The organism is Pseudomonas sp. PB120 (assembly GCF_009761815.1).
Lineage (GTDB): Bacteria > Pseudomonadota > Gammaproteobacteria > Pseudomonadales > Pseudomonadaceae > Aquipseudomonas.
Genome location: NZ_RWIN01000112.1, coordinates 1 through 41,606 on the forward strand (window position 1 = coordinate 1; position 41,606 = coordinate 41,606).

Here is a 41,606-nt window from a genome sequence, read left to right on the forward strand (position 1 = left end):
CGCGATAGCGGTGGGTCATTCAACATTGATGTCGACTGACCCACCGCTATCGCGAGCAGGCTCACTCCCACATTTTTGATCGGGTTTACAGGCCGATATCCCACGCCGGTTCTTCGGGAAACCTTGCAACAAGAAAATCCAGCATGCTGCGCAGTGCCGCCGGCATGTGTTTGCGTGAGGCATACACCGCGTAGATGTTCATCTGCCGCGGCTCGGTCCGGGGTAACAGGCGGGTCAGTTCGCCGCTATGAATATGCACACCCGCCTGATAACTCGGCAGCAACGCCACCCCGGCGCCGGCCATCGTTGCGCGCAGCAGGGTGCTGGCTTCGTTGGCGCTGATGTTGCCCTGCACCGGCACCGAGACCGACTCTCCGTCCTGTTCGAAATGCCACAGGCTTTTGCCGAAATAGGAGTGGGTCAGGCAATTGTGCAGGCTCAGGTCCTCGACCCGCTGCGGCGCCGGGTGTTCGCGCAAGTAAGCGGGGGCGGCGCAGATCACCGAGCGGCAGACCGTCAGGCGCCGCGCAATGAGGTTCGGGTCCAGGTCGCTGCTGGTGCGAATCGCCAGGTCGATGCGTTCATCGATCAGGTTCACCGTGCGGTCGAGCATCTGCAGTTCAATGCTGACGCCTGGATAGCGTTTGACGTAAGCGGCCATCGCCTCCGCCAACTGCGCCTGGCCGAACGAGGTGCTGACACTGATCCGCAGCACCCCGCGAGGGGTTTGGTCCGGTTCGCTGACGGCGGCTTGCATCTCTGTGGATAACTCGAGCATCTGCCGGCAGCGGGGGAGAATTTCGCTGCCGGCAGCGGTCAGGCTCAATTTGCGCGTGGTGCGGTGCATCAGGCGCGCGCCGACCCAGTCTTCCAGTTCCGCCAGGTACCGCGACACCACCGGCCGCGAGAGGTCCAGTTGATCGGCGGCGGCCGACTGGCTTCCCAGATCCACCACCGTGACGAACACCCGCATTGCTTGTAGACGATCCATGATTTGCCCGATTTCAGAAACAAACTATGTACCAGCATCGCATTTTTTGTACTGAGTCAGGCAACTAAGCTCTGTCCCACCTGTAGGAGCGAGCTTGCTCCGGGCGGCGTTCCGACGATGGACTTAAGGACGCCGCGTTCATCCAGTAAGCACGCGTTATCGTTGACGACCATCGCGAGCAAGCTCGCTCCTACAAAGGACACTCATCAAAAAACGGAGCAACAGATGATCGGTTTCACCTCCCTCAAGCGCATTCTGCTGGCCACGGCCGTCCTCGGCTTTGCCGCCCACGCGGCAGCATCGACGCTGACGCTGGACGTGTACAACCCGGGGGAAAAAGCGATTTTCCCGGTGACCTCGGTGCTGGTCAGCGGTGAGAAAGACGCGATCCTGGTCGATGCGCAATTCGGCAAGTCCCAGGCAGAGCAGGTGGTGGAAAAAATCCGCGCCAGTGGCAAGCGACTGACCACCATCTACATCAGCCACGGCGACCCGGATTACTACTTCGGCCTCGACACCCTGACCCGTGCATTCCCGCAGGCCAAGGTACTCGCCTCGCAGCCGACCGTGGATCACATCAAGAAAACCGTAGACGGCAAACTGGCGTTCTGGGGCCCGAAAATGGGGGCTGATGTGCCGGCCAACACCGTCGTTCCAGGCGTTCTCAAGGGTGACAGCCTGATCCTCGAGGGGCAGAAGTTGCAGGTGGTGGGTCTTGAGGGCCCGCAGCCGGATCGCACGGTCGTGTGGATCCCGTCGATCAAGGCCGTGGTCGGTGGCGTGGTGGTCGCTGAAAACATTCATGTGTGGATGGCCGACACTCAAACCGCGCAGTCCCACACCGATTGGTTGGCTACGCTGCACTCTATTGAAACCCTGAAGCCGAAAACCATCGTGCCTGGGCATTACCTCGGTGAGAGCGCCCGATCCTTGGCTGCCGTGCAGTTCACCGCCGAATACATCAAGGCCTTCGACGAAGAAACTGCCAAGGCTAACAATTCTGCCGAGCTGATCGCCGCGATGAAGAAACGCTACCCGACTTTGGGAGAAGCGAGCTCGCTTGAGCTGAGCGCCAAAGTCGCGAAGGGTGAGATGAAGTGGTAACCGGACACTGAGAAACCCTTGTGGCGAGGGAGCTTGCTCCCGCTCGGTTGCGCAGCAGCCGCAACCCTGAGAATGCGGTGTGGCTGACTCACCGCAGGGGGGCGCTTCGCACTCCAGCGGGAGCAAGCTCCCTCGCCACAAGGGGTATTGCCATCCCAATTACTGTAGCTACGTCAACATCACTGGAGAACGTCATGAGCAAAATCGCAATCATCGGTGCCACCGGTCGTGCCGGTAGCCAACTGCTGGAAGAAGCCCTGCGCCGCGGTCATAGCGTCACCGCCATCGCTCGCGATACCTCGAAAATCGGCCAACGTGCCGGGGTGGTCTGCAAGAACGTCGACGCGCTCGATGCCGAGGCGTTGCAAGCGGCGGTCGCGGGCCATGACGTGGTGATCAGCGCGGCGCATTTCTCGACGCTGCCTGCCGCGGCCGTCATCGAGCCAGTGAAAAAGGCCGGGGTCAAACGCCTGCTGGTGGTGGGCGGTGCCGGTTCGCTGTTGCTGCCGGACGGGACTCGCGTCATCGACAGCACGGGCTTTCCCGAAGCGTACAAAGCCGAAGCATCCGCTGGTGCGCTATTTCTGGACAACCTGCGCCAGGAAAAGGATCTGGACTGGACCTTCCTGTCGCCGTCGGCGGAGTTTGTCGAAGGTGAGCGCACCGGGACATTCCGCATCGGCCAGGATGATTTGCTGGTGAGCAGTGAAGGGCGGAGCTGGATCACGTTTGCCGATTATGCGATTGCGATGCTGGATGAAATCGAAACGCCGAAGCACTCCCGGCAACGGTTTGCCGTCGGGTATTGAGCCCACTGATCCGCTGATTTCCTCTGGGAGCGAGCCTGCTCGCGATGAACCTGAGAACGTCGCGGGGCATCAGGTTCCCAGCGTTATCGTTGACGACCATCGCGAGCAGGCTCGCTCCTACAAGGGTTTTGCGCCAGGTTTTAGAGTTCAACGCGCCTGAGCCTGCTCCACCAACCACCCCATCAGCTCGCGCAATTTCGGCGATGGCCCGGGTTTTTCGGGGAAAACCAGGTAATACGCCAGCCCGGTTTTCACCTTCAGATCAAACGGCATCACCAGCCGTCCGGCACTCAAGTCGTCACCAATCAACGACCAATCCCCGATCGCCACGCCTGTCCCCTGGGACGCCATCGACATCGCCAGGTCCAGCGTTTCGAAATGCTGGCCCTTGCCGACATTGCTCAAGCGAACATCGGCCGTGGCCAGCCAGGCTTTCCAGTCCCGTTCATCCCGGGTCGGGTGCAGCAGCATGTGTTGTTCCAGATCCTCCGGGGTCGTCAACGGCACAGGTCCTTCGAGCAGCGGTTTGGAACAGACCGGTGTCAGTTGCTCATCAAAGAGCCGTTGCGACACCAATGAACTGTCCGGCGGAGCGCCATACATCACCGCCGCATCGAATTGTTCGCGATGGAAATCCACGCCGTGCTTGACCGTGGTGGTCAGCTCCACTGGCACATCCGGGCGTTCCCGTTGCCACTGCAACAACCGCGGCAACAGCCAGCGCATGACGCAGGTCGGCGCCTTGAGTTGCAGGGTTTCGCGCTTCTCGCCGATCTGCTCCACCGCCTCGTCGATCAGGCCGAAAATCTGCTGGACCCGCGGCAGCCATTCCCGTCCTTCGGCGGTCAGGTCCAGGCCCCGTGCCTGGCGAATGAACAGCTCATAACCCAGATGATCTTCCAGCCCGGCGATCTGTCGGCTCACCGCGCCTTGGGTGATGTGCAGTTGCTCGGCGGCCCGGGTGAAGTTGCAGCACTGTGCCGTGATCAGAAAAGTGTGGAGTGCCGGCAGGGGAGGCAGTCGTTTCATTGGGATCCAAGGTATGACGTACAGACATGGCTAGTATGACTTTTTATCCATTGTTGCGGCTAGGTGTCGCCCGTTCCAATGAGGCCATCCCTGGACCTGCGAATTCATCATAAACACTGCGCAGGCCCGGCGTCTCAATCGAACAAGAAGGGCAATGACATGGCGACGTGCGGCGAAGTATTGGTCAAGTTACTCGAAGATTACGGGGTTGAGCAGGTGTTCGGCATTCCCGGGGTTCACACCGTGGAGCTGTATCGCGGGCTGGCCCGTTCGAGCATCAACCACGTCACCCCGCGCCACGAACAGGGCGCCGGTTTCATGGCCGACGGCTACGCCCGCACCAGCGGCAAACCGGGCGTGTGCTTCATCATCACCGGCCCGGGCATGACCAACATCACCACCGCGATGGGTCAGGCCTATGCCGACTCGATCCCGATGCTGGTCATCTCCAGCGTGCAATCGCGCAGCCAGTTGGGCGGCGGTCGCGGCAAGCTCCACGAGCTGCCGAACCAGGGCGCACTGGTCGCTGGCGTGGCTGCGTTCTCCCACACCCTGATGTCGGCGTCGGAATTGCCGGGCGTTCTGGCCCGTGCCTTCGCGCTGTTCCAGGCCGGTCGCCCGCGTCCGGTGCACATTGAAATTCCGTTGGACGTGTTGGTTGAAGAAGCCGATGATCTGCTCACCAGCCTGCCGGTCACCATCGACCGCGCCGGTGCTTCGCCGTCCGCCATTTCCCGCATGACCGAGTTGCTTGCTGGCGCCAAGCGCCCGTTGATTCTCGCCGGTGGCGGTGCCATCGACGCGGCGGCCGAGCTGACTGAGCTGGCCGAATTGCTCGACGCGCCGGTGGCCCTGACCATCAATGCCAAAGGCATGCTGGAGTCCGGTCACCCCTTGCTGATCGGCTCGACCCAAAGCCTGGTCGCCACCCGCGCCCTGGTGGCCGAAGCCGACGTGGTGCTGGCGATCGGCACCGAACTGGCCGAAACCGATTACGACGTGACCTTTGCCGGCGGCTTTGAAATTCCTGGCGTGCTGCTGCGTGTGGACATCGATCCAGACCAGACCGTGCGCAACTACCCGCCGAAAGTCGCGCTGGTGGCCGATTCGCGCAACGCCGCTCAAGCGTTGCTGAGCGAACTGTCCCATCACTCGCTGGCCGAGCGCCTCAATGATTGGGGTCAGGTTCGCGCCGCCCGTCTGCGTGAAGACCTGGCCGCCACCTGGGACGCCCCGACGCTGGCCCAGACCCGATTCCTGGAAACCGTCCTGCACGAATTGCCGGACGCCGTATTCGTCGGCGATTCCACCCAGCCGGTGTACACCGGCAACCTGACATTCAACCCGGAGCGCCCGCGCCGCTGGTTCAACTCGTCGACCGGTTACGGCACCCTCGGCTACGCCTTGCCGGCGGCGATTGGCGCCTGGCTCGGCGGCAGCGTTGAAAGCGGCGCGCGTCCTCCAGTGGTGTGCCTGATCGGCGATGGCGGCCTGCAATTCACCCTGCCGGAACTGGCCAGCGCCGTCGAAGCGCGCACCCCGGTGATCGTCCTGCTGTGGAATAACCAGGGCTACGAAGAGATCAAGAAATACATGGTCAACCGCGCCATCGAGCCGGTCGGCGTGGACATCTACACCCCGGACTTCATCGGTGTCGCCAAGGCATTGGGCTGTGCCGCCGAAGCGGTCGACGGTGTCGATCAACTGCGCAGTGCACTGCGTTCCGCCGCTGATCGCCAGGGCCCGACCCTGATTGAAATCGATCAGACAGTGTGGATGAAGGCGGTGTCGAAATGAGTTTTCCTACCACTCTGGATGGCCTGTTCATCGATGGCCAATGGTCGGCCGGTAACGAACACCTGCGCGTGATCAACCCGGCGACCGAAGCCCTGCTGACCACCGTTAACGGCGGCGATGCGCACGCCGTTGATCGAGCGGTCAGTGCTGCGACCGAAGCCTTTGGCGACTGGTCGAAAACCACCGGTGCCGAGCGCGGTGCGATCCTGCGCAAAATCGCTGCGGGCGTGCAGGCCGGTCGCGACCAGCTGATGCACTTGCAGTCGAGCAACAACGGCAAGCCGTTGTTTGAAGCCGCCATCGACGTCGATGACGTCATCGCGACGTTCGAGTACTACGCCGGCCTGGCCGAAGGCCTCGACGCGAAACAGGACAGCGCCATCGACCTGCCCACAGACGACTTCAGCGCCCGTGTGCGCCGCGAGCCGTGCGGCGTGGTCGGCCTGATCGTGCCGTGGAACTTCCCGATGGTCACCACTGCCTGGAAACTCGCCCCGGCCCTGGCCGCCGGTTGCTGCGTGGTGCTCAAGCCTTCGGAAGTCACGCCGCTGCCGGAACTGGAACTGGCGACGATCATCGCTGGGGCCGGTCTGCCCAAGGGTGTGTTCAACCTGGTCTGCGGCACGGGGCTGGCGGTCGGTGCGCCGCTGTCGGCCGACCCGCGCATCGCCAAGATTTCCTTCACCGGCAGCAACGCGGTCGGTGTGCAGGTCATGCAACGCGCCGCAGAAACGGTGAAGGGCGTAAGCCTGGAACTGGGTGGCAAGTCTTCCTTGCTGGTGCTTGCAGACGCCGACATCGACCTGGCGGTGGAAGTGGCCAGCGGCGGTGGTTTCTTCAACGCCGGGCAGATGTGCTCCGCCACCAGCCGCGTGCTGGTCGCCGATGAACTGGCCGATGAATTCCTCAGCCGTTTGAAGGCGCGTGCCGAAGCCATTCGCGTGGCCGACCCGTTCGACCCGAACGTGGAAATGGGCGCGTTGGTCAATCAGGCGCAATACCAGCGCGTGCTGGGCCACATCGATCGCGGCTTGAGTGCGGGCGCCCGGCTGATTTGCGGCGGCAATCGCCCCGCAGACCTGCCGCGCGGCTATTTTTTGCAGCCGACGATTTTCACCGACGTGCCCCTCGACAGTGCGCTGTGGTGTGAAGAGATTTTCGGCCCGGTGATCTGCGTGCGCCGTTTTGCCTCTGAAGCCGAGGCGATTGCCCTGGCCAACGACAGCCAGTTTGGCTTGGTCGCCAGCGTCGTTACCCGCAATGCCGAGACGGCCGATCGGGTCGCCAACGCTTTGCAGGCGGGGCTGGTGTGGATCAACGCACCGCAAGTGATCTTCCCGCAGACCGCCTGGGGTGGCTACAAACAGAGCAGCATCGGCCGCGAGTTGGGGCCGTGGGGTTTGCAGGCTTTCCAGGAAATCAAACACGTGATTCGAGCGGTCTGACGGCTCGAAAACGGTCAATGCATGCCTCGTGTTGAGGCATGCGCTGACGTCATGGCTTCAATGAGTTTTTATCGATAGTCAGCTGTTTTGCACGACCTCAGGATGAACTCACTGGTTCAGCCAAGCCCCCGAAAATACGAGGGATAGCGCTGATTCGGTCGCGCGGTAGCAACAGTTTCGACCTGCCTTATACCTACAAAAACAAAGGGAGTCCGTAATGGGCGAGCATGATCTGAACAGACGTCAATTCATCAAGACCGTAGGCGTAGCCTCGGTTGCCGCGGCGGCCATGAGCCTGCCGTTCGTCAAGGCCAATGCCAGCGACACCCGTTTTCAAGGCAAGACCCTGCGCCTGCTGACCTGGTCCGACGACACTGGCCTGGCTGCTCTGCGCAACATCGCCGCGACCTTCGAAGACAAGTACGGCTGCAAGGTCATCGCTGACCGCACTGGCAGTACCTCGGAAATGGTTGCCAAACTCAAGGCCGGTGGTGATCGTCCGCAGTACGACATCATCACCCTGGCAGGCGTCGGCGCCGAAGGTCTGGCCGCCGCCAACCTGCTGGAAAAACCTGACCTTAACCGCATCCCCAACCTGGTGGATGTACCGGAGAAATACCGTACCGGCGCCAATGGCCACGGTATCGGTTACCTGCTCTGGTGCAACAGCCTGGTCTACAGCACGCGCACCCAGAAAGAAGCTCCGACCAGCTACGCCTCCCTGTGGGATGCCGACGCGGCGCCGAACATCTTCCTGCCGCCGCCGAACTGGACCGAGGCCATGGACCTGATCATCATCGCCGCCAAACTGGCCGGTGGTGACGAGCATAACATCGAGCCTGGCTTCAAGAAACTCGCCGAGCTGAAGGATCGCGTCGTGACCCTGGGTGAAAACCCGAACCAGATCGCCGAGCTGTTCCGCACCGGTTCCCTGGACATGGGCGGCCTGTACGCCCCGGCCTTCTTCCCGAAACAGATCCGCGACCCGGCCTACGGCCTGAGCGCGACGTTCGGCATGAAGGAAGGGTTCTACACCGACCTGATGCAGTCGGTGATGCCGAAGAACCGCCCGGGCGATACCGACCTGGCGTACGCCTTCATCAACCACTCTCTGGACCCGCTGGTGCAGGGCAAGATGGCCGAGGACATTTACAACGGGCCGGTCAACGCCAAGGCGATCATCTCCGCCGAAGCGCGCAAGAGCCCGTTCATCCTCACGCCGGAACAGATTGCCGAGAAGGCAATCATGCACGACAACGCCTTCCTGGCCACCGTGCATGACCAATGGATTCGTCGTTACACGGAAATCTTTTCTTCCTGATTTCTGCGGTTTGAAATTCCATTGTGGCGAGGGAGCTTGCTCCCGCTCGGCTGCGTAGCAGCCGCAAAACCATGCGCCGCGTCCTGTCTGAACGGACGCGGTCATTGATTGGGGCCGCTTCGCGGCCCAGCGGGAGCAAGCTCCCTCGCCACAGGTTTTGCCGAATCTCAGTCTTGCTGCTTTCCATTGACGAGACCCTTGCTATGGAACACCAACCTTTGACCCATCCGGTCAGCGCCGTTGTTACGCGCTCGCGCCGGGGTGTTTCGCCGACGACGCGCGCCTGGTTTTTCCTCTCGCCGTCGATGCTGTTTCTCGGCGTACTGATTGCCGCCAGCCTGCTGGTACTGCGCATGAGCGTCGGCACCAAAGGCGCGGAATGGTCTGGCTTCAGCCTGGCCAGTTATGCCCAGTTGCTGGAACCGTATTACCTCAAATCCTTGCTGCTGACCTTGCGCCTGGCGCTGATCAGCGCAGTGATCGCCGTGGTGCTGGCGATCCCGGTGGCCTACACCATGTCGCGGTTGACCTCCCCGTTCGTGCGCCGGATCTTCCTGGCCGCCGTGTTGTTGCCGTTGCTGGTCAACCTGCTGCTGCAAAGCTACGGCTGGCTGGTGATTCTCGGTCCGGGCGGAATGCTCAACCAGGCGCTGATGGGCCTGGGCCTAATCAAGCGACCGATCATGCTGCTGTACAACCAGAACGGCGTGTTGATGGGCCTGGTGCAAACCGCGTTCCCGTTGGCCGTGCTGCCGATTGCCAGCGCCATGCGCGGCGTCGCCCGTACCTACGAAGAAGCCGCCGCCACCCTGGGCGCCAGTCGCCTGCAGGTGTTCCGCCAGGTGGTGCTGCCGATGAGCTTTCCGGGGATCATCACCGGTGCGACGTTGGTGTTCGCCTACAACGCCAGCAGCTTTGTGGTGCCGTTGCTGCTCGGTGGCCGTCGCGTGCCGATGCTGGCGGTGATGGTGCATGACCAGATCGCCCCGCTGATGAACTGGCCCGCCGCGTCCGCCGCCGGTGTGGTGCTGATTGTCACCACGCTGGCGATCATGACCTTGTCCGAATACATCACTGGCCGTCGTCGGCGCATGCTGGAGGCTTCCCAATGAGCACCCTGACCAAGAAGCGTCATTCGCTGCTGCCCGGCGAAACCGGCAAGTTCGCCGGCGTACTGTCCGGCTTCATCCTGCTGCTGGCGGTGTTGCCGATCCTGACCATGATCGTGATGTCGTTCAGCGGTTCGTCGAACCTCGACTTCCCGCCGAGCAGCTACAGCCTGCAATGGTACAAAGCCGCCTGGCACACCTTTGTCTCGCCGGACTCCAGCGATGTGCTGAGCCTTGGCAAAGCCATGACCACCAGCCTGATGGTGTCGTGCCTGACCATGGTCTTCGCCACGATCATCGCCGTACCGGCGGCGTATGCGCTGACCCGTTGCGAGTTCCGTGGCAAAGCCGTGGCGCTGCAACTGATGTCACTGCCACTGGTGTTTCCGATGGTGGTGTTGGGCCTGGCGTTGCTGCTGGTGTTCGACAGCCTGCCATTCCAGATGACCACTTCGCGTCTGGTGATTGCCCACGTGATCCTGGCGCTGCCGTTCGTGGTGAAAAACTGCACCGCGGCCATGTTGTCCATCGGCAGCGAAGTCGAAGAGGCTGCGCAAATGCTCGGTGCCTCGCCGACCCGGGCGATTATCGATGTGGTGGTACCGTTGATGAAGTCGGGGATCCTGGCCGGCATGCTGCTGGCGTTCATCGTCTCGTTCAACGAATTCACCGTGACCTATTTCCTCTACACCATCGATGTCATGACCGTGCCGATCTGGATGTACAGCCGCACCGTGTCATCGCTCGACCCCACCGTATTTTCGTTTGCCGTGCTGATCGTGCTGATCGACTTCGTCCTGATCTGGGCGCTGGAGAAGCTGGTCGGTGAAGGTGGCGTTTCGTTCTGATTTCTTGAGGTGATTCATATGTCTGGTCTGATTCTGGAAAACGTCGAGAAACATTACGGCTCGGCCTGCGCGGTAAAGGATGTAAACCTGCATTTGCCGGAAGGCAAACTGGTGTGTTTCCTCGGTCCTTCGGGCTGCGGCAAAACCACCTTGCTGCGGATGATTGCCGGGCTCGAAACCCTGACCGGCGGCGAGATTCGCCTGGACGGCGAAGACATCGGCCATACCCCGGCGCACGAGCGCAACTTCGGCATGGTGTTTCAGTCCCTGGCGTTGTTTCCGCACATGACGGTGGGGGAGAACATCGCCTACCCGTTGAAACTGCGCGGCGTCAGCAAGGCTGACCAGCACAAGCGCGTGGTGGAATTGCTCGAACTGATTCAGCTGCAGGAAATGATTGATCGCCCGGTGGCGAAACTCTCGGGCGGTCAACGCCAGCGCGTGGCGATTGCCCGGGCGATTGCCTCACGCCCGAAAATCCTGCTGCTCGACGAACCGCTGTCGGCGCTGGATGCCAAGCTGCGGGAATCGATGCAGGTGGAAATCCGTCAGCTGCAGCAACGCTTGAACATCACCACCATCATGGTGACCCACGACCAGCGTGAAGCCATGACCATGGCGGACATCGTGGTGGTGCTGGGCGAGCATCGGGTGCAGCAGGTGGGCACGCCGATCGAGATTTACCGGCACCCGGCCAACGAGTTTGTCGCGGACTTCATCGGTTCGGGCAACATCTTCCCGGCCACCGCGCTGGGCAATGGCAAGGTGGGCTTGCCGGGTGGCGATGCACTGGAAGTGCCGATCTGCAGCAGCATTGTGGCCGGCGAGAAAGTGAAGATGCTGATCCGCCCTGAAGACCTGCAACTGTCGCATCCGCAGGCGACGGCGGGTAACCGCTTGCTGGGCAAGGTGACGTTCGTGCGTGATATCGGCGCGACGATCGAGACGACCGTGGAATGTTCCGGTGTGTCGTTTACCGCGTTGAGCACACCGTGCCAAGGGTTTGGGCTGAGCATCGGCAACCCGGTGTCGGTGACCTTGCCGGCCGAGGCGTGCCGCGTACTGGGCGCCTGATCCGGATTTGATGGTGGCCTTGCTGGCGCCATCGCGAGCAGGCTCGCTCCCACAGGTGACCTTGGGCGTTCACAGATGTTGTGTTCACTGGAGATCCAATGTGGGAGGTGCGCCGCGACTCAGCGCCTGACTGACTGGCCTGTTCGCGAGCAGGCTCGCTCCCACAGGTGACCTTGGGTGTTCACAGATGTTGTGTTCACTGGAGATCCAATGTGGGAGTGAGCCTGCTCGCGATGAGGCCGGCACAATCCACACAAATTTCAGCTAGACCGTCAACCGCAACCGCGCCAGATCCCGCAGCGGTGGTGCGCCGAACAATCGGCTGTATTCACGACTGAACTGCGAAGGGCTTTCATACCCCACGCGATACCCCGCCGCCGACGCTTCCAGTCCTTCCGCCAGCATCAATCGCCGCGCTTCCTGCAACCGCAACTGCTTCTGATACTGCAACGGGCTCATCGCCGTCATCGCCTTGAACCGGTGATGCAGGGTCGACACGCTCAGGTTCACTTCCTTCGCCAGATCATCAATGCGCAGCGGCTGCTCATAGTTGCCGTTCAGCCATTTGATCGCCTGGCTGATGCGATGGCTCTGGCTATTGGCGATAGCGATTTCATACAGCCGATGCCCCTGCGGACTGCGCAACAACCGATAGAGAATCTCCCGACGAATCAGTGGTGCGAGCATCGCGATGTCTTTCGGTGTGTCCAGCAAACGGGCCAGGCGCAGCACGGCGTCGAGCATCGCGCTGTCGATCCGTTCGACATACAGGCCGCGCCCGGTAGGACGGGGCGGCACGCCAAGCGGGCCGGCGTCGGCAATCAGCGCGGTGATTTCTGCCGGATCGATGTCCAGCCGCACCGCCAGGATCGGATTTTCAGAGGTGACATTCACCACCCGCCCGCTCAGCGGCATCGAGACCGAGACCACCAGGTAATTCAGCGGATCGTAGTTGAAATATTCATCCGCCAGCCGCACCTCTTTGCGCCCCTGGGCCATGATGCACAGGGCCGGTTGCGCCAGCGTCGGGGCAAAATCATGGGACTGACTGTGGCGCGACATGAACAGCGAGCCGATGGCGGTCGCATAACTGCCATCCTCCTGCGTGTTGCGGCGGATGATGGCGGCCAGTTCCGCGCGCTGTTTCTCCATGTCGGTGTCCAGCGGGGCTTGGAATTGATCGAGCGACGACATGCAGGGCATCCTCGGCGAAGCAATGGTAATGCGCTGAGCTTAAGTTTGTGCAAGACGAAGCGGTAGACACATCCTGCCTCAAGCTTGCCTGATTCTGCACGGGGTTGAACGATTGCACTGCCATGACAGATCCGTGCGGGGGAAACTTGCTTGAAAGTCGTGTTTCAACGCGATGGCAGTATTTACGCGGTGTTACAGCCGTGACTCGCCGCCGCGCAGGATTGTGCAAGGAGCCGACAGGAATCGACTAACCGTGCTTCTGCCGGGGCGTTTAACCTTTGATCCTGTCGCAGCCCGTCCCTTGGCTGCTACTCGAGTACCTGGGAGGGTTGAACATGTCTACGCAAATCCCCGTCAGTCATATGGCATTCGTCCGCGCCCGCGCCGGACGTTCCGCCGAACTCGGTGCGCGCCTCAGTGCCCTGATAGAACCATCCCGCAGCGCCCCGGGCTGCCTGAGCTTTGCCTTGCAACACTCGCAATGCGACCCCGAATTGTGGCTGGTGTCCGGTTTCTGGACTCATCAGCAGGCGATGACGGCTTACTTCAACACCCCGGCGATGGAGATTTTTGCCGAGCTGGTGCAGGAACTGGTGGTCAATAGCCTGGACTTTCACACCTTCAAGGACGTGTCCGCCGCGCAAGCGCTCGGTCAGACCCAGTCGTGGGTACACAAAATGGCGGGTTGAGGGTTTAATGGCGCAACTCTCAATCAGCCAGGATCCGCGCCATGGCACGCAAAGCCTTTGATCACTTCGAAGCAGTTTCCGCTGTAGTACCGGGCGAGGGTGGCTACCACGCCGCGATCGCTGTCAAAGCCTTGGGTGGTGCAGGGGCGCCGCGCTTCCACAAAGTCCTGGAAGGGCAAATCTTCAAGACGGCAAACGAGGCCGATCTGGCCGCCGCCAAAGAGCTGACCCGCCTCAAGGACGTCAAAGAAGACGCCGATCTTCTGTGGTGAATTACCTTTTCGCCCCCGGGCGATACATCTTGAACAAGGCCTCAGGCCCCAGCTGGAAATAATCCGCCGGCCCGCCGCCGCGCAGAATCGGTTCTGCCGCGGCGGTGTCGTACACCCCGTCCTTCAACAGCCACTTGGCGATATGCACGGCGACCACTTCGCCCAGAATCAGCCAGCTCGGCACCACGTTCCCGTCCGCGCGCTGCAACTGAATAATCTGCGTGACCTTGCACTCGAAGGACACCGGACTTTCGGCGACCCGTGGCACCTGGATGATTTTCGACGCGACCGGCGTCAGCCCCGACAGCTCGAACTCATTGACCTCGGGTGCGACCATCGCGCAGCTCTGGTTCATCTGCTCGGCCAGGGGACGGGTTGCCAGGTTCCAGGCGAATTCACCGGTTTGTTCGATGTTGTTCAGGCTGTCTTTGCGCCCGACGCTGGAAAACCCAATGATCGGCGGGATGTAGTTGAAGGCGTTGAAGAAGCTGTAGGGCGCCAGGTTCAACCGGCCGTGGGCGTCCTGGGAGGAAATCCAGCCAATGGGGCGCGGGCCGACGATGGCATTGAATGGGTCGTGGGGCAGGCCGTGGCCGTTGGCCGGTTCGTAGAAATGAATGTCTTCAGCCATGGCGCAAATTCCTGGGGGGCCTGTAGGAGCGAGCTCGCTCGCGAAAAACGTTTGGACAACGCGTTTCTTCAGGCGGCCCACGTTATCGTTGTCATCCATCGCGAGCAAGCTCGCTCCTACAGAAGAAATGGCGGGTGTGACAGATTTTTCATAAAGCCCCGACCTAATTTTCACTGCTTGACCTCCAGTCTGCGCGGCACCGGCCCCACCCCTTGCACATGGGCCGTCATGACCATTGGAGCTTTACCCTCGATGAACAAACTTCCACAAATCACCCTGGCTTTCTGGGTGATGAAAATCTGCGCGACGACCCTGGGGGAAACCGCGGGCGACTTGCTGTCGATGACCCTCAACGTCGGTTACGCCCTCAGCTCGCTGATTCTGATCAGTGTGTTCGTGCTGACGCTGGTCACGCAACTGATGTCCAAGACCTACAAGCCCGTGCTGTACTGGATCGTGATCCTGTCGACCAGCACCGCCGGCACGACGATGTCGGACTTCATGGACCGCACCCTCGGATTGGGCTACGCCACCGGTTCGATGATTCTGATTGCGATCCTGATCGGGATTTTTGCTGCCTGGCGCCTGAGCGGCGATTCGCTGAACGTCACCAAGGTCCAGACCTTTCGCGGCGAGATGTTCTACTGGATGGCGATTCTTTTTTCCAACACCCTGGGCACGGCGCTGGGCGATTACCTGGCCGACGATTCGGGGCTGGGCTTTGCCGGTGGCGCGCTGCTGATTGGCTCGACCATTGCGGTCGTGGTGCTGTTGAAGTACTTCACCAAAATCTCTTCGGTGCTATTGTTCTGGTTGGCGTTTGTGCTGACCCGGCCATTCGGCGCGACACTGGGTGACTTTCTGACCAAGCCCCATGAGAAGGGTGGTCTGGATTTCGGCACCATTGGTTCGTCGTTGGTGCTGGCGGGGATTCTGGTGGTACTGATTGCGGGGGCTTCTTACGTGCAGGGCAAGTACGCGAAGCAGACGGCTGCCGAGTTGACCTGATACCGAGGCGCGGCCTTCGCGAGCAAGCTCGCTCCTACAGTTCGATGTCGTTCACATGCTTTGTGATCGACTCAACCCTGTAGGAGCGAGCTTGCTCGCGATGAGGCCATTCAAGCCACCATCAAAGCGACGGTCAGTCCGTCTCGATCCGCGAATGCTTGCGGGTGTCTTTCATGGTGACGTACACCAGCAACGACACCGCAATACACGCCGTGACATACCAGTAGTAACCGGTTTCCATGCCGATGCTCTTGAACCACAGCGCGATGTATTCCGCGGTGCCGCCAAAGATCGACACGGTCAACGCGTACGGCAGGCCGACGCCCAGTGCACGGATTTCGGTCGGGAACAGTTCGGCTTTGACCACCGCGTTGATCGAGGTGTAGCCGCTGACGATGATCAGCGCCGCCATGATCAGGAAGAACGCACCCCACCAGCTCTGGACGGTGTGCAGGGTGGTCAGGATCGGCACAGTGAACAGCGTGCCCAGAATGCCGAAGGCGATCAGGATCGGCCGGCGACCGACCTTGTCCGACAGCCCGCCCACCAGCGGTTGCAGGCACATGAACAGGAACAGCGTGGCTGCCGAAATGGTGGTGGAGTCGGAGATGCTCATGCCGACGGTGTTCACCAGGTATTTCTGCATGTACGTGGTGTAGGTGTAGAACGCCAGCGTGCCGCCCATGGTCAGGCCGACCACGGTCATCAGTTCCTTCGGATGACGCAGCAAGGTGCGCATCGCGCTTTCCTTGGCTTTCTCTTTCTTCACGAACGATTCGGTTTCTTCCATGCCACGACGCAGGTAGAGCGCGACGATTGCACACAGTGCGCCGATGGCGAACGGGATGCGCCAGCCCCAATCGTACAGTTGCTCGGTGGTCAGGGTCTGTTGCAGCACGATCAATACCGCCAGGGCGATGAGCTGGCCGGAGATCAGGGTCACGTACTGGAAGCTGGAGTAGAAGCCGCGACGTTCCTTGGTCGCCATCTCGCTGAGGTAGGTCGCCGAGGTGCCGTACTCGCCACCGACCGACAGGCCTTGCAGCAAACGCGCGAACACCAGCAGGATCGGCGCGCCGATACCGATGGTTTCGTAACCCGGACTCAGGGCGATCAGCAGGGAGCCGAAGCACATCAGATAGACCGAGGCCATCAACGCGCTTTTGCGACCGGCACGGTCCGCGTACAGGCCCATGAGCCAGCCACCGATCGGGCGCATCAGGAAGCCCACGGCGAAGATCGCAGCGGTGTTCAGCAGTTGTGCGGTGGTGTCGCCTTTGGGGAAAAAGGCCTTGGCGAAGTACAGGGAAAAGGCCGCGTAGACATACCAGTCATACCACTCGACCATGTTGCCGACGGAGCCGCTGAAGATCGATTTGATACGGCTTGAAGTGGTTCTTTCTTTGGCGGGCACGGCAGCCGACCCAAGGGGCAGGGCGTTGGAGTTATCCATTGAAGGATCCTTCGTTTAATTGTTTTTGTGGAGCGCGTTTAAACGCAGCCTGCGGGGGCTATAGCAGGAGGTGTGCCAACGGGGAGAGGGCCGGTTTAGAGGGGGGTAGAGGTGTTAGTGAGCGGAAATCCGCTTATGGATTCCTGGTTCGCAAGCGGATTTCCGCCCGCGCCACCCCCTTGTAGGAGCGAGCTTGCTCGCGATGGTCGTTAACGAAGACTCGTGTTTTCTGGCTAGACGCGGCGCCCTTGAGTTCATCGCGAGCAAGCTCGCTCCTACAGGAATGGTGATGGCTTTTAGAGAAACATCTCTCTGCTCAACCCATGTCGCTGCATCTTTTCATTGAAGGTCCGGCGCGGCAGTTGCAGCTCTTCAAGCACCGCTTTCACATCGCCCTTGTGCCGGGTCAGCGCCGCGCGCAGGCAATGCGCTTCGAACGCTTCCTGCTGCGCCGCCAGTGATTGCCCAGGGTCGGCGCCAACCGGCGCAGGCTCGCCCAGCCCCAACACCTGGCGCTCGGCAACGTTCGCCAGTTCGCGCACGTTGCCTGGCCAGTCGTGGCTCAGCAGATGACTCAACTGCGGCCCCGTCAACGGCGGAAAGGTACGACCCAGGCGCTCGGCGGCCTGCTGGGCAAACGCTTCGAACAACAGCGGAATGTCTTCGCGGCGCTCGCGCAGCGGTGGCAAACGCAACTCCGCGACATTCAGCCGATAGGCCAGGTCCTCGCGAAAGCGCCCGGCCCGGGCTTCGTCCAGCAGGTCCGGTTTGGTCGCGGCGATGATCCGCAGGTCCACGCGAATGCTCAGGTTCGAACCCAGTCGCTCGAGCTTTTGCTCCTGCAGGACCCGCAACAATTTCACCTGCTGGGCCAGCGGCATGCTTTCGATCTCATCGAGGAACAGCGTGCCGCCGTCGGCGTATTCGAGCTTGCCGATGCGCTTGCCCTGGGCGCCGGTAAAGGCGCCGCTTTCATGGCCGAACAGCTCGGCCTCGAACAACTGCTCGGGGATCGCCGCGCAGTTCAACGCCACGAATGGCTTGTCCGCACGGGGTCCGAAATCATGCAGGCAGCGGGCAACCAACTCCTTGCCGCTGCCGGTTTCACCGCGGATCAGCACGTTGACCGGCAACGCCGCCAGATCCAGCACCTGCCGGCGCAGCGTCTGCAGGCCACGGGAAACGCCGAGCAGCGTCGCGTCGAGTTTGCTGCGATTGTCCGCCTGTTCGTGCAGGGCGCGGTTTTCCAGCACCAGCTGGCGTTTTTCCAGGGCGCGCCGCAGGCTGCCGAGCAGGGTTTCCGGGCTGAAGGGTTTTTCCAGGAAGTCGTAGGCGCCATCGCGCATTGCATCGACGGCCATGGGCACGTCGCCATGGCCGGTCAGCAAAATCACCGGCAGGTCGGCATCCCGGCGTTGCACTTCGGCCAACAACTCAAGTCCGGTCATGCCAGGCATGCGCACGTCGCTGAGGATCACCCCGGGAAAATGTTTCGGCAACTGCGCCAGGCACTCGTCGGCGCGACTGAACAGTTGCACGTCGAACCCCGACAGGTTCAGCCACTGTTCGACGGCACTGCGGATGCTGCTTTCATCGTCGACTACCATCACTGAATTCAGCATGGGCCGTGCGCCTCCAGGTCGATGGGCAGTGTCAGGGTGAACACTGCGCCGTTGCCTTGATTGTCCGCGCTCAAGCGTCCGCCCGATTCGTGAACGATGGCAAACGATACCGCCAGACCAATGCCCAGGCCATCGCCCACCGCTTTGGTGGTGAAAAACGGGTCGAACACCTTCGCGAGGTTTTCTTCGGCAATGCCGCCGCCGTTGTCGGCGACGCTGAGGCGCCAGAGTTGTTCGTCAGCCTCGAGACGGATTTCCAGGCGCTTGCAGGATTTGTCCTGCATCGCATCCAGGGCGTTGCGCAGCAGATTGATCAGCACCTGTTCCAGGCGGATCGCATCGCCGCGCACCCAGGCTGGGCGGGTCAGGTGCAGCACGGTGCTGACCTGTTCGTCGCGCAGCCGGGTATCGAGCAGTTGCAGCGACTGGTCGACCACGGCGGCCAGGTCCAGACGCTCGCGCAAGCCGCTGGGACTTTTGCGGGCGAAGGTTTTCAAGTGACCGGTGAGGGCGGCCATGCGCGTCAGCATCTCATCCACCGGTTTGAGCGCCTTGTAGGCGTCGTCGACCCGGCCGTGATCGAGCAGCAACCGCAGCGTTGCCAGCTGCATGCGCTGGGCGGTCAGTGGCTGGTTGATCTCATGGGCGAGCGCGGCAGACATCTGGCCAAGCGCGGCGAGTTTAGCCGATTGCACCAGGCCGTCCTGCGCCGTGCGCAGGTCACGGGTACGCTCCTGGACAAGCTGTTCAAGCTCTTCGCGACTGCGTTGGCGCATTTTCGCCAGGCGCCAGCGCTGGTTGAGAAACAGCAACAGAAACACCAGCGTCAACCACAACCCGGCAGCGGCGAGCGCGGCGTTGCGGGTGTCTTCGAACGCCACTTGCGGGCGGCGCAACAGGTGCAGGGTCCAGCCTTCGGCAGTCAGCGGCAGGGATTCCCACAGATAATCCTTCGGGCCGTCAGGACCATCGACTCGTGCCAGGTCACTGTTGTCGTCGAAGCGGCGCAGGGATTGAAACGCCAGCGGGGTCAGCGGCTGCTTGTCGTATTGGCGGGTGGCCTTGAGTTCGGCGTGGTCGCTGTCGCTCAGGGGGTTCAACAGGCGATAACGCCAGCCTGGCTGGTTGGCGATGAAGATGATCCCGCGGGCGTCGCTGACCAGTAGCGTGTCGCTGCCTTGGCGCCATTCGCGTTCAAGCTCCGGGAACTCGAGTTTCACCACCATGGCGCCGAGGAACTGCCCGTCATCCTCGGTCACGGCACTGGACAGGAAGTACCCCGGAATTCCGCTGGTCACCCCGACTGCATAAAAGCGCCCGGTGCCCTGGGTGCGGGTCTGGCTGAAGTAGGGGCGAAAGCCATAGTTGTGGCCGACGTAACTGCTGGGCAGCCGCCAGTTGCTCGCCGCGATGGCCAGGCCGGTGTGGTCGAGCAATTCGAGGGTCGAGGACTCGGCGGCGCCGTTGATCTTTTCCAGTTTGCGGTTCAGCGCGTCCTGCTGCTCGGGGTTTACCGGGCCCTTGAGCGCCGCGCGCAATTGCGGGTCCAGCGCCAGCACGGCGGGCAGGGCGCGGTAACGTTCGATCAAGGTGTGCAGGGACGTGGCGTACAGCGCCAATTGCTGATTGGCACGTGCTGCATCTTCCACCAGGGCCTGACGCTCGGCATGGCGCATGGCCAAGGTCGCGGCGAGGGCGGCACCGGCGAGGATCACGAAGGTGTACAGCGTCAGGCGCAAAGGACGGGAAAACTCAGACATGCCGGGTCATACACAAAAATTCGAAGGGGCCGCACCATACCATGAGCATCCCCTTCCCCTGTAGGAGCGAGCCTGCTCGCGATGGACGCATTGACGACACGGGTTGTCTGTTGCCCCGCGTTATCGTTGACGTCCATCGCGAGCAAGCTCGCTCCTACAGGGGTAAGTTCGGGCAACAAAAAAGGCGACAGGAGCATGACTCCTGTCGCCTTTGCATGAACAGCGAAGCGCTTACTGCACTTCTACCGCCAGGCTTTCACTGATCTTTTTCTGCCAGATGGCAGGACCGGTGATGTGTACCGACTCACCCTTGCTATCAACCGCAACGGTCACCGGCATGTCCTTCACGTCGAACTCGTAGATGGCTTCCATCCCCAGTTCGGCGAACGCCACCACGCGAGATTTCTTGATGGCTTGCGCCACCAGGTAAGCCGCGCCGCCAACAGCCATCAAGTAAACGGCTTTGTGGTCCTTGATCGCGTCGATAGCGGTCGGGCCGCGCTCGGATTTGCCGATCATGCCCAACAGGCCGGTCTGCTCGAGGATCTGACGGGTGAACTTGTCCATCCGCGTGGCGGTGGTCGGGCCGGCTGGGCCAACCACTTCCTCGCGCACCGGATCAACCGGGCCAACGTAGTAGATGAAGCGACCCTTGAGGTCCACCGGCAAGGTTTCACCCTTGTTCAGCATCTCGACCATGCGCTTGTGCGCCGCGTCGCGACCGGTCAGCATTTTGCCGTTGAGCAGGACAGTTTCGCCCGGCTTCCAGCTCTGCACTTCTTCCGGGGTCAGGGTGTCGAGGTTGACTCGACGGGCCGACGGGCCGGCTTCCCAGACGATTTCCGGGTAGGCGTCCAGCGGTGGCGCTTCCAGCGAAGCCGGGCCGGAACCGTCGAGCACGAAGTGCGCGTGACGGGTGGCGGCGCAGTTCGGGATCATGCACACCGGCAGCGAAGCGGCGTGGGTCGGGTAATCCATGATCTTCACGTCGAGCACGGTGGTCAGGCCACCCAGGCCCTGGGCGCCGATGCCCAGTTGGTTGACCTTCTCGAACAGCTCCAGGCGCATCTCTTCGATACGGTTGGACGGGCCGCGCTTCTTCAGCTCGTGAATGTCGATGGATTCCATCAACACTTCCTTGGCCATGACGGCGGCTTTCTCGGCGGTACCGCCGATGCCGATGCCGAGCATGCCCGGTGGGCACCAGCCGGCGCCCATGGTCGGAACGGTCTTCAGCACCCAGTCGACGATCGAGTCGGACGGGTTGAGCATGGCCATTTTCGACTTGTTCTCGGAACCGCCGCCCTTGGCTGCCACGTCCACTTCGACGGTGTTACCCGGAACGATGGAGTAGTGGATAACGGCCGGGGTGTTGTCCTTGGTGTTTTTACGAGCGCCCGCCGGGTCGGCGAGGATCGAGGCACGCAGGACGTTTTCCGGCAGGTTGTAAGCCCGGCGCACGCCTTCGTTGATCATGTCGTCCAGGCCCATGGTGGCGCCATCCCAACGTACGTCCATGCCGACGCGTACGAAAACGGTAACGATGCCGGTGTCCTGGCAAATCGGGCGGTGGCCGGTGGCGCACATCCGCGAGTTGATCAGGATTTGCGCCATCGAATCGCGGGCTGCCGGCGATTCTTCACGCAGGTAGGCCTCGTGCATCGCCTGGATGAAATCCACGGGGTGGTAATAGGAAATGAACTGCAGGGCGTCGGCAACGCTCTGAATCAGGTCGTCTTGCTTGATCACGGTCATGAGTCGCGCTCCTCTAAAAGACGGGAACATTCAATAAGGTGCTTGCAGCTTGGGTGCATCGGTCGGTTGCAAGCACCTTTCAAGGCACGCCGGGGCTGCTGGCGCGACGCTAAAAAGGCGCGGCAGTATACCGCGCCTCGGTTCCGGGTACACGCGCCGGCAGTCAATCGTTGGTCGCATACCGCCCACATCTGACTGTTGGGGTTTGCATTTGTGGCGAGGCGCTTGTCGGAACGCCGCACCGTCCCGCTCGGCTGCGAAGCAGTCGTCAAACCAGGCAATACGTTCTCTATGAAAGGACGCAGAGGGCTGCTGCGCTGCCCAGCGGGAGCAAGCTCCCTCGCCACAGGAATATGCGTCAACAAGATCTTTCTATAAGGGCATGAATTTGACGCCAGTTTCCCGCCCCAAAATTTGAATGGTCATTTATCAGACACGCCACTAAAGTGGCATCCGGCCTGTAGAGTAGGATACTCAAGCAGCCTCCCTTCGCACGGTGAGTCAACGATTGACCCATAACGCCATCCAACGTCTTTTGCTCAAACGCTTTGCCCTCGCTGCCGGTACCTACGCCCTGGCTCTGGTGCTGCTGTGGCTGGCTTTTTTCACCGGTCACTTTGATGAACCGCTGGCCAGCGTGGCCACCGGCACTGCGCTGGTGGTGATCAGCCAGGCGGCGCTGTTTGCGGTGTTTTATTCCGGTTGCAACCTGCGGTTCAGTGACCCGAGCCTGACCGAAGCCCAAGTGCTGCTGGGGCTGGGTTGGCAAACCTGGCTGATTGCGCATCTGGATGTGGCGCGCGGTGCATTTCTGGTTTTCTACGTCCTGATCCTGCTGTTCGGCCTGTTCCATCTGTCACGACGGGCCTTGATCCGCTGTGCGCTGTTGGTGTTCTTCAGCTTCTGCGCCATCACGCTCTGGGAGGGTTACCACTTCCGGCTGGCCGATCCGGCGCTGGCCGCGTTGCAGGTGTGCGTGCTGTTTATCGTGCTGGTCTGGCTGGTGCTGTATGCCCGTTACGTCCAGGCTTCGCGGCAACGCATGCGTCAGCGGCGTTTCGCTTTGCAGGCGCACCAGGACACCTTGCGCGGCATGATGCGCCAGCTTGAAGACCTGGTGGCCACCGATGAATTGACCGGGCTGTTCAATCGCCGGCATTTCCTGCGCCTGGCCTCCCGCGAGCTGGACACCATGGACGCCGGGGTCGTGCATGGCCTGGCGCTGATCGACCTCGACCATTTCAAGCGGATCAACGATGTGCACGGCCACGCCGCCGGCGATCAGGTGCTGCAAGCCTTTGCCGGCGTCGCCAGCGCCTGCCTGCGCGAGGGCGACGTGCTGGCCCGCTACGGTGGCGAAGAGTTTGTGGTGTTGCTGCCCGATTGCAACGCCGAGCGGTTGACCTCGTGCTGCGAACGGCTGCGTATCGCGTTCACCGATGTTGAATTGATCGGCCTTAAAGTGGGCAATCTCAGCCTGTCCGCCGGCATGACCCTGCTCGAACTCGGCGATGATCTGGACGACGCTTTGCAGCGCGCCGATCAGGCGCTCTATCGCGCCAAACGCGACGGCCGTAACCGGTGCGCGGCGGCCTGGGAGAACGTCGATGCCTGAGTTACGGGTCGGCGATCGCCATTGGTCGGTGGCGACCGGCAGCAATCTGCTCGATGCCTTGAATCAGAACGGCGTGTCGGTGCCTTACAGCTGTCGGGCCGGCAGCTGTCATGCGTGTCTGGTGCAGTGCGTGCAAGGATTGCCCGGCGACAGCCGACCCGATGCCTTGAGCGCCGAGCAGCGCCAGCAAGGCTGGCGCCTGGCGTGCCAGTGCCAGGTGACCGAGGATTTGCAGGTCCACACCTTTGACCCGATGCAGGACGGGCGTCCGGCCGAAGTCGTCGCCGTCGATTGGTTGAGTGCGAGCGTGTTGCGCTTGCGCCTGACCCCTCAGCGCCCGTTGCGCTACAACGCCGGGCAACACCTGGTGTTGTGGGCGGGGCAGGTGGCGCGCCCGTATTCCCTGGCCAGCCTGCCGGAAGACGACCGTTTTCTGGAGTTCCATCTTGATTGTCGCCAATCGGGGGAATTCAGCGATGCCGCCCGCCAGCTCAGGATCGGTGATTCGATCCGCCTCGGCGAGTTGCGTGGCGGCGCGTTGCATTACGACGCCGACTGGCACAACCGACCGCTGTGGCTGATGGCCGCCGGCACCGGGTTGGGGCCATTGTTCGGCGTGTTGCGCGAAGCGTTGCGGCAGGATCACCAGGGCGCCATCCGCGTCATTCACCTGGCCCATGACGCCAATGAACATTATCTGGCCAAACCCCTGCAAGCCATGGCCGCCAGCCGTCCGAACCTCAGTGTCGAGCTGTGGACCCCGGCCGAGTTGCCGGCGGCTTTGGCGCAACTGCGGCTTGTTTCCCGACAAACCCTGGCCTTACTCTGCGGAGCCCCCGACAGCGTCGACGCCTTTGCCCGGCGCCTGTACCTGGCGGGACTGCCGCGCAATCAACTGCTGGCCGATGTCTTCCTGCCCCGTGGTTGAGCGCTGACTCTTGTGGCGAGCGAGCTTGCTCGCGCTGGGCTGCGCAGCAGCCCCAAAAATCTGTGAGCGCTGCGCACTCAAGCGCGAGCAAGCTCGCTCGCCACAGTTAATGCTCGCAGACCAGGACTCGCCATGACCGATGCCATCCAGATTGAACGCGAACGCGGCCTGCTGACTATGCGGGTGAATCGCCCCGAGAAGAAAAACGCCCTGACCCGCGCCATGTACAGCCACCTGGCCGAAGCATTGCAGCAGGCCGACATCGATCCCGAAATCATTGCGGTGCTGATCACCGGTTCCAGCGAGTGCTTCACCGCCGGCAACGACATCGCCGACTTCCTTCAGCAGCCACCGAGCAACCTCGATAGCCCGGTGTTCCGTTTCATGCTCAACCTGCTCGAATGCCGCAAACCGGTGATCGCCGCCGTGGCCGGTGCAGCGGTCGGGATCGGCACGACGCTGTTGCTGCATTGCGATCTGGTGTACGTCAGCCGGGATGCGCGGTTGCGCATGCCCTTCGTCAATCTCGGGTTGTGCCCGGAATTCGGGTCCAGCCTGATCCTGCCGAATCTGCTCGGGCACGCCAAAGCGGCTGAGCTGTTGTTGCTCGGGGAAGGTTTCAGTGGTGAACAGGCCGCCGCATGGGGCATTGCCACCGAAGCGCTCGGCAGCGGCGAAGCGGCGTTGGCCAAGGCGCGGGAGATGGCGTTGCGGTTTGAGTCGTTGCCACCGGAAGCGGTGCGCATCAGCAAGCAACTCATGAAAGGCCCTGGCCGGGAACAACTGCGCAAGGTCATCGAAGAAGAGGGCGCATTGTTCACCCAGCGGTTGCGTTCGCCGGAAGCGATTGCGGCGTTGTCGGGGTTTATCAACCGGCATTGACTCAATGTTGTCCGGGATGACGCCATCGCGAGCAGGCTCGCTCCCACTGGGGATTGGTGAACCCTGGAGATCCAATGTGGGAGCGAGCCTGCTCGCGATGGCGGCGGACCAGACAACTCATCTCCAGGATCAGAAACGAAAAAGCCCCGCCATTCACATGGCGGGGCTTTTGTCTTTCAGCCGATCACTCAGACCATCGGATCGCCAACGTGCAGGATCTTCATCCCGTTGGTGCCGCCGGTGGTGTGGTAACTGTCGCCTTTGGTCAGGATGACCCAGTCGCCTTTTTCCACTACGCCACGCTTGACCAGTTCATCGATTGCCGCCTGGCTGACTTCGTTTGGCGCCAGAGAAGCCGGGTCGAATGGAATGGTGTACACACCACGGAACATCGCCGCGCGAGCCTGAGCTTCACGGTGCGGAGTGAACGCGTAGATGGGCACCGAGGAGCGAATGCGCGACATGATCAGCGGGGTATAGCCGCTTTCGGTCAACGCAATGATGGCCTTCACGCCCGGGAAGTGGTTGGCGGTGTACATGGTCGCCAGCGCAATGCTCTCGTCACAGCGCTGGAATTCCTTGCCGATACGGTGGCTGGAGGTCTTGCTGGTCGGATGCTTTTCAGCGCCGACACAGATGCGAGCCATGGCTTGCACCGCTTCGAGCGGGTACAGGCCGGCAGCACTTTCTGCCGACAGCATCACGGCGTCGGTGTAGTCGAGCACGGCGTTGGCCACGTCGGACACTTCGGCGCGGGTCGGCATCGGGTTCTGGATCATCGACTCCATCATCTGGGTCGCGACGATCACGGCCTTGTTGTGGCGGCGTGCGTGCAGAATGATTTTCTTCTGAATGCCCACCAGCTCGGCGTCGCCGATTTCCACGCCCAGGTCACCACGGGCCACCATGACGGCGTCGGAAGCATTGATCAGCGCGTCGAGGGTGTCGTCGTCAGCCACGGCTTCGGCGCGTTCGATCTTCGCCACCAGCCAGGCAGTACCGCCGGCTTCGTCGCGCAGTTGACGGGCATATTCCATGTCGGCGGCGTCACGCGGGAAGGACACCGCGAGGTAATCGACTTCCATCTCGGCAGCGAGCTTGATGTCGGCCTTGTCTTTTTCAGTCAGGGCCGGCGCCGTCAGGCCACCGCCGCGACGGTTGATGCCTTTATGGTCGGACAGCGGACCGCCGATCAGCACGGTGCAATTCAGTTCGGTGGCGGTCGCGGTGTCGACGCGCATCACCACGCGGCCGTCGTCGAGCAGCAGCTCGTCGCCCACGCCGCAGTCCTTGACCAGGTCCGGGTAGTCGATGCCGACCACTTGCTGGTTGCCTTCGGTCAACGGATGGCTGGTGGAGAAGGTGAATTGATCACCGATCTTCAGCTCGATCTTCTTGTTGGCGAATTTGGCGATACGAATTTTCGGGCCTTGCAGGTCACCCAGCAGGGCGACGAAGCGGCCGTGCTTGGCAGCGAGGTCACGCACCAGCTTCGCGCGAGCCTTGTGCTCGTCGGGGGTGCCGTGGGAAAAGTTCAGGCGGGCGACGTCCAGGCCAGCCAGAATCAACTGTTCGAGAACTTCCGGCGAGTTACTGGCCGGGCCAAGGGTAGCGACGATTTTGGTACGACGGACGGACATGCAAAGACTCCTGAGTTCAAGCGCTGAGTGAGGCTACTATGCTCTCTGGTTGTAGTCATTGTTCGGATGCACTACTTATTTGTTTGTTTCTTGAATCGAATACTTTCGCTTGCCGGCAGCCTGAAGATTTCCGCCAACGGGTCGATAAAGAGCTCAAGACAGGAGAACCCCCCATGCGATTCGCGCTCATTGCCGTCCTTGCCCTCAGTGTTGTGGGCTGCACCCGTTGGTCGATGAACCATCATTTGAATAACGCCTACAGCGCCTATGATCGCGGCAATTGCGAGCAAGTGATGCTCGAACTGTCCAAGGTCGACCGCGCCAGCCGCGAGCGGCGCTACGTTCAGCCGGAAGTGTCGATGATGCGCGGCCAGTGCCTGGAACGTCAGAAAATGTTTATCGATGCAGCCCAGACTTATCAGTACATCATCGCCTCGTACCCGCAAAGCGAGTACGCCTATCGCGCCCGCGCGCGACTGGAAACCTTGCAGAGCCTGGGCCACTACCCGACCCGCTCCGCGGCAGTGGTACGCCCGACGCAGTTCTGATTGCACGTATCATTTAAAGGCTGGCCGACCGGCGGCGGTGAGCTATAGTCGAATAAACCGGTGTCAGCGCCTTGTCTCTGACCTGAGGTAACACCTGTGATCGGCAGAGGTAGGCGGCAGCGGCTCCATGGACTGTCGCACCGGGATCGGGGAGAGCACGTCTGCCACGCAGGCTTGTTCCGAAGCATTAGTGCGGCCCTGCTTAAGGGCCTGGCATAGCGAATTCAGCATGTTCACCGACCGCCGGATCGAGCGGCATCAACTGCCGTATTTTCTGAAAGTGTTCAACAGCATCACCGACAAACCCATCGGCTTTTTGGGCAACGTCTCCGAAGACGGGCTGATGTTGATCAGCCAATTGCCCATGATGATCGGCGCAGATTTTGATTTGCGCCTGAAAATCCCGGGCGTCGATGGCGTCCTGCACATCATTGATCTGCGGGCGTGTTGTTTGTGGTGCCATGAAGACGCGACCCCACACCACTATGACGCCGGGTTCAGCCTGCAACGAGCGCCGCCGGAATACGGGCATCTGGTCAGTGCGTTAAGGACGTATTTCAGTTTTCAGCCGTTGCCTGCGTCTGCATGATTCGGTTGATACAAAGCTAATGGGCGAGATCAAGCACTGCCGCTGCGCTTCCAGCTGAAGTAGTGCGTCACCAGTGCCGTCCCCAATTCGCTCGGACGCGCATCCATGACAGGAACACCGTGGGCGCTCAACCGTTCATGCAGTTCTGCACGTGAATTCAAGTACTCGACCGTCCCGCAATAATTCAGCGCCTCCTCCAGGGTTTGCACTGGCAACTGTCGGGTAGCGTCGAGCGTTTCCTCGCGCAGGCTCGCCACCAGCACGCGATGCTGTTTGCTTAACCGTTGAACAGCTCTCAATAGTTCCTCATCGTCTTCGTCCCTCAAGTTTGTGACCAGCACTACCAGCGCTCGACGTTTCTGGCGCGCCAGGAGCTGGCTGACTGCCGCCTGATAATCGGCAGGTCGCTGGGTGGTGTGCAGATCGTAAACAGTGTTGAGCAGCACATTGAGCTGGCCGCTGCCCTTGACCGGGGCCAGGTAGCGGGACGAGTCGCTGGCAAACGTGCTCAACCCCACCGCATCACCCTGGCGCAACGCGACGTAACTCAGCAGCAGGCAGGCATCGAGCGCTTGATCGAAATGCGAAAGCTCACTGTCCTGACTGCGCATGCGCCGACCGCAGTCGAGCATGAAAATGATCTGTTGGTCGCGTTCGTCCTGATATTCCCGGGCAATCGGCGTGCGCTGGCGGGCAGTCGCTTTCCAGTCGATCTGGCGCAGGCTGTCGCCTTCACGGAATTCACGAAGTTGATGAAACTCCAGGCCGAGGCCGCGCCTTGGGTGTTGGCGCACGCCGAGTTGGCTCAGCCAGTGGTCCACTGCCAACAACTGTCCGCCGTAAAGTCGGGCGAAGTCGGGGTAGACGCGGGTGGTGTCGGTCACGTTCAGAAGACGTTTGCCGGACCACAGGCCCATCGGGCTCGGCCGGCTGATTTCGCAATGTTCGAAATTGAAGTGCCCGCGTTTGAGCGGGCGCAGGCGGTAGCCGATCTCGCTGCGCTGGCCGGGCTGCAACTCGACCGACAGCGGCAGGTTTTCGAAGCTCAGGCCTGTGGGTACATGGTCGAAGAGCTCGATGTTCAGTGGTTGGGCAAAATCATGCTCGACCACTAGTCGCACCTCACCCCAACGACCTAGCGATAGGCTGCCCGGCATTTGCCGCCGCACACGTGGCGAGGGCAGGCGGTTGAGACGAATGGCGTCGAGTATCGCCAGGGCCAGCACTGCCAACAGCAAACCCCAGTTGATCCGCAACAGGCTCTCGGGGATGGCAAACTCCAACGCCCGCAATGCGCCCAGCACAATGCCGATGAACAGCAGCACCGCAAGCCAGATCAATAGCAGGCGCGAGGGTTTCATCGGCGCACACCTTTTGTGGCGAGGGAGCTTGCTCCCGCTCGGTTGCGTAGCAGCCGTAAACCAATCTGATGCGGTATACCTGAAAGAACGCATCGGTTGGTTTTGGGGCTGCTGCGCAACCCAGCGGGAGCAAGCTCCCTCGCCACAGGGTTTGTGTTCGACATGGCGGGTTTCACAGCCGTGGCGCCGGTACTTGGTCGAGCAGCTGCTGGAGTACCTGATCCACTTCCAGTCCTTCGATGTCCAGCTCCGGCGCAATCCGCACGCGATGGCGCAGTACCGCCAGCGCGCAGCCCTTGATGTCATCGGGAATCACGAATTCGCCGCCACGCAGCAGGGCGCGCGCCCGGGCGCAACGGACCAGGGCAATGGAGGCCCGAGGTCCGGCACCGAGGGTCAACCCCGGCCAGGTACGGGTGGTGCGTGCCAGGCGCACGGCGTAGTCGAGCACCTGATCATCCAGCGGCAAGTCGCTGGCGATACGTTGCAACACCAGCACGTCCTTGGCCTGCAACACGGTGCGCAAGGGTTGCACATCGAGCATGTCGGCCCGGGTCGAGCGACTCACCTGGCGGACCATGTTCAGCTCTTGTTCGGCGTCCGGGTAATCCATGCGCACCTTGAGCATGAAGCGATCCAGTTCGGCTTCCGGCAGCGGGTAAGTGCCTTCCTGTTCGATGGGGTTTTGTGTGGCGAGCACCATGAACGGTTGCGCGATGGGAAGGGCGCGGCCTTCGAGGGTGACCTGCCGTTCCTGCATGGCTTCGAGCAGCGCTGCCTGGGTCTTCGCCGGGGCGCGGTTGATTTCGTCGGCCAGCAGCAGGTTGGTGAAGAGCGGACCTTTGCGCAATTTGAATTGTTCGGTCTGCAAGTCGTACACCGCGTGCCCGGTAACGTCGCTGGGCATCAGGTCCGGGGTGAACTGGATACGCGCGAACTCGCCGCCGAAACAGCGCGCCAGTGCCCGCACCAACAACGTCTTGCCCAGCCCCGGCACGCCTTCGAGCAGCACGTGGCCACCGGCGATGAGGGCCGTGAGCACGTCGTCGATCACCGTATTCTGGCCAATCAGCGCTTTTTGCAGTTCAAGGCGCACGGCTTGGGCCAACTGGCTGGCGCGTTGGCGTTGCTGAACGGCGTGGCTCGGTGCTTCAGGCTCGATCTGGTCGGTCATAAGGCATTCCTCAAGGTTTGCAGGTGGGCCACCTGACGGCTGAACTCAACGCTTGAAAGCCGCTGCTTCGGTCGCGGGCTCATGGCCTGGCTGATAGCGCGTGTGGGCTGGCCGCTCAGGCGTGCGAGCACCAGCCATTGTTCGGCCACGCCGAGTTGTTCAAACCCCGGGTGTCGGTGGCGTATGCGCCGCAGGATGTCCTGCTGCAAGGCGTGCAGCAGGCGCTGCTGGCCGTGATGGCGCAAGATGAAATCGGCGCTGGCGCGCAGGTGTTCCTGGAGTTGTCGGCGGCCCTTCGAAGCGGGCTCCAGCAACGGGCCATGGCGCATCCCGACCTGCCAGAAGCCGAGCCCGATCAAGCCGATCAATGCCACCAATGCCTGCGGGAAGTAACGCAACAGCAACGTCAGCAGACTGTCGTGAACGGTGTTGAACAGCAACGTCACGCTCGTGTCCGCGTTCAGGTACCAGAGCAGCCAGGCATTGTCGTATTGGTCGATGGCCGGGGTTTTCCACAGGTCGGCATCGGTCACCACGGTGATCGAGCCGAGCCCATGTTTCAGCTGCATCATGTGCGTGGCCTTGGCGCTGTTGGCCCAGGCCTGGGCCAGGTTTTTCGGGTCTTCAAGATGGAATGCCGTGTCGAAGGTGGCGTAGGCCGGTGCGTCTTCGTCTTCCAGGTAGAGCTTGGTCAGGTGGGGATAGGGATCGCTGACAGTGTCGGGCGGCGGGTCCTTGAGATCTTTGCTCAAGGACTGGTGCAGTTGCACCCGGTCCAGGAGCCGGTCATTGCTTTGTCCGGTCTTGTCATCCCACAGCGATTGGGCGACGAATAACAGACGCCCGCCGGCGCGGGTCCAGTTCATCACTTGATCGATCTGGCGCGGGGTCATGTTGTACCGGTCGCCGAGCAACAACAGGCTGTGCTGGCGCGGGTCCAGCGTGGGCAGGATGTCTAGGCTGTTGGCATGGCTGACGGTCAGGCCCTGTCTGCGCAGGAAATGCTCGGCCGCGAGATACGGGTTGGCCTGGGCTTCAGGCGAAGGGCCGTGATCGATGTCCGTCTGATAGGGCGTAGCCTTCCAATACAGGTACGCACTCAGCGTGCCCAGCAGCAAGGCGATGAGCACACCTGCCGTCATCCACAATCGCCGGCTCAACGGCTTGCCCCAGGGCTGAACAAGGCACGCCAGCCATCGCACAGTTCCCGTTGTGACTGCGCGGGAGGCAGGCGATGCCCATAGGCCATGTTCTGCCAGTGCCCGGTGAGGTTTTTGCTGAAGGCCAGCAAGGCCGGTTGTTGCAATTGTTCGATGCGCCCCAGCACCTGGCCTTCGGTGTCGGCGGGCTTCAACGCCAAGTCGTAGTCATGCAACAAGTGACTGAGCAGGGCGCGGTAGAGCAACCCGAGTGCTTCGCGAGGGTTGGAATGCCAGAGACTTTCGGCTGTACCAGCGATGTCCGTGGGCAGGGATTCGCGGTCGAGGTCCAGACCGAACGCCTGCTGCGGTAAAGGCCGTGCGATTTTATCCTTGAGGGACGGTCTTCGACTGACGAAGGCCCGCAGCCAGTCACGGTAATGCCAGATCAACAAACCCAGAGCACCCACTACCGTTGCCCACAGCAACACTTCAATCAGGTTCGCCAATGCACCGAAGTGCTGATTGTCCAGCAGCCTGAGCAGCGCCTTCAGCCATTCGGGTGTCTGATCATCGTTGGTGTTTTCGGCGGTGGGCTTGTCCTCGCCAAAGCGATAACGGGTGACGGTTTCCTTGTTCTTGAAGGGCGGCTGATCAAGGATGGCCTTGATGCTGTCTCGGGACGCCTGACTGGTCAGGGGTTGGTCCAGCAGGCGTGGGCTGTCCGGTGAAATGGCGGAGTCGGCGGCCCAGACGGTTTGTGTCGCGGGCATCAGCACCAAAGCCAGCAACAGGGGCACGGCAATGCTGCTCAAGCGCTGACGCAGGCGGCGGAACACCAGTTCGATGTCCCAGGCCTCCAGCACCGTGCGCCGGTTCAGATAAAGGCTGAAACCGCAGGCGACATAGATGGGCTCCCAAATGATCAAGACCAACACGTAAAACAGGTTGGTCAGGTGCTCCAGCCAGCGCCAGTCCTGCGTGGCGGCGGACAGCAACGCCTGCCAGCTCCAATCGATTTCGACCTGCTGCGGCAAGAGCATGTAGAACAGCACCATCAAGCCGACCCACAACGCACTTTCCAGGTGCACGCCAATGATCGTCAGCCACCGCGCTGCGCCGCCGTCGCGCTGTAACAGCACCTGCAAGCGATGTTGTCGTGCCTGGCCACCCAAGCCTTCGAGTTGCACCACCGGCATCAGGAAGCTGCGAGCCAGGCTGAAGCGTCGCCAGGTCAGGCTGGCCAGCAGTTGCGGTTTGAGCAATCGCGGCCATTGGCGCAGCGCCTGTTTCAGCGTGGGCGTTTCGCCGAACAGGGCTTTGGACAGGATGTACAGCGGCAGGCGTTCGAACGCGGGTTTCAACCACCAGAAAATGAACACGGCCAAGGAGGGGGAATTCCACAGCAGCCATGTGAGCAATGCGAAAACCGGCAAGGTGACGATGGCCCAACTGGTCATCAGCAGGCGCCGGTGACGCTGGTTCAGCAGAACGCCCAGGTCCATGGCTTCCCAGGTCGAACGAGGACGGATCACCACCGTGGCGTCACTCAGGCGCATGGTGAGTCCGTCCGGCAAACAGCAGATACATCGCCACCAGCGCCCAGAGCCCGGCGCCAACCAGGTATTTGGTCATCGGCGCGGGCCCGGTCATGGAGGACCAATACGCTTCGATAAAGGCCGCAATCAGCAGGAACAGCATGACCCCGCAAATCAGCAGCACGCTCTTGCGCGCTGCCAGGCGCAGGGCTTCGGCCCGAGGCAGTCGCCCCGGTGCGATCAATGCCCAGCCCAGTTGCAGGCCGGCAGCCCCGGCGAGTGCGATGGCGCTGAGTTCGAACGCGCCGTGGCCGATGACGAATGACCAGAAGGTCTGGCCATAGCCGATGTGGGTCAAGTGCCCGGCCACCGCGCCAATCATCAAGCCATTGAAGAACAGGAAAAACGCGCTGCCCAGGCCAAACAGCAAACCGCTGGCGAAGGTCTGAAACGCGATGCCGATGTTGTGCATGATGTAGAAGCCGAACATCACCCAGTCTTCACTGGACGCCCGTTCCACCGTACGCCCGAGGTGACCGGCAACGGGGTCGTACATGCTCTGCATGTCGCTGACCTGCTGGGCCGGGATCAGGTTGTAGATCAGGTCCGGGAACAGATACACCAGCAGGGCAAAGCCGACCAGACTGCCGAAAAACATCAGGCCGGAGGCGAGGACGAACCGCCATTGTTCGCGCACCAGTCGCGGAAAGCCCGCCAGGATGAAACCCGCAACGTTGGCGCCCAGTCGGCTGCGGTGCCGGTAAAGTTGTTGATGCCCCCGCAGGACATGTTGCTGCAGGAAATCAATCAGGAAACTGCTGTAGCCGCGCTCCCGGGCCAGCGCCAGGTGATGGCACAGGCGGCGATAATCGCCGGGAAAACTCTCGACCTGCTCGGTTTTCTTGCCCCGCTCAAGCCGCTCAAGCGTCAGGGAAAACTGTTCCCATTCGGCCTTGTGGCGATGTTCGAAAAGGCTCTGTTTCATGCGGGGCCCAACAGCCCACGGGCGATGCCGTTGAGTTCGTCCACGGCTCGTGGCGCGGGAACCTGCAACGGTTGAGCGAGAATGGAGGCGAGTTCATTGACCCGCGCCTCGGAGAGCTCACCCTGGCGCTCGGCAAAGCCCAGAATCGCGCGTTGTTCGGCCAGCGTCAGGGCAAAGCCCGGGCGTCGAGGCTCGGCGGCGGGGAGTTGCGGTCGGGTCAGTGGATGTTCGCGATAGATCACCAGCGTGCCGGCGGCTAGGTCGCCGAGGCGTTTGAAGCCGGGGTGTTGCAGGCAACTGATCGCCCCGAGGAAGTAGCCAAACGGCAGCATGTCGACAAATCGCAACAGGTTGCGCAGCAGCGAAGAGGACCAGCCAATCGGCGTGCCGTCATCTTGCACCACCCGCAGGCCCATCCACTGCTTGCCCGGCGAGCGGCCCTGATTGAGCACCTCAAACAGGACCATGTACCACCAGCTCACCACGAACAACAGGATCGAACCGAGACCGGCACCGAGCTTTCCCAGAAACGCCAGGGCAATAAACAGCAGACCGAGGATCAGCCCCCGCAGGCCGAGGTCGATGGAGAACGCCAGCGTACGGACCATCAACCCGGCCGGGCGCAGTGGCAGGTCGATGCCTTCGGGCGTTTCGACTTGATACCGCGTATCCAGTGGCGGGGGCAGCGTCGCTTTCCTTGGCAGTGCTGTGGTCTCGAGCATGGGCTACCTGATGATGTGGCCGGTTCGGGATTCTCTGTCCGTCCGATGCTAGCAGTCCCACAGGGGAAAACGACATAACTATGTATTGCACGGTGAGTAGCAAGAGGTGATTGAATGACAAGACTACTGGTCGGGGCAGGATGTGAACGCCTAGACTTTGCCGATCTTCAGTTCAGGAACAGCCCGTGACCTCCATCTTCTGGTACGACTATGAAACCACGGGTATCAACCCACGTTGCGATCGCCCGCTGCAAATGGCGGGGCTGCGCACCGACTTCGATCTCAATGAAATAGACGAACCGGTCAACCTCTACTGTCAGCCCAGTGAAGACATCCTGCCGCATCCTGCCGCCTGTGCAATCACTGGGATTACGCCGGGCCAGCTGGCCGAACACGGCTTGAGCGAAGCGGATTTCATGACGCGGGTGCATGCCCAGCTTGCCGCGCCTGGTACTTGCGGGGCCGGGTATAACACCCTGCGTTTCGATGACGAGATGACCCGCTACAGCCTGTATCGAAACTTTTTCGATCCATACGCACGCGAGTGGCAGGGCGGTAACAGTCGCTGGGACCTGATCGATGTGGTGCGGGCGGCCTATGCCTTGCGCCCTGATGGTCTTGTTTGGCCAACAGACGATGAGGGGCGGGTAACGCTCAAGCTCGAGCGCCTGACCGCTGCCAACGGCATCGATCACGGAAATGCCCACGAAGCGCTGTCCGACGTGCGTGCCACCATTGCCCTCGCTCGCTTGATTCGCGAAAAGCAGCCGAAGCTCTATGACTGGCTGTTCCAGTTGCGCGGTAAACAAAAAGTGATGGATCAGGTTCGGCTGTTGCAGCCGATGGTGCACGTCTCCGGGCGCTTTTCGGCAGCCCGCAACTTTGTCGGCGTGGTGTTGCCACTGGCCTGGCATCCCCGTAATCGCAACGCCCTGATTGTCTGTGACCTGCACCTGGACCCTCAAGGTTTGCTCGAACTGGATGCCGACGCCTTGCGTCAGCGGTTGTATACCCGTCGCGATGATTTGGCCGAGGGCGAGTTGCCGGTGCCGCTCAAACTTATCCACATCAATAAATGCCCGGTGGTGGCACCGTTATCGGTATTGCGCGCGGAAGATCAGCAACGACTGGGGCTCGATATGGCGCTCTATCAGGCGCGGGCACTGCGGCTAACTGACGCACAAAACATTTGGCGGGATAAAGTGCAGGCGATTTATGCGAGCGAGGATTTTTCGCCGAGCCAGGACCCTGAGCAACAGTTGTACGATGGTTTTATCGGTGATCGTGATCGGCGGTTATGTGAGCAAGTACGAGCCGCGGACCCGGCACAATTAGCGCAAGAGCAATGGCCGTTCGATGATGAACGTTTGCCGCCATTATTGTTTCGATATCGCGCACGTAACTTCCCCGAGACCTTGAATTCCGAAGAGCAAGAACGTTGGCGAATATTCTGTCAGAAACGTTTGTCAGACCCTGAGTGGGGGGCACCCAATACACTGGAAACATTTGTAGAGACCGCGGCCCAATTGAACATGACGGCGACACCGTTTCAGCAGGAAGTGCTCAATGAATGGCAGGAATATGTGCAGGGATTACGCAAACGTTTGAATCTTTGAAAACGAATATGTCCACAGTTGAATAGTGGACATAAAAAAACGCCAGCATTTGCTGGCGTTGTTTTTTTGTCGCGGATCGGTCTGCGACAAGCTCCGGAGCTTAGCCCAGCAGAGTTGCCCAGCCTTCAACCACGTCACCGCCCCACTTGGCTTTCCACTCTTTCAGAGTCTTGTGGTTGCCACCTTTGGTTTCGATGACTTCGCCGTTGTGCGGGTTTTTGTATTGTTTAACTTTGCGAGCACGCTTGGTGCCAGTAGTTTTTACTGCGCCGCCACGTGGTGCTTTGGTTTTGGATTCTGGATCCAGCAGCGCGATGATGTCACGCAGGGACTTGGAGTATTCGCCCATCAGGGTGCGCAGTTTGCCTTCGAATTCCAGCTCGGTTTGCAGTTTGTCGTCTTGGGACAGGTTCTTCAAACGGGCTTGCAGCTCTTTGATAGCTTCTTCGGTGGCGCGATATTCGTTGATCAAGGACATGAGGACTACCTTATGTTGGGCGCTGGATGGCAGGGGGACAGTGCCGCAATAATAGTCAGGGTGTTTCATCAAGTAAACATTTAACCGGAGTTTATTTAATTTAGTTGCGATGAATAGGGCATAAATTGGATGTGCATTTAAATAGTCTGATACAGACATCACAGATATTCACAATTGAGCGGTTGAAGTGACCTGCAAGAGCACCATCGCGCGGGCGTCGGCGGCAGTCAGATCCGGTATCAGCGCACCGATGTGCACGACCGGGCATCATCAATACTGCAGTTTTGCTGCGCAATCGCTAGAATGGCGGCCTTTGCGAAGTTCTGGAGTTTCCCCCTCATGCGCACTTTTCGGCTGGTGATTTCTTGCCCGGACCGCGTCGGCATCGTTGCTAAAGTCAGTAACTTTCTGGCGTCACATAACGGCTGGATCACTGAAGCGAGCCACCACTCGGACAATCTCAGTGGCTGGTTCTTCATGCGTCACGAAATTCGTGCCGACTCGCTGCCGTTTGGCATCGAAGCCTTTCGCGAAGCATTTGCGCCGATTGCCGAAGAGTTTTCGATGGACTGGCGCATTACCGATACCGCGCAGAAGAAGCGCGTGGTGTTGATGGCCAGTCGCGAATCCCACTGCCTGGCCGACTTGCTGCATCGCTGGCACAGTGATGAACTGGACTGCGAAATTTCCTGTGTGATTTCCAACCATGACGACTTGCGCAGCATGGTTGAGTGGCACGGTATTCCTTACTACCACGTGCCGGTCAATCCACAGGACAAAGAGCCGGCATTTGCCGAAGTTTCGCGTCTGGTCAAATATCACGATGCCGAAGTGGTGGTACTTGCCCGTTACATGCAAATTCTGCCGCCCGAGTTGTGCCGCGAATTTGCCCACAAGGTCATCAACATTCATCACAGCTTCCTGCCATCGTTCGTCGGGGCCAAGCCGTATCACCAGGCTTCCCTGCGTGGCGTGAAGTTGATTGGCGCGACTTGCCACTACGTCACCGAAGAGCTGGACGCCGGCCCGATCATCGAGCAGGACGTGGTGCGTGTCAGCCACAGCGACAGCATCGAAGACATGGTGCGTTTCGGTCGTGACGTCGAGAAGATGGTGCTGGCCCGCGGCCTGCGCTATCACCTCGAAGACCGGGTGTTGGTGCACGGCAACAAAACCGTCGTGTTCTGACAGCCGCACGCAACGGTTGAAATTCGAAGGGCCTGGGCGTTCAATCGCTGCAGGCCCTTCGCCGTTTTTGCACTGAGGACATGATCATGGCCGACCCGCTGGACAAAGCCACTTCCAAGGCCCCCGCCACCTTGGGGGAAGGTTGTTTGAGCCGCTACGACCCGGAGGACATGAGCCCCGAGGATGGCACCGAATTTCCCGGTGCGGCCGAGTTGTGGGAACAATTGCAGCAAGAGCCCGAAGACGACACGCCTAAGCCTGCTTGAACTTCATCAGCTTCTTCAGCAGTGGCCGTCCAAGCATGACCAGAAACACCGGGCCACCCACCAGCAGGTAGAAGTAATACGTCACCGCCCGCCAGATCAGAATGGCCGCCGCCGCGGTGGATTTTCCCACCATGGGCGCCAACAGCGCGGCCGAGGTCAGCTCCGCCGCGCCGGCGCCACCCGGCAACAGGCTGAATTGCCCCGCGCTGAGTGAAAGCATCTGGATCAGAAAGCACCAGGCCCACTGCAAGTCCGCACCGAGCCCCCGCAGCGCCAGGTACAGCACGCTGTAGCGCAGCACCCAATGCACGCAGGTGAGGGCAAAGACCTTTATCAGCGTCTGAATCGGCAACTTCAATGTGTCGGTAAAGGCCGCCAGAAAGTGCAGGAGTTTTCGCGCCCAACGCAGGCGCGTGGTGGTTTTGACCTTGAGGCGCGCCAGCAACCGACCGCTCAGGCGAATCAGCAGGCGGTGATAGCGGGCGACCACGACGCAACTGAGCAGGCCGCCAAACATCGAAATCGCGCTCACTATCAGCAGCCATTCCATGCGCTGGCTCAGGTGCTGGAACAAGGCGTAAATCAGAATCCCGCTCAACGCACAGAGAAAAAACAGCAGGTCGCTCAGTTGGTCCATGGCAAACACCGCGCTGCCCCGGGCCGGTCGAACACCGTTGCGCGCCAGTAACGCCATGATCGTCAGGGGGCCACCGCTGCCACCCGGCGTGGCGCAGTAGGCGAACTCGGCGGCCATCACCACCCCGAGGCTTTTGACCGGGTTCACCTTGTCGCACTGATCCCCCAGCAGCAGGCGCAAGCGCAAGGTGTTCACCCCCCAGCACAGCAGAATCATGCCAAACATGATCAACAGCCAGGTCAGCGGGAAGCTTTGCAGTCGCGACCAGGTCTGATTACCGCCCAGCAGCAATGGAATCAGCACCGCAGTGAGCAGGGCGACGAACAGCAGAATCCCGCGACTCATGCCGCGTGCCCGATCCGGTCGCTTTGCAGCGCCAGCCATTGGGCCTTGGTCATCGGCACACGACCCTCGTCGAGCAAGCGCTTGAGGGTTTGCAGCCAGTAAGTGCGCGAAAACGGATGACGCATGTCCACCGGATGCACGCCGAGACGAATCACCGGCGCCTGGTGCCAGTGCCGTTCACGCTGATCGCTGAGCATTTTTGACAACCCCCGGCGCCAGGCACTGCGGGCGCTCCAGACCAGGCCTGGCGCATCGATCGAAGTGAAATCAGGTAGTCGGTATAAATGCTGCGCATCACTGGTGTAGCCCAGCGGTAATTCGCGCAACGCCTCGCGGGTGCCATCGCTCATCAGCCATGCCGGGGCGACGAAGCCTTCCAGCGGCCAGTGGTAACGCTGGAACATGTCAATGCCGGCGTGCAGGCGGGCGAACGCGGCGTGCCGGGACAGGGTGTAGAACTCGCCTTCATGGGTATAGACCCGGCGCATGAACCAGTCTCGGGGATTGCTCGCCATGGGGCCATCATCGCAATGGAAATAGCCATGCAACGCCAATTCGTCGCCCCGGGCAACCCGTTGAGTGAGTAAGTGTCGAAAGGCAGGATGGGCCTCCAGGTCGTTGTGCCTGTGAAAATCGGGCACCACCAGCCAGGTCATCGGCACGTTACCTAGCGCATCGACAGCTTCGACGAAGGGTTGGTAATCGGCCCAGGTTTGGGGGGCGACGTCATGCAGCACCAATAAAAGTCTGGGCACGTTCATGAGTTCAACCATTGGCGACCCGCGACCATTGGCTGCCAAGCACGGCGTGATAATGCCCTAGCAGGTGGTTGACGACGGTGTCCCAGGAATAATGCCGCTCGACATGGCGGCGGGCCTGTTGGCCCAGGACGACGCTGCCGGAACTGAACAGCTCGCGCACGGCATTGGCCATGGCCTGCGGATTGTTGGGCGCACAGAGCAGGCCACATTGATCGGTGACAATCTCTCGAAACGCCCCGGCCGCCACCGCGACCACCGGAATGCCGCTGGCCATGGCTTCCAGAATCACCAGGCCGAAGGTTTCCTGATCGCCGGCATGCAACAGCGCATCGGCACTGGCCATCAAGCGTGCGACGTGCGGCACCGGACAGAACTCATCAATCACCGTCACATTGTCCGGCACCTCGGCCGGCATCGACGAACCCACCAGCAACAGGTGATAGCGCCGTCCCAGACGCTGCATGCAGTCGAGCAGCACCGGCAGGTTTTTTTCCTTGGAACCGCGCCCGGCGAAGATCAGCAAATGCGTGTTTTCATCGATGCCCAATTCCGCCCGCAGCTCTGGATCCCGCGCGTCGGGGTTGAAGATGTTCAGGTCGACGCCCAGCGGCTGCACGAATACGTTTTTTACGCCTAACCCGATCAATTTGTTGGCCATGACCTGGCTCGGCGCCAGCACCCGGTCAAAGCTGCCGTACAGCTTTCTGACATAGGCTTCGATATTGGGGGTGACCCAATTGCCCATGCGATTGCTGACCAGCAGCGGCAGGTCCGAGTGATAGAAGCCGATCGCTGGCACATCGAGTTGGCGCTTGGCATCCAGCGCCGCCCACGCGGTGAGGTAAGGATCGCCGACCTCGATCAGATCGGGCTGCAAATCCTGCAGGACATTGCGCCAGGGCGCGAGACGAAGGGGAAAGCGATAGCCCTTGCCGAAGGGCAGGGCGGGGGCCGGTACCGTGTAAACGCCATCCTGTTCACTGAAGGACGCACCGGGAATCAGCAGGCTGTGGCGAATGCCGGGCTTGATGCCGAGGCGACGGTGTTTTGCATCCAGATAAGTGCGCACGCCACCGCTGGCAGGGGCGTAGAACATGGTTATGTCAGCGATATGCACGATGAGCATCCCTCCGGTCCGTTGTTCTCCCTTGGTTGACCTTATATGAAGGATAGATGTTCGATTGGGGTTTTGTGGCAGCGTGTCAGAGAGTCATGCGGTGTATTGCAGACCGCCATCGCGAGCAGGCTCGCTCCCACAGGGGTAACGTAAACCCTGTGGGCGC

General features: G+C 61.1%; 38 protein-coding genes. 19 read left to right on the forward strand and 19 right to left on the reverse strand.

Features of this window, described 5'->3' with window-relative positions:
* Positions 1-85: 85 nt before the first annotated feature.
* The gene (locus tag EJA72_RS20435) at positions 86-991 is read right to left on the reverse strand and encodes a LysR family transcriptional regulator (RefSeq protein WP_218574377.1); all 906 of its coding nucleotides are present in this window, start codon (positions 989-991) and stop codon (positions 86-88) included.
* A 225-nt stretch (positions 992-1,216) separates the two neighbouring features.
* On the opposite strand from EJA72_RS20435, the gene EJA72_RS20440 reads away from it, so the two are divergent.
* Together EJA72_RS20440 and EJA72_RS20445 are read left to right on the forward strand one after the other, a co-directional pair.
* Complete coding sequence (locus EJA72_RS20440; protein ID WP_157713179.1) at positions 1,217-2,095, forward strand: MBL fold metallo-hydrolase; 879 nt, start codon at positions 1,217-1,219, stop codon at positions 2,093-2,095.
* Positions 2,096-2,289: 194 nt separating this feature from the next.
* A complete protein-coding gene (locus EJA72_RS20445) occupies positions 2,290-2,904 on the forward strand; it encodes an NAD(P)-dependent oxidoreductase (RefSeq protein WP_157713180.1) in 615 nt (204 codons plus the stop codon).
* A gap of 147 nt (positions 2,905-3,051) precedes the next feature.
* Here EJA72_RS20445 and EJA72_RS20450 read toward each other — a convergent pair whose 3' ends face one another.
* Entirely contained in the window at positions 3,052-3,933 is an 882-nt protein-coding gene (locus tag EJA72_RS20450; RefSeq protein WP_157713181.1) for a LysR substrate-binding domain-containing protein, read from the reverse strand.
* Between the two features lie 159 nt (positions 3,934-4,092).
* On the opposite strand from EJA72_RS20450, the gene EJA72_RS20455 reads away from it, so the two are divergent.
* The 6 genes from EJA72_RS20455 to EJA72_RS20480 all read left to right on the forward strand — a co-directional run bounded on the left by EJA72_RS20455 (position 4,093) and on the right by EJA72_RS20480 (position 11,527).
* Positions 4,093-5,730 (forward strand): 5-guanidino-2-oxopentanoate decarboxylase, encoded by a 1,638-nt coding sequence (locus EJA72_RS20455; RefSeq protein ID WP_157713182.1) that lies wholly within the window; start codon positions 4,093-4,095, stop codon positions 5,728-5,730.
* Complete coding sequence (locus EJA72_RS20460; RefSeq protein WP_157713183.1) at positions 5,727-7,175, forward strand: aldehyde dehydrogenase family protein; 1,449 nt, start codon at positions 5,727-5,729, stop codon at positions 7,173-7,175. The genes EJA72_RS20455 and EJA72_RS20460 overlap by 4 nt, the downstream gene beginning before the upstream one ends.
* 217 nt (positions 7,176-7,392) lie before the next feature.
* Positions 7,393-8,496, forward strand: a complete 1,104-nt coding sequence (locus EJA72_RS20465) for an extracellular solute-binding protein (RefSeq protein ID WP_157713184.1) — start codon at positions 7,393-7,395, stop codon at positions 8,494-8,496.
* A 203-nt stretch (positions 8,497-8,699) separates the two neighbouring features.
* Positions 8,700-9,608, forward strand: coding sequence for an ABC transporter permease (locus EJA72_RS20470; RefSeq protein ID WP_157713185.1), 909 nt, complete (start codon positions 8,700-8,702; stop codon positions 9,606-9,608).
* Positions 9,605-10,453 carry an ABC transporter permease gene (locus EJA72_RS20475; RefSeq protein ID WP_157713186.1) on the forward strand — a complete coding sequence of 283 codons (849 nt, stop codon included), beginning with the start codon at positions 9,605-9,607 and terminating at the stop codon, positions 10,451-10,453. Before EJA72_RS20470 ends, EJA72_RS20475 begins: the two co-directional genes overlap by 4 nt.
* An 18-nt stretch (positions 10,454-10,471) precedes the next feature.
* Positions 10,472-11,527, forward strand: a complete 1,056-nt coding sequence (locus EJA72_RS20480) for an ABC transporter ATP-binding protein (protein ID WP_157713187.1) — start codon at positions 10,472-10,474, stop codon at positions 11,525-11,527.
* A gap of 264 nt (positions 11,528-11,791) precedes the next feature.
* Here EJA72_RS20480 and EJA72_RS20485 read toward each other — a convergent pair whose 3' ends face one another.
* The gene (locus tag EJA72_RS20485) at positions 11,792-12,721 is read right to left on the reverse strand and encodes an AraC family transcriptional regulator (protein WP_157713188.1); all 930 of its coding nucleotides are present in this window, start codon (positions 12,719-12,721) and stop codon (positions 11,792-11,794) included.
* A 335-nt stretch (positions 12,722-13,056) separates the two neighbouring features.
* Between EJA72_RS20485 and EJA72_RS20490 the strand changes: the two genes are divergently transcribed.
* The gene (locus EJA72_RS20490; RefSeq protein ID WP_157713189.1) at positions 13,057-13,410 is read left to right on the forward strand and encodes a putative quinol monooxygenase; all 354 of its coding nucleotides are present in this window, start codon (positions 13,057-13,059) and stop codon (positions 13,408-13,410) included.
* Positions 13,411-13,451: 41 nt separating this feature from the next.
* Positions 13,452-13,682: a hypothetical protein gene (locus EJA72_RS20495; RefSeq protein ID WP_157713190.1), complete on the forward strand. Its 231-nt coding sequence runs from the start codon at positions 13,452-13,454 to the stop codon at positions 13,680-13,682.
* A 1-nt stretch (position 13,683) separates the two neighbouring features.
* Here EJA72_RS20495 and EJA72_RS20500 read toward each other — a convergent pair whose 3' ends face one another.
* Positions 13,684-14,313, reverse strand: a complete 630-nt coding sequence (locus EJA72_RS20500) for a flavin reductase family protein (protein ID WP_157713191.1) — start codon at positions 14,311-14,313, stop codon at positions 13,684-13,686.
* Positions 14,314-14,565: 252 nt separating this feature from the next.
* Here EJA72_RS20500 and EJA72_RS20505 point away from each other — a divergent pair, with 252 nt between their 5' ends.
* The gene (locus EJA72_RS20505) at positions 14,566-15,321 is read left to right on the forward strand and encodes a hypothetical protein (protein WP_157713192.1); all 756 of its coding nucleotides are present in this window, start codon (positions 14,566-14,568) and stop codon (positions 15,319-15,321) included.
* A 133-nt stretch (positions 15,322-15,454) separates the two neighbouring features.
* On the opposite strand, the gene EJA72_RS20510 is transcribed toward EJA72_RS20505, so the two are convergent.
* From EJA72_RS20510 to EJA72_RS20525, 4 genes are all read right to left on the reverse strand, one after another.
* On the reverse strand, positions 15,455-16,774 hold the full coding sequence (locus tag EJA72_RS20510) for an MFS transporter (RefSeq protein ID WP_157713193.1): 1,320 nt from the start codon (positions 16,772-16,774) through the stop codon (positions 15,455-15,457).
* A gap of 296 nt (positions 16,775-17,070) precedes the next feature.
* The gene (locus EJA72_RS20515) at positions 17,071-18,396 is read right to left on the reverse strand and encodes a sigma-54 dependent transcriptional regulator (RefSeq protein WP_157713194.1); all 1,326 of its coding nucleotides are present in this window, start codon (positions 18,394-18,396) and stop codon (positions 17,071-17,073) included.
* Entirely contained in the window at positions 18,390-20,156 is a 1,767-nt protein-coding gene (locus tag EJA72_RS20520) for an ATP-binding protein (protein ID WP_157713195.1), read from the reverse strand. Before EJA72_RS20520 ends, EJA72_RS20515 begins: the two co-directional genes overlap by 7 nt.
* A gap of 231 nt (positions 20,157-20,387) precedes the next feature.
* A complete protein-coding gene (locus tag EJA72_RS20525) occupies positions 20,388-21,911 on the reverse strand; it encodes a fumarate hydratase (RefSeq protein WP_157713196.1) in 1,524 nt (507 codons plus the stop codon).
* 508 nt (positions 21,912-22,419) lie between these two features.
* On the opposite strand from EJA72_RS20525, the gene EJA72_RS20530 reads away from it, so the two are divergent.
* From EJA72_RS20530 to EJA72_RS20540, 3 genes are all read left to right on the forward strand, one after another.
* Positions 22,420-23,526 carry a diguanylate cyclase gene (locus tag EJA72_RS20530; protein WP_157713197.1) on the forward strand — a complete coding sequence of 369 codons (1,107 nt, stop codon included), beginning with the start codon at positions 22,420-22,422 and terminating at the stop codon, positions 23,524-23,526.
* Positions 23,519-24,454 carry an iron-sulfur-binding ferredoxin reductase gene (locus EJA72_RS20535; RefSeq protein ID WP_157713198.1) on the forward strand — a complete coding sequence of 312 codons (936 nt, stop codon included), beginning with the start codon at positions 23,519-23,521 and terminating at the stop codon, positions 24,452-24,454. Before EJA72_RS20530 ends, EJA72_RS20535 begins: the two co-directional genes overlap by 8 nt.
* A gap of 132 nt (positions 24,455-24,586) precedes the next feature.
* Positions 24,587-25,336 carry an enoyl-CoA hydratase-related protein gene (locus EJA72_RS20540; protein ID WP_157713199.1) on the forward strand — a complete coding sequence of 250 codons (750 nt, stop codon included), beginning with the start codon at positions 24,587-24,589 and terminating at the stop codon, positions 25,334-25,336.
* 188 nt (positions 25,337-25,524) lie between these two features.
* Here EJA72_RS20540 and pyk read toward each other — a convergent pair whose 3' ends face one another.
* Positions 25,525-26,976, reverse strand: coding sequence for a pyruvate kinase (pyk, locus tag EJA72_RS20545; protein ID WP_157713200.1), 1,452 nt, complete (start codon positions 26,974-26,976; stop codon positions 25,525-25,527).
* Positions 26,977-27,149: 173 nt separating this feature from the next.
* On the opposite strand from pyk, the gene EJA72_RS20550 reads away from it, so the two are divergent.
* Together EJA72_RS20550 and EJA72_RS20555 are read left to right on the forward strand one after the other, a co-directional pair.
* On the forward strand, positions 27,150-27,524 hold the full coding sequence (locus EJA72_RS20550) for a tol-pal system YbgF family protein (RefSeq protein WP_157713201.1): 375 nt from the start codon (positions 27,150-27,152) through the stop codon (positions 27,522-27,524).
* Between the two features lie 229 nt (positions 27,525-27,753).
* Complete coding sequence (locus tag EJA72_RS20555; protein WP_157713202.1) at positions 27,754-28,113, forward strand: PilZ domain-containing protein; 360 nt, start codon at positions 27,754-27,756, stop codon at positions 28,111-28,113.
* Between the two features lie 29 nt (positions 28,114-28,142).
* Here EJA72_RS20555 and EJA72_RS20560 read toward each other — a convergent pair whose 3' ends face one another.
* The 6 genes from EJA72_RS20560 to EJA72_RS20585 all read right to left on the reverse strand — a co-directional run bounded on the left by EJA72_RS20560 (position 28,143) and on the right by EJA72_RS20585 (position 35,032).
* The gene (locus tag EJA72_RS20560) at positions 28,143-29,474 is read right to left on the reverse strand and encodes a DUF58 domain-containing protein (protein WP_157713203.1); all 1,332 of its coding nucleotides are present in this window, start codon (positions 29,472-29,474) and stop codon (positions 28,143-28,145) included.
* A 172-nt stretch (positions 29,475-29,646) separates the two neighbouring features.
* Entirely contained in the window at positions 29,647-30,648 is a 1,002-nt protein-coding gene (locus EJA72_RS20565) for a MoxR family ATPase (RefSeq protein ID WP_157713204.1), read from the reverse strand.
* The gene (locus EJA72_RS20570) at positions 30,645-31,808 is read right to left on the reverse strand and encodes a DUF4350 domain-containing protein (protein WP_157713205.1); all 1,164 of its coding nucleotides are present in this window, start codon (positions 31,806-31,808) and stop codon (positions 30,645-30,647) included. Before EJA72_RS20570 ends, EJA72_RS20565 begins: the two co-directional genes overlap by 4 nt.
* Entirely contained in the window at positions 31,805-33,346 is a 1,542-nt protein-coding gene (locus EJA72_RS20575; protein WP_157713206.1) for a DUF4129 domain-containing protein, read from the reverse strand. Before EJA72_RS20575 ends, EJA72_RS20570 begins: the two co-directional genes overlap by 4 nt.
* Positions 33,333-34,310, reverse strand: coding sequence for a stage II sporulation protein M (locus tag EJA72_RS20580; RefSeq protein WP_157713207.1), 978 nt, complete (start codon positions 34,308-34,310; stop codon positions 33,333-33,335). The genes EJA72_RS20575 and EJA72_RS20580 overlap by 14 nt, the downstream gene beginning before the upstream one ends.
* Complete coding sequence (locus tag EJA72_RS20585) at positions 34,307-35,032, reverse strand: RDD family protein (protein WP_157713208.1); 726 nt, start codon at positions 35,030-35,032, stop codon at positions 34,307-34,309. The genes EJA72_RS20580 and EJA72_RS20585 overlap by 4 nt, the downstream gene beginning before the upstream one ends.
* Positions 35,033-35,217: 185 nt before the next feature.
* On the opposite strand from EJA72_RS20585, the gene sbcB reads away from it, so the two are divergent.
* Positions 35,218-36,648, forward strand: coding sequence for an exodeoxyribonuclease I (sbcB, locus tag EJA72_RS20590; RefSeq protein WP_178129492.1), 1,431 nt, complete (start codon positions 35,218-35,220; stop codon positions 36,646-36,648).
* A gap of 100 nt (positions 36,649-36,748) precedes the next feature.
* Here sbcB and mvaT read toward each other — a convergent pair whose 3' ends face one another.
* Complete coding sequence (gene mvaT, locus EJA72_RS20595) at positions 36,749-37,126, reverse strand: histone-like nucleoid-structuring protein MvaT (RefSeq protein ID WP_007933316.1); 378 nt, start codon at positions 37,124-37,126, stop codon at positions 36,749-36,751.
* A 339-nt stretch (positions 37,127-37,465) separates the two neighbouring features.
* Here mvaT and purU point away from each other — a divergent pair, with 339 nt between their 5' ends.
* Both purU and EJA72_RS20605 read left to right on the forward strand, forming a co-directional pair.
* Positions 37,466-38,314, forward strand: a complete 849-nt coding sequence (purU, locus tag EJA72_RS20600) for a formyltetrahydrofolate deformylase (protein ID WP_157713209.1) — start codon at positions 37,466-37,468, stop codon at positions 38,312-38,314.
* A gap of 86 nt (positions 38,315-38,400) precedes the next feature.
* Positions 38,401-38,580, forward strand: a complete 180-nt coding sequence (locus EJA72_RS20605) for a hypothetical protein (protein WP_157713210.1) — start codon at positions 38,401-38,403, stop codon at positions 38,578-38,580.
* Here the strand turns inward: EJA72_RS20605 and EJA72_RS20610 are convergent.
* From EJA72_RS20610 to EJA72_RS20620, 3 genes are read right to left on the reverse strand one after another with little or no spacing between them, the layout of a single operon-like run.
* Positions 38,567-39,562: a lysylphosphatidylglycerol synthase transmembrane domain-containing protein gene (locus tag EJA72_RS20610; RefSeq protein WP_157713211.1), complete on the reverse strand. Its 996-nt coding sequence runs from the start codon at positions 39,560-39,562 to the stop codon at positions 38,567-38,569. The two genes, EJA72_RS20605 and EJA72_RS20610, sit on opposite strands and share 14 nt — an antisense overlap.
* On the reverse strand, positions 39,559-40,335 hold the full coding sequence (locus tag EJA72_RS20615) for a DUF2334 domain-containing protein (RefSeq protein ID WP_157713212.1): 777 nt from the start codon (positions 40,333-40,335) through the stop codon (positions 39,559-39,561). The genes EJA72_RS20610 and EJA72_RS20615 overlap by 4 nt, the downstream gene beginning before the upstream one ends.
* Positions 40,328-41,449, reverse strand: coding sequence for a glycosyltransferase family 1 protein (locus EJA72_RS20620; protein WP_157713213.1), 1,122 nt, complete (start codon positions 41,447-41,449; stop codon positions 40,328-40,330). Before EJA72_RS20620 ends, EJA72_RS20615 begins: the two co-directional genes overlap by 8 nt.
* Positions 41,450-41,606 lie beyond the last annotated feature (157 nt).

What these genes read in the sequence shown, in the direction of transcription:
- EJA72_RS20435 (WP_218574377.1), bottom strand. Translation starts at nt 991, where the DNA reads ATGGATCGTCTACAAGCAATGCGGGTGTTCGTCACGGTGGTGGATCTG.
- EJA72_RS20440 (WP_157713179.1), top strand. Translation starts at nt 1,217, where the DNA reads ATGATCGGTTTCACCTCCCTCAAGCGCATTCTGCTGGCCACGGCCGTC.
- EJA72_RS20445 (WP_157713180.1), top strand. Translation starts at nt 2,290, where the DNA reads ATGAGCAAAATCGCAATCATCGGTGCCACCGGTCGTGCCGGTAGCCAA.
- EJA72_RS20450 (WP_157713181.1), bottom strand. Translation starts at nt 3,933, where the DNA reads ATGAAACGACTGCCTCCCCTGCCGGCACTCCACACTTTTCTGATCACG.
- EJA72_RS20455 (WP_157713182.1), top strand. Translation starts at nt 4,093, where the DNA reads ATGGCGACGTGCGGCGAAGTATTGGTCAAGTTACTCGAAGATTACGGG.
- EJA72_RS20460 (WP_157713183.1), top strand. Translation starts at nt 5,727, where the DNA reads ATGAGTTTTCCTACCACTCTGGATGGCCTGTTCATCGATGGCCAATGG.
- EJA72_RS20465 (WP_157713184.1), top strand. Translation starts at nt 7,393, where the DNA reads ATGGGCGAGCATGATCTGAACAGACGTCAATTCATCAAGACCGTAGGC.
- EJA72_RS20470 (WP_157713185.1), top strand. Translation starts at nt 8,700, where the DNA reads ATGGAACACCAACCTTTGACCCATCCGGTCAGCGCCGTTGTTACGCGC.
- EJA72_RS20475 (WP_157713186.1), top strand. Translation starts at nt 9,605, where the DNA reads ATGAGCACCCTGACCAAGAAGCGTCATTCGCTGCTGCCCGGCGAAACC.
- EJA72_RS20480 (WP_157713187.1), top strand. Translation starts at nt 10,472, where the DNA reads ATGTCTGGTCTGATTCTGGAAAACGTCGAGAAACATTACGGCTCGGCC.
- EJA72_RS20485 (WP_157713188.1), bottom strand. Translation starts at nt 12,721, where the DNA reads ATGTCGTCGCTCGATCAATTCCAAGCCCCGCTGGACACCGACATGGAG.
- EJA72_RS20490 (WP_157713189.1), top strand. Translation starts at nt 13,057, where the DNA reads ATGTCTACGCAAATCCCCGTCAGTCATATGGCATTCGTCCGCGCCCGC.
- EJA72_RS20495 (WP_157713190.1), top strand. Translation starts at nt 13,452, where the DNA reads ATGGCACGCAAAGCCTTTGATCACTTCGAAGCAGTTTCCGCTGTAGTA.
- EJA72_RS20500 (WP_157713191.1), bottom strand. Translation starts at nt 14,313, where the DNA reads ATGGCTGAAGACATTCATTTCTACGAACCGGCCAACGGCCACGGCCTG.
- EJA72_RS20505 (WP_157713192.1), top strand. Translation starts at nt 14,566, where the DNA reads ATGAACAAACTTCCACAAATCACCCTGGCTTTCTGGGTGATGAAAATC.
- EJA72_RS20510 (WP_157713193.1), bottom strand. Translation starts at nt 16,774, where the DNA reads ATGGATAACTCCAACGCCCTGCCCCTTGGGTCGGCTGCCGTGCCCGCC.
- EJA72_RS20515 (WP_157713194.1), bottom strand. Translation starts at nt 18,396, where the DNA reads ATGCTGAATTCAGTGATGGTAGTCGACGATGAAAGCAGCATCCGCAGT.
- EJA72_RS20520 (WP_157713195.1), bottom strand. Translation starts at nt 20,156, where the DNA reads ATGTCTGAGTTTTCCCGTCCTTTGCGCCTGACGCTGTACACCTTCGTG.
- EJA72_RS20525 (WP_157713196.1), bottom strand. Translation starts at nt 21,911, where the DNA reads ATGACCGTGATCAAGCAAGACGACCTGATTCAGAGCGTTGCCGACGCC.
- EJA72_RS20535 (WP_157713198.1), top strand. Translation starts at nt 23,519, where the DNA reads ATGCCTGAGTTACGGGTCGGCGATCGCCATTGGTCGGTGGCGACCGGC.
- EJA72_RS20540 (WP_157713199.1), top strand. Translation starts at nt 24,587, where the DNA reads ATGACCGATGCCATCCAGATTGAACGCGAACGCGGCCTGCTGACTATG.
- pyk (WP_157713200.1), bottom strand. Translation starts at nt 26,976, where the DNA reads ATGTCCGTCCGTCGTACCAAAATCGTCGCTACCCTTGGCCCGGCCAGT.
- EJA72_RS20550 (WP_157713201.1), top strand. Translation starts at nt 27,150, where the DNA reads ATGCGATTCGCGCTCATTGCCGTCCTTGCCCTCAGTGTTGTGGGCTGC.
- EJA72_RS20555 (WP_157713202.1), top strand. Translation starts at nt 27,754, where the DNA reads ATGTTCACCGACCGCCGGATCGAGCGGCATCAACTGCCGTATTTTCTG.
- EJA72_RS20560 (WP_157713203.1), bottom strand. Translation starts at nt 29,474, where the DNA reads ATGAAACCCTCGCGCCTGCTATTGATCTGGCTTGCGGTGCTGCTGTTC.
- EJA72_RS20565 (WP_157713204.1), bottom strand. Translation starts at nt 30,648, where the DNA reads ATGACCGACCAGATCGAGCCTGAAGCACCGAGCCACGCCGTTCAGCAA.
- EJA72_RS20575 (WP_157713206.1), bottom strand. Translation starts at nt 33,346, where the DNA reads ATGCGCCTGAGTGACGCCACGGTGGTGATCCGTCCTCGTTCGACCTGG.
- EJA72_RS20580 (WP_157713207.1), bottom strand. Translation starts at nt 34,310, where the DNA reads ATGAAACAGAGCCTTTTCGAACATCGCCACAAGGCCGAATGGGAACAG.
- EJA72_RS20585 (WP_157713208.1), bottom strand. Translation starts at nt 35,032, where the DNA reads ATGCTCGAGACCACAGCACTGCCAAGGAAAGCGACGCTGCCCCCGCCA.
- mvaT (WP_007933316.1), bottom strand. Translation starts at nt 37,126, where the DNA reads ATGTCCTTGATCAACGAATATCGCGCCACCGAAGAAGCTATCAAAGAG.
- purU (WP_157713209.1), top strand. Translation starts at nt 37,466, where the DNA reads ATGCGCACTTTTCGGCTGGTGATTTCTTGCCCGGACCGCGTCGGCATC.
- EJA72_RS20605 (WP_157713210.1), top strand. Translation starts at nt 38,401, where the DNA reads ATGGCCGACCCGCTGGACAAAGCCACTTCCAAGGCCCCCGCCACCTTG.
- EJA72_RS20610 (WP_157713211.1), bottom strand. Translation starts at nt 39,562, where the DNA reads ATGAGTCGCGGGATTCTGCTGTTCGTCGCCCTGCTCACTGCGGTGCTG.
- EJA72_RS20615 (WP_157713212.1), bottom strand. Translation starts at nt 40,335, where the DNA reads ATGGTTGAACTCATGAACGTGCCCAGACTTTTATTGGTGCTGCATGAC.
- EJA72_RS20620 (WP_157713213.1), bottom strand. Translation starts at nt 41,449, where the DNA reads ATGCTCATCGTGCATATCGCTGACATAACCATGTTCTACGCCCCTGCC.